Source organism: Marinicrinis lubricantis, from assembly GCF_042658665.1.
Taxonomy (GTDB): domain Bacteria; phylum Bacillota; class Bacilli; order Paenibacillales; family KCTC-33676; genus Marinicrinis; species Marinicrinis lubricantis.
In genome coordinates, this window is record NZ_JBHSQV010000187.1 from 57672 (window position 1) to 115342 (window position 57671).

General features: G+C 45.1%; 52 protein-coding genes (1 of these 52 only partly in view). 15 read left to right on the forward strand and 37 right to left on the reverse strand.

Going from position 1 to position 57671, the window contains the following annotated elements; all coding sequences use genetic code 11:
• Nucleotides 1–160 precede the first annotated feature (160 nt).
• Nucleotides 161–1942 (forward strand): cache domain-containing sensor histidine kinase, encoded by a 1782-nt coding sequence (locus ACFPXP_RS22185; protein ID WP_379896688.1) that lies wholly within the window; start codon nt 161–163, stop codon nt 1940–1942.
• 10 nt (nt 1943–1952) lie between these two features.
• A complete protein-coding gene (locus ACFPXP_RS22190) occupies nt 1953–3452 on the forward strand; it encodes a response regulator transcription factor (RefSeq protein WP_379896689.1) in 1500 nt (499 codons plus the stop codon).
• Between the two features lie 146 nt (nt 3453–3598).
• Here ACFPXP_RS22190 and ACFPXP_RS22195 read toward each other — a convergent pair whose 3' ends face one another.
• The 3 genes from ACFPXP_RS22195 to ACFPXP_RS22205 all read right to left on the reverse strand — a co-directional run bounded on the left by ACFPXP_RS22195 (nt 3599) and on the right by ACFPXP_RS22205 (nt 7046).
• Complete coding sequence (locus ACFPXP_RS22195; protein WP_379896690.1) at nt 3599–4480, reverse strand: carbohydrate ABC transporter permease; 882 nt, start codon at nt 4478–4480, stop codon at nt 3599–3601.
• A 20-nt stretch (nt 4481–4500) separates the two neighbouring features.
• A complete protein-coding gene (locus tag ACFPXP_RS22200; protein WP_379896691.1) occupies nt 4501–5454 on the reverse strand; it encodes an ABC transporter permease in 954 nt (317 codons plus the stop codon).
• 83 nt (nt 5455–5537) lie between these two features.
• On the reverse strand, nt 5538–7046 hold the full coding sequence (locus tag ACFPXP_RS22205) for an extracellular solute-binding protein (RefSeq protein WP_379896692.1): 1509 nt from the start codon (nt 7044–7046) through the stop codon (nt 5538–5540).
• Nucleotides 7047–7433: 387 nt separating this feature from the next.
• Between ACFPXP_RS22205 and ACFPXP_RS22210 the strand changes: the two genes are divergently transcribed.
• The gene (locus tag ACFPXP_RS22210) at nt 7434–9746 is read left to right on the forward strand and encodes a helix-turn-helix domain-containing protein (RefSeq protein WP_379896693.1); all 2313 of its coding nucleotides are present in this window, start codon (nt 7434–7436) and stop codon (nt 9744–9746) included.
• Nucleotides 9747–9913: 167 nt separating this feature from the next.
• Here the strand turns inward: ACFPXP_RS22210 and ACFPXP_RS22215 are convergent, their stop codons facing one another.
• From ACFPXP_RS22215 to ACFPXP_RS22280, 14 genes are all read right to left on the reverse strand, one after another.
• Nucleotides 9914–10684, reverse strand: a complete 771-nt coding sequence (locus ACFPXP_RS22215) for a carbon-nitrogen hydrolase family protein (RefSeq protein ID WP_379896694.1) — start codon at nt 10682–10684, stop codon at nt 9914–9916.
• Between the two features lie 214 nt (nt 10685–10898).
• Entirely contained in the window at nt 10899–11327 is a 429-nt protein-coding gene (locus ACFPXP_RS22220; RefSeq protein ID WP_379896814.1) for a VOC family protein, read from the reverse strand.
• 63 nt (nt 11328–11390) lie between these two features.
• Nucleotides 11391–12110 (reverse strand): VCBS repeat-containing protein, encoded by a 720-nt coding sequence (locus ACFPXP_RS22225; protein WP_379896695.1) that lies wholly within the window; start codon nt 12108–12110, stop codon nt 11391–11393.
• 63 nt (nt 12111–12173) lie between these two features.
• Nucleotides 12174–12872 (reverse strand): ABC transporter permease, encoded by a 699-nt coding sequence (locus tag ACFPXP_RS22230; RefSeq protein WP_379896696.1) that lies wholly within the window; start codon nt 12870–12872, stop codon nt 12174–12176.
• Nucleotides 12865–13788 carry an ABC transporter ATP-binding protein gene (locus ACFPXP_RS22235; protein ID WP_379896698.1) on the reverse strand — a complete coding sequence of 308 codons (924 nt, stop codon included), beginning with the start codon at nt 13786–13788 and terminating at the stop codon, nt 12865–12867. The genes ACFPXP_RS22230 and ACFPXP_RS22235 overlap by 8 nt, the downstream gene beginning before the upstream one ends.
• A gap of 168 nt (nt 13789–13956) precedes the next feature.
• Complete coding sequence (locus ACFPXP_RS22240) at nt 13957–14892, reverse strand: sensor histidine kinase (RefSeq protein ID WP_379896699.1); 936 nt, start codon at nt 14890–14892, stop codon at nt 13957–13959.
• Nucleotides 14893–14895: 3 nt separating this feature from the next.
• A complete protein-coding gene (locus ACFPXP_RS22245) occupies nt 14896–15591 on the reverse strand; it encodes a response regulator transcription factor (protein WP_379896700.1) in 696 nt (231 codons plus the stop codon).
• Between the two features lie 124 nt (nt 15592–15715).
• Complete coding sequence (locus ACFPXP_RS22250; protein WP_379896701.1) at nt 15716–16369, reverse strand: pyridoxine/pyridoxamine 5'-phosphate oxidase; 654 nt, start codon at nt 16367–16369, stop codon at nt 15716–15718.
• Nucleotides 16370–16487: 118 nt separating this feature from the next.
• Nucleotides 16488–16817, reverse strand: coding sequence for a chaperone CsaA (gene csaA / locus ACFPXP_RS22255; RefSeq protein ID WP_379896702.1), 330 nt, complete (start codon nt 16815–16817; stop codon nt 16488–16490).
• A 55-nt stretch (nt 16818–16872) separates the two neighbouring features.
• Nucleotides 16873–18081, reverse strand: coding sequence for an MFS transporter (locus tag ACFPXP_RS22260; protein ID WP_379896816.1), 1209 nt, complete (start codon nt 18079–18081; stop codon nt 16873–16875).
• Between the two features lie 75 nt (nt 18082–18156).
• On the reverse strand, nt 18157–18732 hold the full coding sequence (locus tag ACFPXP_RS22265) for a TetR/AcrR family transcriptional regulator (protein WP_379896703.1): 576 nt from the start codon (nt 18730–18732) through the stop codon (nt 18157–18159).
• A gap of 85 nt (nt 18733–18817) precedes the next feature.
• Nucleotides 18818–19801 carry an SPL family radical SAM protein gene (locus ACFPXP_RS22270; protein ID WP_379896704.1) on the reverse strand — a complete coding sequence of 328 codons (984 nt, stop codon included), beginning with the start codon at nt 19799–19801 and terminating at the stop codon, nt 18818–18820.
• A gap of 98 nt (nt 19802–19899) precedes the next feature.
• Nucleotides 19900–20700 carry an alpha/beta fold hydrolase gene (locus ACFPXP_RS22275; RefSeq protein ID WP_379896705.1) on the reverse strand — a complete coding sequence of 267 codons (801 nt, stop codon included), beginning with the start codon at nt 20698–20700 and terminating at the stop codon, nt 19900–19902.
• On the reverse strand, nt 20697–21254 hold the full coding sequence (locus ACFPXP_RS22280; RefSeq protein ID WP_379896707.1) for a PadR family transcriptional regulator: 558 nt from the start codon (nt 21252–21254) through the stop codon (nt 20697–20699). The genes ACFPXP_RS22275 and ACFPXP_RS22280 overlap by 4 nt, the downstream gene beginning before the upstream one ends.
• Before the next feature lie 167 nt (nt 21255–21421).
• Between ACFPXP_RS22280 and ACFPXP_RS22285 the strand changes: the two genes are divergently transcribed.
• Nucleotides 21422–21736 (forward strand): hypothetical protein, encoded by a 315-nt coding sequence (locus tag ACFPXP_RS22285; protein ID WP_379896708.1) that lies wholly within the window; start codon nt 21422–21424, stop codon nt 21734–21736.
• On the forward strand, nt 21733–21903 hold the full coding sequence (locus tag ACFPXP_RS22290; protein ID WP_379896710.1) for a hypothetical protein: 171 nt from the start codon (nt 21733–21735) through the stop codon (nt 21901–21903). The genes ACFPXP_RS22285 and ACFPXP_RS22290 overlap by 4 nt, the downstream gene beginning before the upstream one ends.
• An 80-nt stretch (nt 21904–21983) precedes the next feature.
• Here ACFPXP_RS22290 and ACFPXP_RS22295 read toward each other — a convergent pair whose 3' ends face one another.
• Complete coding sequence (locus ACFPXP_RS22295; protein ID WP_379896711.1) at nt 21984–22970, reverse strand: Gfo/Idh/MocA family protein; 987 nt, start codon at nt 22968–22970, stop codon at nt 21984–21986.
• A 492-nt stretch (nt 22971–23462) separates the two neighbouring features.
• Here ACFPXP_RS22295 and ACFPXP_RS22300 point away from each other — a divergent pair, with 492 nt between their 5' ends.
• Entirely contained in the window at nt 23463–24236 is a 774-nt protein-coding gene (locus tag ACFPXP_RS22300) for a MerR family transcriptional regulator (RefSeq protein WP_379896712.1), read from the forward strand.
• A gap of 74 nt (nt 24237–24310) precedes the next feature.
• Here the strand turns inward: ACFPXP_RS22300 and ACFPXP_RS22305 are convergent, their stop codons facing one another.
• The 4 genes from ACFPXP_RS22305 to ACFPXP_RS22320 form a co-directional block, all read right to left on the reverse strand.
• The gene (locus tag ACFPXP_RS22305) at nt 24311–24994 is read right to left on the reverse strand and encodes a TetR/AcrR family transcriptional regulator (RefSeq protein ID WP_379896714.1); all 684 of its coding nucleotides are present in this window, start codon (nt 24992–24994) and stop codon (nt 24311–24313) included.
• A gap of 47 nt (nt 24995–25041) precedes the next feature.
• Nucleotides 25042–26079, reverse strand: a complete 1038-nt coding sequence (locus ACFPXP_RS22310; RefSeq protein WP_379896715.1) for an ABC transporter permease — start codon at nt 26077–26079, stop codon at nt 25042–25044.
• On the reverse strand, nt 26076–26810 hold the full coding sequence (locus tag ACFPXP_RS22315; RefSeq protein WP_379896716.1) for an ABC transporter ATP-binding protein: 735 nt from the start codon (nt 26808–26810) through the stop codon (nt 26076–26078). Before ACFPXP_RS22315 ends, ACFPXP_RS22310 begins: the two co-directional genes overlap by 4 nt.
• 169 nt (nt 26811–26979) lie before the next feature.
• Nucleotides 26980–27720, reverse strand: coding sequence for a class I SAM-dependent methyltransferase (locus ACFPXP_RS22320; RefSeq protein ID WP_379896718.1), 741 nt, complete (start codon nt 27718–27720; stop codon nt 26980–26982).
• Nucleotides 27721–28039: 319 nt separating this feature from the next.
• Here ACFPXP_RS22320 and ACFPXP_RS22325 point away from each other — a divergent pair, with 319 nt between their 5' ends.
• Nucleotides 28040–29776 (forward strand): ABC transporter ATP-binding protein, encoded by a 1737-nt coding sequence (locus ACFPXP_RS22325; protein ID WP_379896721.1) that lies wholly within the window; start codon nt 28040–28042, stop codon nt 29774–29776.
• Nucleotides 29777–29854: 78 nt separating this feature from the next.
• On the opposite strand, the gene ACFPXP_RS22330 is transcribed toward ACFPXP_RS22325, so the two are convergent.
• The 5 genes from ACFPXP_RS22330 to ACFPXP_RS22350 form a co-directional block, all read right to left on the reverse strand.
• Nucleotides 29855–35695 carry a PKD domain-containing protein gene (locus tag ACFPXP_RS22330; protein ID WP_379896722.1) on the reverse strand — a complete coding sequence of 1947 codons (5841 nt, stop codon included), beginning with the start codon at nt 35693–35695 and terminating at the stop codon, nt 29855–29857.
• Between the two features lie 509 nt (nt 35696–36204).
• Nucleotides 36205–37143, reverse strand: coding sequence for a copper amine oxidase N-terminal domain-containing protein (locus ACFPXP_RS22335; protein WP_379896723.1), 939 nt, complete (start codon nt 37141–37143; stop codon nt 36205–36207).
• Nucleotides 37144–37146: 3 nt separating this feature from the next.
• Entirely contained in the window at nt 37147–37770 is a 624-nt protein-coding gene (locus tag ACFPXP_RS22340; protein ID WP_379896724.1) for an S-layer homology domain-containing protein, read from the reverse strand.
• Nucleotides 37771–38210: 440 nt separating this feature from the next.
• On the reverse strand, nt 38211–39587 hold the full coding sequence (gene gdhA / locus ACFPXP_RS22345; RefSeq protein ID WP_379896726.1) for an NADP-specific glutamate dehydrogenase: 1377 nt from the start codon (nt 39585–39587) through the stop codon (nt 38211–38213).
• Nucleotides 39588–39934: 347 nt separating this feature from the next.
• Complete coding sequence (locus tag ACFPXP_RS22350; protein ID WP_379896727.1) at nt 39935–40912, reverse strand: diaminopimelate dehydrogenase; 978 nt, start codon at nt 40910–40912, stop codon at nt 39935–39937.
• A gap of 317 nt (nt 40913–41229) precedes the next feature.
• Here ACFPXP_RS22350 and ACFPXP_RS22355 point away from each other — a divergent pair, with 317 nt between their 5' ends.
• On the forward strand, nt 41230–41775 hold the full coding sequence (locus ACFPXP_RS22355) for a glutathione peroxidase (RefSeq protein ID WP_379896729.1): 546 nt from the start codon (nt 41230–41232) through the stop codon (nt 41773–41775).
• Between the two features lie 60 nt (nt 41776–41835).
• On the opposite strand, the gene ACFPXP_RS22360 is transcribed toward ACFPXP_RS22355, so the two are convergent.
• The 5 genes from ACFPXP_RS22360 to ACFPXP_RS22380 form a co-directional block, all read right to left on the reverse strand.
• Nucleotides 41836–42672 carry a sugar phosphate isomerase/epimerase family protein gene (locus tag ACFPXP_RS22360; RefSeq protein WP_379896730.1) on the reverse strand — a complete coding sequence of 279 codons (837 nt, stop codon included), beginning with the start codon at nt 42670–42672 and terminating at the stop codon, nt 41836–41838.
• A gap of 262 nt (nt 42673–42934) precedes the next feature.
• Complete coding sequence (locus ACFPXP_RS22365; protein WP_379896731.1) at nt 42935–43765, reverse strand: carbohydrate ABC transporter permease; 831 nt, start codon at nt 43763–43765, stop codon at nt 42935–42937.
• Between the two features lie 14 nt (nt 43766–43779).
• Nucleotides 43780–44694: a carbohydrate ABC transporter permease gene (locus tag ACFPXP_RS22370; RefSeq protein WP_379896732.1), complete on the reverse strand. Its 915-nt coding sequence runs from the start codon at nt 44692–44694 to the stop codon at nt 43780–43782.
• A 33-nt stretch (nt 44695–44727) separates the two neighbouring features.
• Nucleotides 44728–45993, reverse strand: coding sequence for an extracellular solute-binding protein (locus ACFPXP_RS22375; RefSeq protein ID WP_379896733.1), 1266 nt, complete (start codon nt 45991–45993; stop codon nt 44728–44730).
• Nucleotides 45994–46414: 421 nt separating this feature from the next.
• Nucleotides 46415–47140, reverse strand: a complete 726-nt coding sequence (locus ACFPXP_RS22380) for an HAD family hydrolase (RefSeq protein ID WP_379896734.1) — start codon at nt 47138–47140, stop codon at nt 46415–46417.
• Nucleotides 47141–47241: 101 nt separating this feature from the next.
• Here ACFPXP_RS22380 and ACFPXP_RS22385 point away from each other — a divergent pair, with 101 nt between their 5' ends.
• Nucleotides 47242–47904, forward strand: coding sequence for a DUF6483 family protein (locus ACFPXP_RS22385; RefSeq protein WP_379896735.1), 663 nt, complete (start codon nt 47242–47244; stop codon nt 47902–47904).
• A gap of 106 nt (nt 47905–48010) precedes the next feature.
• Here ACFPXP_RS22385 and ACFPXP_RS22390 read toward each other — a convergent pair whose 3' ends face one another.
• The 3 genes from ACFPXP_RS22390 to ACFPXP_RS22400 all read right to left on the reverse strand — a co-directional run bounded on the left by ACFPXP_RS22390 (nt 48011) and on the right by ACFPXP_RS22400 (nt 50017).
• The gene (locus tag ACFPXP_RS22390) at nt 48011–48757 is read right to left on the reverse strand and encodes an STAS domain-containing protein (protein WP_379896736.1); all 747 of its coding nucleotides are present in this window, start codon (nt 48755–48757) and stop codon (nt 48011–48013) included.
• Nucleotides 48758–48902: 145 nt separating this feature from the next.
• Nucleotides 48903–49319, reverse strand: a complete 417-nt coding sequence (locus tag ACFPXP_RS22395; protein WP_379896737.1) for an ATP-binding protein — start codon at nt 49317–49319, stop codon at nt 48903–48905.
• 143 nt (nt 49320–49462) lie between these two features.
• Complete coding sequence (locus ACFPXP_RS22400) at nt 49463–50017, reverse strand: helix-turn-helix domain-containing protein (RefSeq protein ID WP_379896738.1); 555 nt, start codon at nt 50015–50017, stop codon at nt 49463–49465.
• Between the two features lie 384 nt (nt 50018–50401).
• Here ACFPXP_RS22400 and ACFPXP_RS22405 point away from each other — a divergent pair, with 384 nt between their 5' ends.
• Together ACFPXP_RS22405 and ACFPXP_RS22410 are read left to right on the forward strand one after the other, a co-directional pair.
• Nucleotides 50402–51883 (forward strand): alpha-N-arabinofuranosidase, encoded by a 1482-nt coding sequence (locus tag ACFPXP_RS22405; protein WP_379896818.1) that lies wholly within the window; start codon nt 50402–50404, stop codon nt 51881–51883.
• The gene (locus ACFPXP_RS22410) at nt 51880–52143 is read left to right on the forward strand and encodes a DUF6171 family protein (RefSeq protein WP_379896740.1); all 264 of its coding nucleotides are present in this window, start codon (nt 51880–51882) and stop codon (nt 52141–52143) included. The genes ACFPXP_RS22405 and ACFPXP_RS22410 overlap by 4 nt, the downstream gene beginning before the upstream one ends.
• Before the next feature lie 40 nt (nt 52144–52183).
• Here the strand turns inward: ACFPXP_RS22410 and ACFPXP_RS22415 are convergent, their stop codons facing one another.
• Nucleotides 52184–54412: an alpha/beta hydrolase family protein gene (locus ACFPXP_RS22415; protein ID WP_379896741.1), complete on the reverse strand. Its 2229-nt coding sequence runs from the start codon at nt 54410–54412 to the stop codon at nt 52184–52186.
• 137 nt (nt 54413–54549) lie between these two features.
• On the opposite strand from ACFPXP_RS22415, the gene ACFPXP_RS22420 reads away from it, so the two are divergent.
• Complete coding sequence (locus tag ACFPXP_RS22420) at nt 54550–54744, forward strand: hypothetical protein (protein ID WP_379896742.1); 195 nt, start codon at nt 54550–54552, stop codon at nt 54742–54744.
• An 86-nt stretch (nt 54745–54830) separates the two neighbouring features.
• A complete protein-coding gene (locus tag ACFPXP_RS22425; protein WP_379896820.1) occupies nt 54831–55004 on the forward strand; it encodes a putative motility protein in 174 nt (57 codons plus the stop codon).
• A gap of 41 nt (nt 55005–55045) precedes the next feature.
• Here the strand turns inward: ACFPXP_RS22425 and ACFPXP_RS22430 are convergent, their stop codons facing one another.
• On the reverse strand, nt 55046–56065 hold the full coding sequence (locus tag ACFPXP_RS22430; RefSeq protein WP_379896744.1) for an aldo/keto reductase: 1020 nt from the start codon (nt 56063–56065) through the stop codon (nt 55046–55048).
• Nucleotides 56066–56315: 250 nt separating this feature from the next.
• On the opposite strand from ACFPXP_RS22430, the gene ACFPXP_RS22435 reads away from it, so the two are divergent.
• A complete protein-coding gene (locus tag ACFPXP_RS22435) occupies nt 56316–57524 on the forward strand; it encodes an MGDG synthase family glycosyltransferase (RefSeq protein ID WP_379896745.1) in 1209 nt (402 codons plus the stop codon).
• A gap of 82 nt (nt 57525–57606) precedes the next feature.
• On the forward strand, nt 57607–57671 hold the start of the coding sequence (gene fni, locus ACFPXP_RS22440) for a type 2 isopentenyl-diphosphate Delta-isomerase (protein ID WP_379896747.1). Its footprint extends 982 nt past the window's final position; the window shows 65 of its 1047 coding nt (coding positions 1–65); the start codon lies at nt 57607–57609; its stop codon lies beyond the right edge, outside the window.

Below are 57671 nucleotides of genomic sequence, written 5' to 3' on the forward strand. Positions count from 1 at the left end.
TTGAAGACAAAGAGAATGTAAGCAATTACACAAATCGCTTGTAAAATATTGAACAATTCGAACTCATTGCTGAAAACGCTTATATTTACCGGCTTGTCCCAAGATGAAACCTGCGTTATCCTTAAAATCATCAACTATTTGCACCCTAGGAGTCGTTCTCATGTTCAATAAATTCAAATTGCAGACTGGCTTTTGGCTTGTCTTTTCGTGTTTTATCATTCTTATCATCATGACGGTTTATTTCTTTATTAATCACTATGTTTTAAAAGAGTATAAGCATGTCATGATTACGAATGCCAACCAGCTTAACGTGAAGGTATCCCAACAAATCGATTTTTACTTCAGCGACCTAAATCAGCTTTCCAAAAATTCCGTCTCGAACCAAAATCTTGTAAACGATATCAAGACGCTTGACCAGCTTCCCAGCTTAACCGTATATGACAATTTATATTTCGATCGAAGCTTTGAAAGCTATTCATCCTATTTAGTCAATTATTCATCGCTAAACACATCCAAAGTATACATCTATGGCCGGCAAAATCGGTTTAAATTCGCCTATGGGTCACTGCCGCTAGAATCGAATTTCGAAGCGATCGTTGAGAAAACAGACGATGTCTCCAAGCTGTTTTCTCACAGCAACGTATTATTTTATTTTGAAAATGAGAATACGTCAAACGATGCATCTGCATCTAAAGCTTCGCTGAGCATCATTCGCCCTTTCTCAGACATTTCCGGCTCCGTGCTTGGGTACATTGAAGTCCAGCAGGATTACTCTACACTGAAGGACATCACGCATTTGGAAACCGGAGGCGATGTGTACGTCGTCAATCCGGAAGGGCAAATCATATTTCCATCGACCAAGCTGGACCCGGACACCTTGCAATCGATTCAGCAAGCAGCGCTCACTTCCGGCGAAGGCTGGGATCATGGCAGCGACTTTTTTACGGCATTCACTTCGGACGAGACCGGTTTGACCACCGTGATCCGGCATCCGAACCATTCCATTTTTGAACCTTTATATACGCTGCAAAAAACAACATTGTTTACCATCTTAAGCACGATCTGCTTAGCCGTGGTCATTGTCTATATTATCACGCTAAGAATGACCGCGCCGATTAGAAAATTAAGGTCTACGGTCCTGAAGCTGGACTACGACAACTTTAAGCTGTTTTCAAATTTCCATTCGCCGAATAACGAAGTCAATTTGCTGAATGATGCGTTCCAGACGATGATCCATCGGCTTAAGCATTCGATGGACAACGAACTGATGTATAAGGAAGAAGAGCTGAAGGCCAGATTTTCAGCACTCCAAGGGCAAATATCGCCCCATTTTATTCACAATGTCTTATATTTGATCAGTATTTCAGCTGAAGAGAACAAGAACCAGGATGTCATTGAGCTGAGTAAAAATCTTTCGAATATGCTTCGGTACATGGCCGATTCTCCATTCAACAAAGTGACGCTTGAGGAAGAAATCAAATATGCACAAAATTATCTCTATCTCATGCAAAGCAAATATGAAGACTTCATTTCCTATGACATTGCAGTGACGGATGAAGCCAAGCGCATTGTACTGCCAAGATTAACGCTCCAGCCTTTTATTGAAAATTCGATACAGCATGCATTCAACCAATGCACGCCACCTTGGAGAATCCATATTGCATGCATGGTCTCCAACGGAGCATGGAGGCTCACGATCTCCGATAACGGCTCAGGCATCACTGCGGACGACTTGTCTCGGATGCGGAAGAATATCGCAGCCATCTTAGAAGATCCTGCAGCTCACCATACGGCATCAACAGGTATAGGAGGCATGGGAATCCTCAATACCGTCACTCGGCTTAAGCTGACTTATCCCGATAGCTTGCAGTTTGACATTGACAACCATCCAGATTCGGGGCTGACCGTACAAATTCAAGCCGATGTTCAGCCTAATGACTAGGAGGCCAATCATGTTTCATGTATTAATCGCTGAAGACATCAAACCTATCGCAAGGAACGTCCAATCGCATATTGAGCGGATCGAACCGCGGGCCCATGTCGTTGCAACGGCCTACAACGGGCTGGATGCGCTTGAAATATTAAAAAAGGAACCTATCGATATACTCGTCACGGACATACGGATGCCCATGATGGACGGACTGTCGCTGATCGAGGCGGCCAGCTCGTTTCATCCGCGGCTCAAAAGCATTTTACTAACGGGTTATAACGATTTTGAATATGCACGAAAGGCCATCCAACTGAATGTTTGCGATTATTTATTGAAGCCTCTGGATTCGGTGGAATTCGAACGCGTCCTGAAAAAGCTCGTGACAACGATTGAAAACCATAAAAATGAAAGCAACGATTTGTGGCTGTCCAAATGCTTGCATCAAGACCATATCTATCATAACCCTGAAATGCAGGCGAGTCGATATCTGAAGATCGTCATACGGTATGGTCTAAGCCCATCCAATCGTTCAGAACTGACGCATGCTCTGCTGCGATATGCATTTAATGGCAGCTTTCCAGACCATGCTTGCTCTATTTCAGATGGCCATACGCTGGCGGAAAAAGTCATGCTTGTTCCTTTAGGGGAGACTCAGGATGAACAGTCCATCTTGTCGTCCATCCAAGCTTTGTTCCATAAGCTTCAAGCGATGAATTCCCAAATTCATATGGCTTACCACATCATGACGCAGGGTGCCGAGCACATTCGAACATGCTACACCAGACTGCGCGAAACGTTAGATCACCAAATCGTACTAAATACATCTCAACTGCTGCGTTTAAGCGAGGGCGACACCGAAGAAACACGGCTCTCTGAGTCAGAAATCGAAAAACTAAATCTACAGTTTCAAACGTTAATGAAGCATGGCGGCCGTGAGGAATTTATTCAAGATTTCAAACACAGTTTAGACATGAATGAGGATCAGTCCGTATGGCTGCTAAAACAGCGGCTGATGATCATTTCCGAGGCCATTTCCAAGAAGATTGAGTTCACTTTGAACTGGGAGAGAGAAATCGAACAGATCATTCGCATATCATCTTCGTGCGCGCAAGTCGTGGATACATTTATCATGCGATGCGTGCTTCCATACTACGATAAATTCAAATCAAGGAAGAACAACGTGCAGGAAACATTGGAGGCCATCGACTGTTACTTGTCCTCCAACCTATATAAAAATATTACATTGCAATCGCTCGCCGATGAATTGAATTACTCCGTCTCTTATATCATTCGCATATTCAAGAAGTCCCGCGGCATGACACCGATGGAATATTTTAATCAATTAAAAATTAGTGAGGCTAAAAAACTGATTGTGGAAAACGAGAAATTACTGTTCAAGGATATTGCAGACGCGCTCGGATTTACCGATCAGCATTATTTCACCAAAGTATTTAAGCAATATACAGGGAAAAGCCCCAGCGAATTCAAGCAAGATCACATAGTTAACAGGAAGGCGAATTAACACGGCAACATGAAAAAAAGGAACTGGCACTTTTCAGTTGGGTGCATCAGTTCCTTTTTATTCGTATATCGAGCCGACCCCTTATGTCCGTCTCTATACGAGATCGGCACTTGTTCCCTAGGCCATCCGTTCCGCAGCTCTTATGCTTATCCCTTAATCGAACCAAGCAATGCTCCCTTGGCGAAGTGCTTTTGCAGAAACGGATACACAAGCAGAATCGGCACGGTAGCCACGACGATGACCGCCATCTTGATCGTCTGCTCCGGCGGCGCAACATAATCTTGTCCCCAATCGGAAGTGTCCGCTGTTAACGCCCCAGATAAAATAACGATTTGTCTTAATATGACCTGCACAGGCCATTTCGCCGCATCATTGATGTACATCACAGCCTGAAAATACGTATTCCAGTAGGTCACCGCATAAAATAACGAAATCGTTGCAATCGCCGGCATCGATAGCGGAATGACGATTCGGAACAGGATGCCCCAGTTCCCCGCACCATCGATCTTGGCAGACTCTTCCAAGCCTTCCGGGAGGTTCTGAAAGAAATTGCGCATGATGATCAAGTTAAATGCATTGAGCGCGCTCGGTAAAATCAATGCGCCATAGCTGTCGATTAATCCTAAGCTCTTGACGACGAGGAACGTCGGAATCATCCCTCCGTTAAACAGCATCGTAAATACGATCAAAAACATAATCAGCCTGCGGCCTCTTAAATCCCGCTTGGAAAGCCCGTAAGCCATTAAAGCGGTCAGCAGCATGCTAAACAGCGTGCCAAACAAAGTAATGCCGATGGAGACGCCGATCGCCTTCATGACTGTACTTGTGGAGAAGATGTAGCGGTAAGCATCAAACGATATTTCCGTAGGAATAATGACGATTTGTTTCTCCGCGAGCTCTGTGATCGACGTAAATGATCCCGACAATACATAAATAAACGGCAGTATCGTCACTAGACCGATGATGGATAACAACACGATATTGACGATATCGAATATTCGGCTTCCGAGCGATTTATCTTGAACCATAAGTGTGCCTCCTTCTGTGATTAATAGATCCCTTCTTCGCCGAATTTCTTGGCCAAATAATTCGCCGTCATGACAAGTATGAGTCCAACCAGCGACTTAAAGAAACCTACCGCTGCACTGTAACTGAATTGTCCCTGCTCCAAACCGGCCGTATACACAAACGTATCGAATATTTCTCCCACTTCGCGGTTCATCGCGTTCAGCAGCAAGAAAATATGTTCGAAACCAAGCTCGAGGACGTCCCCGATTTTGAGCAGCAGCAGGACGACAATGACGCTCCGGATGGAAGGCAATGTGATATGCCAGATTTGGCGAAAACGCCCCGCTCCATCCATACGAGAGGCTTCATACAGCTGAGGATCTATCGCCGCCATCGCCGCCAAATAAATGATTGTCCCCCAACCTGCTTCACGCCAGATGACTTGTAAAATGTACATCGGTCTAAACCATTCCGAGCTCATCAGGAAATTCACTTTTTCAAAGCCCATCATGACGAAAAGCTCGTTGATCAATCCTCTGTCCATCGACAGCAGTACGAACGAAATCGAGACAATAATGACCCAGGACATAAAATGCGGAACATAGACCAGCGTTTGAATGAATCGTTTAAAAAATTGGTGCCTCAGCTCGTTCAGCATCAGGGCCAAAATAATCGGCACGGGAAAGTAAATGAGTATATTCATGAAAAACAATATCAACGTATTGGATAAAATCGTGAAAAACATCGGATCTGTAAACAATCGTTCAAAATGGGCAAATCCTACCCATTCACTGCCAAGAATTCCTTCATACGGCTTGTAGTTTTGAAAGGCAATTACCAGCCCGCCCATGGGAATATACTTGAAGATGACAAAGTAAAGAAAACCGGGCAGGATCATCAAATAGAGCGCTTTATTCTTCAAAACACTTCTCATAAACTCACTGTTAGAAGATTTTCGTTTAAGGGACTTCGATTGAAGCACCGGCTGACTCATGATTTCACTCCCTTTGGGTAGAGGATGAATGGAGGCGCGTTCCACCTACGACAGCCTCCATTCATTTGCATTTGAGTGCGCTATTATTTCGTTAACTCATAAGATGCGTTGAACTCATCGATGATTTTTTGTCCTCCATCGCTAAGCCATTTGTCTACAACCTTCTGGAATCCTTCTTCATCGATGTCGCCAAGAATAAATTGGAAGGTCGCATCATTGATCGATTGCTGCAGACGAGGCCCCAATTCGATATTCGTCTTTGATTCGAGCGGAGCTGTTGGATCATGGATCAGGAAATTGTTGTTATCTACCACTAATTCCTCGGCTCTTTGCTTCACAGGAAGATCCCATTTTGCTTTTAACAGACCTGGAATCGACTGTTCCCCGCCTACAACTAGTCCTGCGTATGGCTTCACTTCACGATCGATCAATTTCAAGTCTTTGTTTTGAACAACAGTTCCGTTATCGAGCGTATAATGCTCTCCCTCGATTCCCCAATGAATCAAATTCGCGATCTCGGTGCTCATCATCTGATCATAGAAGGCCAGAATATCTTTCAGCTGCTCTTCTGTTTTAATCGAAGATTTAGGGAACAGCCATACCGAGCCGTATCCGGGGATCGCCCAAATGCCTAATCCATTCGGTCCTTCGATCCGATTTTGTACATCCAATACGCCATCTGGATTAATATCATCCAGCTTATCCTGCAATCCCATGGCATCCGGCATGGAACCGATATAAGCCCCCGCTCTTCCTGTAATTAACAGATTTCGCTGATCCTCTTTGCTCGTCACCGGGAAGTCCTGGTTGATTAAGCCTTCCTCATGCAGCTTGCGGAAAAACTTCATCGTCTCGACATATTCAGGGAACATAAACTCTGGCAGCAGCTGTCCATCTTTTTCTCCCCAATAGTTCGGTGTGCCGAACCATGAGCTTACGGCTTTAAATGCGCCGTAGATCATATCGCTGCGGTCCGTCAGTCCAATCGTATCATCTTCACCGTTGCCATCTGGATCATTATGTTTAAACTGATACAGCATGTCATACAGCTCATCAATCGTTGTCGGTGCGGCTATGCCCAGCTTTTCCGCCCAATCTTTGCGATAGATCAATCCTGCGCGGGACAGCGGACGCTCCATATATAAGGAATACAGCTTTCCGTCGACCATCGTGTTCTTTAATACATCAGGATTCAGGTTGCTTAAGTTCGGGTAATCCTTTAAATAAGGCCCAATTTCCCAAAACTGCCCATCACGAATCGCTTCGCGGAACATTTCCACTTTGCCCGTGCCCACAACCATAGGCAGTGCATCCGTGGCGAATGCCGCATTGACTTTATCATCGTAGCTGTTTGCAGGAATCCATTGAATATCGAGTTCTGTATTCGTCTTTTCTTCTAGCAGCTTTTCAATTTTGTCCGAAGGCACCTCAGGAGTATGGAGCGTAGCAAATAATGAAATTTTAGTAGCTCCCTTAGCCTTTCCATCCGCATTGGATGCATTCTCATTCTGTCCCGCATTGTTACCGTTGCCGCAGCCCGCGATTAAAGTAACCGCCAGAACCGCTCCAAGAACTGCATTGCATTTTTTCATTGGTTGACCTCCCATTTTTAAACTATTGTGCTTGGTCTTGCTGATTTCTAGATTAGGATCAATATACGATGACGTAAATAATCTGGAGATTTGTTCACGGGAGGATCAGGTCTCTCTGTTATCATTCATGCGCATCCAATCGTATGATCATGAACCCTTCAGATGATTATTGTCATAGCACTTATACGTGCAGATATGCTTTTCGTTTTTTTACTAGATTCCTTTATTGTACAGGAAAATTCAAATGAAATATCCGTCCACTCTCCGGCACCCACTCACAGTCCATTCAAATAAAATGATCATTCGCTTCAAAATGATTATTGTCTCTTTCGTATATGGAAGGATAGAATGAGGATTAGACGATGCTTGGCTCGAAAGGTGGTACCCATGAACAGACACAGTCTCTATACGAAGATGGTTTTATTCGGCTGCGCGGTCAGCATCATACCACTCATCGCGCTTGGCTTCTTTTCTTACATGAAATCGTCCAATTCGATTCAAAGCCATGTCATTAAGAGCAATATACATACGATGAATCAAATTAACGCCGGCATCGAGCAAATATTGCGAACCGTGGATTATACGATGAATTATGTAATCAATACGAATATCGTACAAGAAGCCATCTACCAAAAGCTCTCTTATAGGGATTTTCAGCTTTATAATCATTTGGCAAACGAAATGTCGCTGCTTCAATCCCAAGAAACGAAAGTGACCGATGTGATCCTGATCAGCAAATTATCCGGATGGCTCGTGAACAACCGCGGCTTGTATGATTTGGAATCCTATGAATACAAGGAAATATTAATGGAGCTTTCAGAGGGGCATACCAAAACGACATGGAATGTGCTGGAAACCAGAAAGCTGGGTTCAAGCGATAATCTTGTTTCGGGCTGCGATTATACGATAACGCTTTCAAAAAGAATGAATATGTATATCACCGAAGAAAGAGGCGTCATCATTGCGACCATTCCTGCTTGCAGCTTAGCGGAAATCATCAACGTGCCTTCTGAACAAGAAGCGATGGTGGTTGACGCCCGCAACCGCATCATCATACATCCCGATAAAGATAAAATAGGCATGCGATTAACAGATTTGGGCTATATTTCTGAATATCAATTAGGACGGCTTTCGGATGCGTCCGGACAATTTTTGTCTGAAGATTCGAAGCACCCGATCTCCGTCACCTATGTGAAATCATCCTATAATGATTGGACCTATATATCCTTTACTGAAATGTCGGAAATGACGAAGGAATCCAGATCGATCGGATGGTTTACGATTTATTTATGCTTGCTCATTATCGGAATCACCGTCTTGTTTGTATGGCTGGGCAGCCGCAAGGTGTATTCGCCGATCTATAAGATGTTTAGGGAAATTTCCGAACGGGTTCCTGTCTATAAAAAATCCAATAAAAATGAAATTCAAATCATTAATGACCATATTCGGGAGCTGTTCCATTCGAACACGAAATTAACGAGTGAATTAAGTCGGAACAGTGAGCAAATCAAGAGTATATTCCTTCATAAGATGTACCTCGGAAACGGAAAAATTTCCGAAACCGAGGACAAGCTCAAGCGATTTGGGCTGACCGAGCAAATATCCCGTTGGAAGCAATTTGCCGTCATTACACTTCAAATCGACCTCATTGAAAATACTCGATTTGAAGCGGATGATCTGGATCTGCTCTTATTCGCAATCAATAACATCATTGAAGAAATGGTGCCTGCCAGCGACAGATTGCCCACGATCATTATCGATCAAACCCATGTTACGCTGCTCGGCAGCCATGATCAGTCCGTTGACGGGTTCAAAGATGTTGTCTATAAGCTGACCGAGAATATACAGCAGAATGTTCGGGCGTATCTGGATTTAGACGTCAGCATTGGCATCAGCTTGCCGTTCCATGATTTCCACAAAGTCTCAAGAGCGTACCGGGAGGGAGTCGAGGCATTAAGGCATCGTATGAAGCTGGGAAAAGGCGTCATCATTCCTTACTCCAGCTTGAACGCAGGTCATCACAGCAACGTCTACTTCTATCCGAAGCAGCTTGAGAATGAGCTGATGGATGCCATACGCCTGGCCGATGAAAAGCGTGCGCATGAAACGTTGAAGCAGTGGCTGGATGAAGTATTTCTGAAGGATCGGACGCCTCACGAATATCAAATTTCACTCATTTGTCTGTTAAATGAATTCATGATCGTCATGCAGGAGGCAGGCATATCGCAAACGTCCCCCGCTGAAGAAGAGGGTTCTTATTATGAGCAGCTGCTGCAGCTGTACATTAGTTCCGAAATTGAGACATGGTTCCGAAATAAAATTATTGCCCCGATGATCAACGTATTCCAAGATCGCCAAGCGTCTCAGTACCATAACATTTCGGAGCAAATCATCGACATCATTCAGAAGGAATATGATAAGGACTTAACCTTAGACGAATGTGCATCTAGACTCCATTATAATGTGTTTTATTTAAGCAGTATTTTTAAGAAGGAGACCGGCTTGACCTTTAGCGAATATTTGGCAAACTATCGGTTGAACAAAGCGAAAAAGTGGCTGGTGGAAACGGAGCTCCCAATCAAAGAAATCGCTGAGCGGCTGACATACAACAACCCGCAAAATTTCATTCGGTATTTCCGCAAACAGGAAGGCATGACTCCAGGACAATACCGAAAAAATTACAGCGGTCGCAAGGAATAGTCATTTTGATACATTTCTGAAAACCAATTAACAGCCTCATCAAAATCAGCTTTAAGCTAAAATTACTAGTTCAGCGGCAGTCTGGATGTGGAATTTATGTCCTTGGCTGCCGCTGCGGTACTATCGGACCCGTTTGCTCATTATTTATGTTTCGATCACGCGGTGGTTCAAATGGTTATTGAACTATAGAGTATGCCCTCGCTCCAATCTCTTGTTTCAGCAGTGCATCTCCCCAGAGGATCGAATAGATATCCGCCGCCAGGGAAGTCTTCGTCGATTGTACGCCCAGCTTGTGTGGCCACTCCAATGTAAAGCGAATGGTCAGCCGCGTATTTCCCCAACTTATCCATGCAATTGCTTCTCCACCAGTGGAAACCTGAATACCAATTTCTAGTTTCTTGTTCCCCATACAATCCGGGAGCGGCACTTTCAAAAACGATCGTCGCACCCTTTTGAGCATATTCTGCAAAGATTTTCGGATCATCGATGTCCGCACAGACGGACAAGCCGAACGTCAGCCCGGAAACTGTAAATATCGGTTGTTGATCGCCAGGAGAGAACCACTTTTCTTCATCATCTTTTATTGTTTTCTTTCGATAGGAACCAAGTAATTTCCCATTATAGGCTACGAATTGATTGATATAAGGCTTTCCCCCTGGATTGTGCTCTACAAATCCAGAAATCACACAACTGGAGTAAATATCGCTTAATTTGACGACTTCGCTGACTGCCGGATGGTCAATAGATATAATGGCGTCCGTATACTTGGCAGGATCTATGTATCCCGTGATATTCATTTCGGGAAAACAGATGAAATCCGCCCCATTCGCGCTGCTCTCGGAAATATACTTACGCATCGACGAGAGGTTGTGATCAATATCGGCTTTTTCACTTCTCATCTGTATCAAAGCGATTTTCAAGGCACTCTGTTGTTTCATTGATCGTCATCCTTCCTAGGCATTCATCATCATGGTTATACTGCTGTGTACTATGCTAGTTGCTGACCATCGCCAAAATTAGCGAAATCATCAGTTCCGTCACTGCATCTGGTTTAAGTTAATAAAATTCGATGAGCATCGGACTGGAAAAGGAAAGATATAAATAATCGAATTCGAAAAATCAAAGTAAAGCTCTATGAAAGAAACCACTCCATCAGGAGTGGCTTTCGATTTCAGTATAAATTTGAAAGGTTACACCGTATTGATCAGTGACATCGCCAAATCCTGGGCTGAACGGCGTCGCTTCAAACGGCATGTTCACGTGACCGTTCTGACGCAAGGCTTCAAAAAAACGTTTAGACTGTTCCAAGCTGTTTGTTGTAATACAAATGGTGACCTGTTTTCCTCTTGGAATAGAGGAACCGCTGGGCGCATCCGAAAACATAAGTTCCGTTTCGCCAACTCGTAACCTCGCGTGTGCTACAAGATTCTTTAAATCATCCGTGAACGTATTCGGCATATCCGGCATATCTCCATAGGTTATGATGGATAGGACTTCGGCGCCGATGGCCTCTTCATAAAACTGAATCGCTTCTCTTGCGTTCCCTTCCATATTGAGATAAGGGGTAAGCTTCACTGTCATCATCAATCAACTCCTTTTTTTCCATCATAGCCTAGCAAAAAGGAGTTGATTTCTTTTCATTTGCTATGCTCCAAAAATAGCCACGTTCTGGTTTGCCAGAGTAAACTGATTCCCTCTCCATGCTAAGGTATTCAAGTAATAGCCTAACGAATCCGCGTTATATCTTCCTGCGATTTTCTGATAAGCCAGCAGTTCATACACTTGGTTGGAATCGAAATCGACCGGATACAGTCCGCTCAGCGGATTCACAAACCCGCTAATGGGCTGCTTGAGCTTCCCGTTCGCATCATAGATTTCGTTTAAATAATCTGCGCCTTTATACGTTAGATCAATGATATATTTCTTTTGATTCGCCTTGCTGATCGCTTCGACTTTGAAGTTGTCCTTGTAAGTGACCTCATATGAATACGTCTCATTGTATCGATTAAAATCGAACAACAATCGCGGCATGTTATTCACGAACGAATAGATGTAGTGATACATGATCCCGCCGCTGCCGCCAGAATCGATGCTGATCAAAATATCACTCACTCTATTCCCAGTGAAATCGCCTAAAAACAATCTTGGATTGTAGCCTGCGTTTTCCTGAAGAGGTACTCGCGTGATTCTGCCTCTTCCGCCATCTTGTACGACTAACGTGATCTCTTGAATAAAAGGACTATCCTGCGTTCTTATCCCTGTTAGATAGACATGATCGAGGATTCCGTCACCCGTCACATCTCCTTGTGCAGAAGATACGATACTCGAAACCACTCTATACGCCCTGAAATCGTAATCATCCATACGCTGCTCCTCTATATCCGTAGTGTTGTCATTATTATATGGGCGTATAGACATTTTGGTACTTTACACATCCCCCAATTGATTGATCGTTTTGACCGCCAAGTAAACACTCGCCGCGCCTAAAACACTCAGCACAGCATACAGTACATCCTGATTCAGCGTAATACGCAGCAGACCCAGTAAATTGTGGAGCTGTATCAGAAACACGGCACAAATGACGGTAGGTATAACCGCTCTTCTCCAAATTCCAAAAGGAAACAGTGGAATCAGGCTGGCCAACGCAACGACGGCCGAATGAATGATCGTCCTCACGGTAAAGTTCATCAAATCCGCCATGGATGGTTTTCCATCGATGACATCTATGAACCTATCGAATACATAGGTCGTGATCCCTGCAAGTACGAAAGATATCATGGTACACAAGAAAACCGCCAAAAAGATAAACTGAACCTTCGCCATGACCAGTGTTTTTCGGCTGATCGGATATCCGAACGAAAGAGTCATCGTTTTGTTCTTATATTCTTCAATGAATACATGATTAATGAGGGAAGCTCCGAACAGTACAAACCCCATTTGAATTGGCAGCATGAGACTGAGCGCATCGGTATAACTGTTCCCAAACTCCACAAGCGGCGATTCAGCCAGGACGACCTTCAGAAAAAATACCGGCAAAAACATCAGAATCACCCAATAGACTATCAATTCGCCGAACACTTTTTTACGCTGCAATTTTCTCCATTCCAGTTCAATCAGCTTATTCACCGCTCACGCCTCCTTGAATTTGATGATAAAAATAATCCTCCAGCGTGCTCGTATGCTTCTGGATCTCCTCGATTTCAATATCGTGAGATACCAGCATTTTTGAAATTTCACTAGGGGATGCGCCTGTGTTGTAAATCCGAATTTTCTTATCCTGCACAATTTTCATATTAGAAAGGTGAAGTTCTGTTTCCAGCAAATAGACCGATTTTTGCACATTCGAGGTGACAAGCTCGATATAATTCGTCCGAAGCTTTCGAATATCCGCCAGCGCCACTTCATTGACTAGTTTTCCATGCTGAATGACGCCAATTCTGTCAGCCACCTGCTCAATTTCGCCTAGAATGTGGCTGGATAATAGAAAAGTAATGCCATACTCCTTGTTTAACATCCGGATTAAATCTCTCATCTCTTTGATGCCGATCGGATCCAGCCCATTGGTCGGTTCATCCAGCACGATCAGCTCTGGCTTCGTAATCATGGCCCGCACAATGCCTAAGCGCTGCTTCATGCCCAGCGAGAAATCCTTCACCTTTTTATCGTCGATCCCCTGCAAACCCACCATATCCAGCGCTTGAGTAATCGCTTTATGGTCATAAAAGCCAAGATATTCACAGTGAATTCGAAGATTCTGCATGGCCGTTAAATGCTCGAAAAAGATCGGATATTCAATGATGCTCCCTACTCGTTTCAAACCATCCTTTGATGCTTCGGTGAGCTTCTTGCCAAATAGCATGATCTCTCCAGAAGTAGGAATGATGAGTCCGGTGAGCATTTTCATCATCGTTGTTTTCCCCGCGCCGTTAGGTCCGAGTAAACCGTAGATCTCGCCTCTTTTTACATGGAGATTAACATCCGATACAATGGTTTTGCCTTTTACTGCTTTTGTCAGTTCATGAGTTCGAATGACTTCATTCATGGAAATTGAACCTCCCGCCTTCAATTCGTCTCTTGGATTACTTCTATCATAAATCAGAGATTGTATGGTTTTTCTTTCTCATTTCTTACAAGTTTCTTAAGTTCGGAGAATTCGATAAAATATGTGAAAAGGAGGCGTTCAGACAGAACCCCTCCTAAAAGCGTCGTTTCAATATACCATTTGTTTAAACGTACAGGTGAACGTTGTTTTCTCATACGGTTTGCTTGTTAACTGAATCGAGCCCTTCATCGCCTCCGTTAAACGTTTCGAAATGCTAAGGCCTAACCCGCTCCCCTGAAATTGCGGGTTCCGGGCATCGTCTAACGTGTACAGTCTTTCAAACACACGGTCTTGGTGCACTTCCTCGATTCCTTTACCCCGATCCCAAATGTCAATGGCAACAGCTTCTCCTTCTTCTCGCAGCGTTAAACCAAAAACGCCCCCATCCATTCCATACCGGATCGAATTCGATATTAAATTGCTCAATATCCGGTGCAGCGCCTGCTCATTGCCAAGAATATAAAACGGCCGCTCCGGAATATCGAGCTCCACCCGAAGTCCTTTAGTTTCAAGCAGGTCATAATATTCAAGCACACTCTGCCGGCAAATCTCATTGATAGATATTTTGCTTAACGGGATTTCATAGTCTTCCGATTCGATTTTGACCAGGTCAAAAAATTGATTGAGCAGGGCAATCAGATGATTTACTTTATCGTTCAACCGCCTAATAACGTGGCTTTGCTCTTCGTGACTCATCGGTTTTTCCTGATTCAGCTTCTCCGCATATCCAAGAATGACCGTCAGGGGCGTTTTTAAATCGTGCGACATGTTGGATATCATTTTCCTAAGACTGTCCTTCGTTCTGGCATAATCGGCAATGATCTTTTGGTTGTAATCCAGAAGACGGTTGATTTGAATGAGCAGCAGCTGAATTGCCTGCTGGTCAGTCTGGACCAACACTTTCTCAGCCGTTTCGTGTTCAATAATATCAGACATTTTATTGGTGATTTCATTGATATTTCGATACAGCCTTCTGCGGGCGAAATATTGCCAAACATTGATCAGGATCAGAACGCCAATGATTGAGCATAGGATGATGATCATGGCCTACACCCCCAGCTTATATCCGATTCCCCAGATGGTGCGAATGTACTCAGGGGTTGACGGATCCTCTTCGATTTTTTCCCGAAGTCTGCGAATATGTACATTTATGACGTTTTCATTCCCGAAATAATCATCTTCCCAAATCAACTGGTAGATTTGCTCCTTCGTGAACACCCTGCTCTGATGCGTGAAAAACAGCTTCAAAATATGAAATTCCTTGGAGGTGAGTTGTACGTTCTGCCCCCTGACTTGTGCCGAAAACGTATGTAAATCAAGTATGACATCCTTATATTGAATCGTATGAGAGGCTGGCTCGCTTTCCGCTTGAATATATTGCGTAGCCCTGCGAATAGCCGCCTGCACTCTGGCCGTTAATTCAATTATGGAGAAAGGCTTGCTTACATAATCATCAGCCCCAAAACCAAGGCCGAGTGCCTTATCGAGGTCGCTGTCCTTCGCGGATATAATCAAGACAGGCACGACGCTGGTTTCCCGGATTTGTTTTAATAAATCCATGCCGCTAACCTTAGGGAGCATTAAATCGAGTAATATGAGATCGAACTTCTCTTTACGAAATAGTTCTGCAGCTTCCTCACCGTCAAATGCGGCCACAACGGTGTAGTTCTCCTGTTTTAGATGGCTTGCGATCAATTGGCTGATTTCCCTGTCATCCTCTATGAGCAGAATGCGCTTTGACATCCATTTCTCCCCTCAAGTACCTCAATTCGGGTGTTTCTCTTTAACCTATATATCTTTATTCGACTTCTAAAGAGGAATAGATCATATCTATATAACTATATCACACGGTACAACTTTGGAAGTATCAGGTCCAGAGTCTCCGATGCTTCCATTGCTCCTCACTCCAATAATACTGAATCCGGGTATGCTTACGTCTCGTATCCCCTTGCCAAAATTCGGCCTCCCTTGCTTTCAGTGCATACAGCCTCCAATTAGGGGTGGTGATATCCGGTTTGCGGCGGATTCTCTGCTCCTGCGCAGCAAGTGAATACTTCAGCTCTTCCTCACTTGCAAGCTCCCGACTCTGATTGCCCGCTAGCGCAATGGCACGGGCTTCCGCCGATCGTTCTTGGAAATCGGCAGCACTGGCCGCATCTCCCATATCTTCAACGGTACCTCGCAAGCGAATTTGCCTGCCTAAAGTCGGCCAATAAAATGTCAGCGCCGCTTTCGGATTCCGCTTCAATTGCTGCCCCTTACGGCTCTCAGCACTAGAAGCGAAATAAAATGTGTCGTCCACCACATTCTTCAATATCAATACGCGAGCATCCGGATAGCCGTCAGCATCCATTGTAGAAAGCGTCATTGCATGTGGTTCCTTCACTTCGTGCTCAATGGCTAGGTTCAGCCATTCCATAAATAACTCGCCAGGTGCTGCTGGCAAAAGGTTTATATCAAATGGAGGAAAAGGACCGGACAATGTTTCTAAACTTCTTAAAATTTGCTTCGGATCGATCATATGGAATCATCCTCTTCATTTTCGTTTGAACTATTATATCTTTATTTCCACCACGTGGTTCAGCGAACTGAAGATTCAGGCAGCTAAAAACTCAACCGACGGCATATAACGTGCATGATTAAGCTATCGGTGTCCCGTTTTTAACGGGTACATCGGGTTTTAGAAGGACCACATCGCCTTCCTCCGGGACGCCTCCAATGACCAACACTTCAGATGCGAAACCCGCGATTCGCCGTTCCGGTAAATTGACGATGGCGGCCACTTGAGTACCTACGAGTTTTTCCGGATCATACCTTTTCGTAATTTGTGCAGACGAACGTTTCATGCCGATTTCGCCAAAATCAATTTGCAATTTAATAGCAGGTTTGCGTGCTTCCGGGAAGGCCTCCGCCTTTACCACTGTACCAATACGGATATCTAATTTCATAAAATCCTCTATTGTTGCCACGATGATTCCCTCCAACGATTTATATTTGTCTATTACCTTTATTTCTATAGGATATTCACTGTTCCTTCCGTTCCTTCTTCTCCGTCATATAATAAATCAGCGCAGCGGTCGGAAAAGCCATACCGATGAGCAATGCAGCTTTCCAGCCGCCCAGTGCGTATGCCCATCCTCCTGCAGCCGATCCTACCGCACCGCCGGCAAAAAAGATGGCCATATATAAGCCATTCAACCTGCTACGAAACTGTGCTCCTAACGAGAATATCGCGCGCTGCCCGAGTACGAGATTTGCTGAAACTCCCATGTCTAATAAGATGGCTGAAATGAGCAGGATGAAGATTGCGAAAGTTGAACCGTTCTGGATGACAAAAGGTAAAGTGACGGAAATAAATACGAAGATCAAAGCCAATCCCGTGGCAGGACGAATCCATCCTCGATCCGCTAGACGGCCTGCCACAGGTGCAGCCGCCGCCCCAGATACACCAACCAATGCGAACAGCGCAACTTCTTTTTGCGAAAAATGAAACACCGGACCCGATAAGAACATAGGAACCGTCGTCCAGAATAAACTGAATGTACCGAATACGCAAGCATGATAAATCGCTCTGCGCTGCAGGATAGGTGTCGTTTTAAGCAAATGAAGCATCGATCCCAGAAGTGCAGGGTATCGGAGCGAATAGAGCGGCTTCCTGGAAGGAAGTGCCACCGCGAGTACAAGAGCCAATATAAAAATAGCGGCGGACGATAAATAATATACAGCCCTCCATCCCATGAACTCCGTTACCATACTTGAGAGGGGACGAGCGAGCATAATTCCGAGCAACAATCCGCTCATGACATTTCCTACGCTACGGCCTCGCACAGCATCTGGCGAAAGATGAGCTGCGTAAGGAACGAGCACCTGCGCTGCAACGGACCCCAGCCCAATACATAACGACGCTGTCAGAAAAAGACCTGTGCTTTTGACTGCGGCTGCCATCGCCAAAACCACGGCAGTAAGAAACAAACTCACGACAACCAGCTTTCGATTCTCAAGGATATCTCCCAAAGGAACAATAAAGAATAATCCGATGCCGTAACCGATTTGAGTCAGTGTGACGATTAATCCTGCCGCCCTGGAGGATAATTCAAGATCTGAACTAATGAGGCCCACTAAAGGCTGAGCATAATATAGATTGGCGGCAATAACGCCGCAAGCAACCGCAAGAATAAGTATGGTCCATGACGAATAAGTTCTCTCCATTTTTTCAGTTTCAATTGAACTCATCATAAGCGCCCCTTCGAAAGTCAAATAAGAAACCTATTTCTGGAACGATTGTTCCGATAATATTAAAAAAATTTTCTATAGCATCTCGATCAGCGTACCCACCATATCTTCCATCAATTTCTTGTCGGCTTTCACCTTGGATACGACGTTAATGCTGTAATTCAGGTTAAGCAGCAGGTGCGCCAGTACTTTGATGTCTTTTCGGGAATCGATTTCTCCTGTCTGCTGACCTTTACTTAACAGTTCGTAGAAGGACTGCTCTAATTCCTCGAAACTGTCCCTGATGAATTGCCGCAGCCTTTCATCCGGTGAATCGAAACCCATCGTTGCATTCGTGATCATGCATCCTTTGGGCAGATCCTCGTCCAATGCGGAAGCTATATGCTGCTCGAAATACTGCCTAATTCCTTCTTTTGCGGACGATGCACCTAGGAGGAGGTTTCTCTTATATTGCCGTATTTTTTTGTAATGAAGGATGGCTTCCATGTACAGCGTCTCTTTATCCACGAAAGTTTCGTACAAGCTTGATCTGCTTAATCCCATTGCTTTTAATAAATCCGGTATGCTTGCCGCGTCATATCCTTTTTCCCAAAAAACGAGCATCGCCTGATGAAGTACCCGCTCCTTGTCAAACTCTTTTGAGCGTCCCATTGGTATTCCCTCCCTTATGTTAGAGGAGTATACCATTTCCGGAATGATCGGTCCAGTATAGTTTTTTCAGTTCATGTCATTCGTTTCAAAAAGAAAACGACAGCTGCTCCAATGGCAGCCCTCCAGCAAGCTGTTCAAGGCTTACGGTATTTTCATCGTCACAAGGGTTTATTTTCTTGATCTCTTCTTCCTTCAGAGACTCAACACCGAAAGCATACTTTCGGCGCAGTTCATCGGTCAATCGGTGAATGCTTTCCTGATATGCTTTCGTCGAATAAGCTCCGCTGTACAGCCGGTAGTAGCCTGGCAGTTTATCCGGGAAATGCTGCTTGAGCATATTGTAATATCCTTTCTTCACATCTGGAGAAAGCCTTAGCACCGAAGTCATCACAGAAGATGCCCCGCTCTTTCGGGCTGCCTCGAAGACGGCCTCCAATTGTTCCTCTGAATCTGTCAGGAAAGGAAGGATTGGAGCCAAGAACAACGTCGTATCCACTCCATGCTGCACTAATTGCTCGATCGTCTCCAGTCTTTTGGCAGGCAGAGGCGAACCCGGCTCCAACGTTCTTGTCAGCTTCGCATCCAGTGTGTTCATACTGATATTCACCGAGATATGCGGCGGCATGACCGTAATCAGATCCAAATCTCTTAAAATCAATGGTGAGCGTGTCGTAATCGATGTCCGTATCCTATACTTCGCAAGCACCTTTAGGCATTCCCTCGTCAGTTTCGACTTGCCTTCAACGGGCTGGTAAGGATCGGTTGCCGTACCGATCGCCACTGCGCCCACATAACGACCAACGGCGTCAATATCATATTTAAATCTTGCTGCAAGCTTGGCAAGCTGAGCTTCGAGTGCCTCTGCCGCATTCATTTTCATCATGATGTGGTTTTGGAATTCATCGTCTGCACCGTGCTGAATGAAGGCTTGAAAACCACGAGCGTAGCAGAAGCTGCAGCCGTGCGCGCAGCCCCGGTACGGATTAATGGACCAATCGAACGGCATCCGCTCCTCTTTTACCCTGGTCATGGTCTGTTTCGTCGTAATCGATTCATACGTTTTCGCCATGTGCCCAACCCTCCATATATACGAACGTTTGTTCCTAAATATTATCACAGTCGCCATATGAATAAAAGAGGGCCTCGTTTCAAAACCCATAGGATATGTTAGCTTTGGTTTAAAAACTCCAAAACGATCTTGCTGAACACTTCGGGCTGCTCCAAATGGGGATAATGTCCGCAGCCGCTCATTACGATTTTCTTCGCGTTCGGAATGTTCTCATGCACCACCCTGCACGCTTTTCTATTAAAGACATGGTCCCTTTCCGGTTCAATGACGAGCGTTTTGTTATCGATTTCCTTCAGACGCATGACGGCGTTAGGTTCTAATGGCTTCTGCAGCGAAGGATTCCCCGTGTAGAAAGACTCATTGCCCAAATACAGTTCCCTAAATCGCTGTCTCCGGGTTTCAGTTTGCGGAATCAGATACCGCCAAAATTTTTTACGTAAGAGCTTCTCTACAGCTTTATCCATCCCGCTTCTCCGCACGCGCATATAATCCAAAATTCCCTCCAGCTTCATCCGAAAAGGAATGTTCATTCCATTTACAGATGGCCCGACCAGGACAAGCCTATCCACATATTCGGGATACTGCAGCGAAAAATCAATTGCCACCGCACCGCCGAAGGATGATCCAATGAGATGCACACGCTTTAATTCAAGTCCATCCAGTACCGCTTTAAGCGTTTCAGCATGTGAAAAAGGTTTTACAGCAGGCTCGCTTTGACCGTACCCTCTTTGATCGTACCTCAGTGTCATGTACTGTTCAGAAATCCGATCAAGCGCTTCTTCCCATATCTCACTGCCAGAATAGCCTCCATGCAGAAAAAGAACTGCTTGGCCCTTCCCACATGAAAACACCTTGATAGACGTATCATTATCTTTAATAATCTGAATAGAACTCATCATTCCCTCTCCTTTTTTCCGAGTGCAGACAAACTATCGATCACTTCACTGCACCATCTTAATCGAGCTTCTGTTGACAGCAACCCGTACTGAATGGTCAGAGTCCAGAAAGGGTAGCTCTCATGATCCTTGAATTGCTTTAGCCCAGCGGCCTGTGCAGTAATAGAATCCCTCATCTGCTGCAGCTCTTCCTTCTCATTTTCGAATAGTCCGAGCAGATTGAAACGATCCTCCGGCTTTGCAAAAAACAATTTCAGCATCAACTCATCCCGGTAGGTGATTGGATTCACGGGCTCCGCAATCCAGCTGCGAAATGCTTCTGTCCCCGCGTCGGTAATCTTATATATTTTCTTTTTTCTTGGATCCTTCACGTCTTGCTGGACGACTGCGTATTCCAGTTTAACTATTTCCCGCAATGTCGGATAAATTTGACCATAACTCTCGCTCCAAAAATACCGAATCGATCCGTTAAAATGCTTGCGGATATCGTATCCAGACTGCGGCCCTTTGGCCAAAATACCCAGAACTGCAAAGAACGTATTGTTTTTCCTAGACACATGCATCAACTCCATATATATCTTTTAGATATATGTTAAACTTTCGTTATTTTTCTTCATATCCGTCAAAATACCCATTTTGAGGAATTCAAGGAACGAACAGCAAAAAATTTCCATTGTACTGTTTTCGTAGGATTTTGTCATTACAAAATGAACCTTAGGTCATTATGATTAAAATGACACGGAGTCGGGACAATGCTCGCCATAAACTGCTGCTGAAGCGCTACGAACAAGGTATAGCAAGGTTTACAGAGCTGCTTCAAATCGGTGTCGAGCGCGGTGAATTCTCACCTATGATGGACATAGAAGACATCTCTAAGCTTGCCGCTTCCTTTCAAGAAGGCATCATGACTCATTCCATCAGCGTCGGTCTCGAGAAGCCAAACACCAAGATGCCGTTTCAAGCGCTGATCGAATATTTGAAAAGCCTGCTGCAACCCGTTCTCGTTAAAAAGGCAGTTCCTGAGGAGGAGCTGCAATGACGGGTCTTTTTCGCAATCCAACGTTCTGCAAGCAGTTTTTGGCGGCATTTACATCGCAGCTGGGAACCGTGATCGGGAACATGGCCTTTGCGTATTATCTCGTTGACACATACAGTGAACGGCCGTCATTAGCCACGACAGCGGAGCTGATGACTTATGGCGGATAAAAACGCATCCATATGAAAAAAACCGGTCACAAGATGACCGGTTCATATCTTTGTATACTAGCTTTTCAATGAAAGATCCCTTATTCCAGATCAGCGGGGTAAACAAGCCCCATTTGCTTTCGGGACTCCTCCATGATTTCAGCAACAGCTAATGAGCAGGCATGTGAGTTGGTTTCGGACTGCTTCTTTCCTTGCCGTATCAGCTCGATGAATTCAATCACTTCGTACGTCATTGGAGGCTTGTCCTGCACGAAAGAAAGCTGCTCTTTCCGCCCGTCCCGATAATGAATCGTCAGCTCCGTCGGCTCACTTAACTTGTCAATGACAATGCAGCCTTGTTCCCCCTGAATCTCAGACGGAAGGGTAGAATCGGTAATTTTGGAGTGTGTGACGACGGCTTCCATATCACGGTAAGATGCGATCACCGAGCCTTCTCCATCGACTCCCGATCCCAGCATATAGCCATTTGCCTTTACATCGGACGGTTTGCCGAACAACGCCACCATCGGGTATATGCCGTATACGCCCAGATCCATAAGCGATCCATTCGAAAATTCCGGCTTGAAGGCGTTCATCACATTTCCTTCAAGGTATGCTCCATACCGCGATGAATATTGGCAATAGCTCGCAGCATAACGTCTTACGGGACCGATTTTCTGCAACCCCTCCTTAATGGCCTGAAATGAAGGCAGCAGCGTCGTTTTCATCGCTTCCATCAGTACCACACCGTTAGCCTCAGCCGCTTCGATCATCGCTTTCGTTTCCCGCACATTCGATGCAAATGGCTTTTCACACAATACATGCTTTCCGTGATTCATGAACAGCATCGCTTGATTAGCATGCATCGAGTTTGGACTTGCGATATATACGGCATCTATAAGTTCTGATGAAGCCATCTCCTCCAAATCCGTGAACGTATGAGGAATCTCGTATTTTGCCGCGAATTCCTCTGCCTTTTCTTTCGTTCTGGAATAAACCGCCGCCAGTTCAAATCCATCCGCTTCACGTCCAGCAGCCACCAATCGATCTGTAATCCAGTTCGTCCCAATCAATCCAAAACGGACCATCCTTATCCCTCTCTTTTCTTTTCACTTTATAGATCCAATTATGTTTAAGAATAACAGAATCGTTTCCAGAATGCATTCATCATAACGGAGCACCGAAGAGCTTCCGTCCAGAAGTAAGTGGCATAGCGATAAAAATAAACCGAGTGCAAAAAAGCACCCGGCCTCCAATCAACTGCTTATTTAGATCTTTTCTTAAGCCATGGATATAATGCGATATGCACGAGGAGAAACCTCATCACTCCTTTTCATCAGATTCGGGAGCTTATGATAGTGATTTCACCTGTTGTTTCCAATCCCATTATCGGTAAAAGCTCCAAATTTATCAATATCGCAAAATATCTTTGCTATTCGATCCATATGTGGTTACTATTCCAATCAGACAGACTTTATGCATTGCAAAAATGCTGCAATCGGCACAAAATGTATTCAAAAAAAGCTGTTGACCTTTACGCTGCGTAAAGGTGTAGATTAGAGGTGTCAGGAGGTGAGCTTATGGAATACACGGTGCAAAAGCTAGGTCATCTGGCAGGTGTCAGCTCTCGCACGCTGCGGTATTATGATGAAATTGGCATTCTGAAGCCGGCCAGAACCAATTCATCCGGTTACCGCATTTACGGGCAAAACGAAGTTGACAAGCTGCAGCAAATTTTATTTTACCGCGAGCTGGGGGTAAGTCTCGATGAGATTAGAGAAATCATGAACGACCCTGACTTCGACCGTGCCAAAGCGCTGGAAGAGCATCATCGCAAGCTCCTTGACAAAAGAAAGCAATTGGAGCTGTTAATTGCCAATGTGGAACGAACGATGGCAAGTACGGAAGGGAGAATAACGATGAACGATAAACAAAAATTCGAAGGCTTTAAACAGCAAATGATCGATGAGAATGAACAAAAATACGGAAAAGAAATTCGGGAAAAATATGGAGATGAGACGGTGAACCAGTCCAATGAGAAGCTGCAAAATATGACACCTGAACAATACGAAGAAGTCACCCGACTATCTAATGAAGTCAAAGACACATTGGCCGAAGCTTTCGAAACAGGTGATCCTGCCAGCGACATCGCTCAAAAAGCTGCAGCGCTGCATAAGAAGTGGCTGATGTTTTATTGGAGTGAGTACAGCAAGGAAGCACATGCGGGACTCGCACAAATGTATGTGGATGACGAGCGGTTCAAAGCTTACTACGATGAGAGGCAGCCAGGGACGGCGGAGTTTTTACGAGATGCCATCCATATCTACACGGGCTTCAAGCCGCAGAATAGCTAGTAACATGAGAAAAGGATATGCACAAGTCAGTTATGACGATGTGCATATCCTTTTTTTGTCCTGCGATCCAGCCGTTATTCTTCCGCATTCTCTTCCGACCTGCCTGCAATGCCATAAAAAAGCAGATCCAGCGTACGTTCAATTTCTTCATCCTCATCAAACGGAAAGTCCGGGCGAAGAAAAACATGAAACACGATCATCCCAATGAGCATACTGGATGCGGATCGCATAATACGCCATGGCGGAGCCTCTACGATAAACCCCTGCTGCTGAAAATGCTGCAGTGCGTTTTCAATACGCTTCACCACAATATTGGTCATCAAGTTCTTCACCTGTTCCAGCAGCTCCGGTTGAAAAGGTACTTCATTGAACAAAATTTTGATCAGTTTGATGTTGCTGCGAGCAAATGCAATTCGATCCTTGGCAATCGCTCGAAAAAAATCTTTTGGCCGATCATAAGGAGAATCAATCACCTTTACAAAATCGTTCAGCAGAAAGGGGGCCACCAGCTTTACCGCAATCGGCCCTGCAATCGCAAGCAGCAAATCCTTTTTCGTCTTATAATGGCGAAAGATCGTCCCTTCCGCTACGCCGGCCTTCTGTGCAATTTCGCTCGTCGATGTCGCGGAATAACCTTTCTCCGAAAAAATCTCTACTGCCGCTTCCAAAATCTTCGCCTGCTTCTCCGTTTTCTTCTGATCCCCCTCATCTACCAAACGGAGCAGATCCTTCAACCACTCTTCCCTTTTTTCCGACATGAAGCAACCTCTCCTATCCGAACACGTTCACAGATAACCACAGAATACTATATTTTTCGATGCTTACGCAATGCGAAAACGTTCGCCGTCATGAAGAACAAAGTGAGCAGAAGAAGGACGGACAATTCCAATGCAATAGAGCTCAAGCCTTCGCCGCGAATCATAACACCTCGCAGGGCATCTGCGCCATATTTAAGCGGTGTAATATGGGTTAACCAGCGAAGCCATGGAGAAATGCTCTCGAGATCGAAAATGCCGGAGAAGAACACCTGCGGTACGATCACGATCGGAATAAACTGAATCATCTGAAATTCCGTATTGGCAAATGCCGATAAAAAAGTACCAAAGCTGAGCGCTGTAAATGAAAGCAGAAGCATAATGAGAAGTACAAGCCAGAATGAGCCCTCTATCAAGCTTCCCAGCACACCAACCGTGTATCCGGCAATGAGAACTGCCTGCAGTCCCGTGAAGATCCCAAAGCCTGCCATGTAGCCGACAACGATCTCCCATCTGCGAAGCGGTGTGGCAAGAAGACGTTCCAATGTGCCGCTCGTGCGTTCCTTTAAGAACGAAACACCTGCAATAAGAAATACAAAGAAGAAGGCGAATAAGCCGATTAAGACCGGACTGAAATGATCGAATGTAGACATTGCTGCTGAACCATGAAGATATTCAATCACAGGGCTCGTCGATGTATTTTGAAGCTGTGCGGCAAGTTGCTCCTGCCGCATGGCTTGAAAGACCCCCAGTACGGCGCGGTTCCGGTTCGGATCACTGCCCTCCAGCTTGATGTGCAGTAATCCTTCTTCCTGCCATATCATCGCATCCAGCTGCCCCTGAGCCAGCTTCTCCTCCGCCTCTTCCATCGTACCTACTGCGGTCACGTCCGCTTCATTCTCCATCAGATGTTCTTTCATCGCCTCGGGAACTTGAACCGTACCGATGCTGGGCTTTACCGTATCCCCGTTAAACACAAGGTACATCAACGACAGAACAAGCAGCGGTGCCGCGATGAGCAAAGCCATACTGCGCTTATCGTGAATAAACTGACGAATAATGCGCCTGATTAACGCCGAGATTCTCATGAACGGACTCCTCCATAATACAGGAATGCTTCCTCAATACTCGCGCTGCCGCTTTCCTCTTTCAGATGCTCCAATGTACCAACAGCGATCAAGCTTCCATCGCGAACCATGCCGAGTCGGTGGCATTTGTCCGCCTCATCCATCACATGAGTTGTGACCAGTATCGTCGTCCCTTGCCTGCTTTGTTTCTCGAGTTCATCCCATATCGATTTGCGAAGTACCGGATCGATGCCGACCGTTGGCTCATCAAGAATAAGCACCTCCGGTTCATGCAGCAGCGCGATCGCGAGAGACAGCCTCCTCTTCATGCCGCCCGAGTAAGAACCGACCTGACGTTTCAGATGCTCAGTCAAACCTACAAGCTCCATGACCTCCAGCATACGCTGATTCAGCTTTTTTGCCCGTAAACCGAACAATGAGCCGAAAAACTCCATATTTTCTTTCGCTGTCAGTTCCGTATATAAAGCATCGGACTGAGCCATATAGCCGATTCGGTTCATCATCTCCAGCTTAGGCATAGACGTGCCCAACACTTCAATGGTGCCGCTTGTCGCCTCATCAATGCCGGCGATCATTTTAACTAGTGTCGTTTTGCCTGATCCGGAAGGGCCGAGCAATCCGAATATTTCACTCCTCTGAACTTGCAGGCTGATGCCATGCAGCACCTCTCTGTCACCGAACTTGCGGACAACCTTTTCCGTCTGAATACAGACTTCCTGTGAATGGTTCAACTGCTTCACCTCTCCGTACATTTGGATGTGAGTAATCACTCACTTTTTTTAAGTTCATTGTATGCCTCGTTGACCGAACGGTCAAGTGAGTAATCACTCATTTTGAATAAAAAACTCCTTCCTCGTACAAAAAAAAGTGCCGGACCAACCCCAGCACCTATTTCTTATCCTATAATCTTGAAGTGAAATGTCTTCCGATGATCATCCCATCCTTATATCCGTCATTTCCGAAATAATCTTTCGCCAGCAGCATATATAACCTTGGATGAATCATGGACACGATATTTCCCTTATTTTTCATGTATTCCGCTTCTAATCTCGGATATGTATGCAAATCTTCCAACTTCACATAGATCATGATGTTTTGGGCATACCACCACTGCACGTCCTCATTCTCCCATATTTTGCTCCGAATACAATCTACAGCCGCAAAACCGCACTGATTGAATTTATCCAACCAGTAGCCCTGCCACTGCTCGTTGATGTGATGCTTTCCCCCTTGGTATGGAACTGCGGCGGAGAATAGTATGACTGAACCCAGCTTCGTTAATGATTCGATGAACATATCCGCAGAGGTTTCGGGCAAATGCTCTGCCACCTCCAATGAAACGACAAGATCAAATCTTCGGTCCAATTCGAAAGTCTTAGTCAGATCCATTCCTCTGTATTGCTCCACAGGAATTTTGAGCAGCTCTTCATCGACGTAATCCCCGTCAACGCCAAAGATGTCCGCGATGCCATACCCTTTAAAAACAGAGAGCCATCCTCCCGTTCCACAGCCAATATCTACGACGCTTTTCACATCAAGCAGATCTAACACATGCGGAACGATTTGTTGTGCTGATTTTATTGATCCATCTTGTTGTTCAGCGAAAAACTGGTGATCGTACATCTTCTTTTTCAGAGACATAGCACTTATCTCCCTCAACGATTTTCAGACCTATTTCTCATGTTCCCATCCGAATGCAAGTTATATTGCCTATGTCTTATTTACTATAACTGTAGCGCAAATGTAATGATTAATGAATCCCCTTTCATAAAAAATCCCTATGATTCATACAGGCTGCAAAAATAAACATATAATGGAATGATCTAAATTCAAGGAGGTTTTGTACATGAAAAATGCAGCGTATCACGTCCAACAAACATATAAGGGTGGTACGATTTCATCATAAGTGCTCGCTTCCCCCTTATGTGTGTTCATGAAATAACACGAAAAGGGGTATACGATGTCATTTCCCATCAAAAAATTTCTTTCCTATTACAAGCCGTACCTCGGTTTATTCATTGCAGTATTAGCCTGTGCGCTATTCACCTCAGCCTTAACGCTGCTGTTTCCTTTGCTTGTTCGTTATGTTACGAAAGATATCCTTGGGAACGACTTATCCAGCGCATTGCGTGAAGTATACTGGATCGGCGGACTAATGCTGCTGATGGTCGCGATTCAGAACTTGGGTAACTACGTTGTAGACTACAAAGGACACGAAATCGGGGCTCGGATGGAACGAGATTTGCGTAAAGAACTGTTCACCCACATGCAAAAGCTGTCCTTTCGTTTTTACGATCAAGAAAAGACCGGCCAGCTCATGTCCCGCATTACGAACGATCTGCTCCTCCTCTCGGAGCTGTACCATCATGGTCCGGAAGACTATATTAAATATTTCGTCCGATTTATAGGCGCCTTCGCCATATTATTCTTCATTGACGCGCCGCTCACGCTCGTCGTATTCAGTTTCCTGCCTTTCTTAACCGTCTTCGTACTGTATTTCAATAAAATATTAAACCGTACGCTTCGAGATAACAAAGAGCGAATCGGTGATATCAACGCTCAAGTGGAGGATAGTCTATCCGGAATCCGTGTCGTAAAGTCTTTTGCCGGCGAAAACGTTGAAATTGAGAAGTTCAGTGCTGCCAATAATCGATTCCTAGACAGCCGCAAACGTACGTACAAGGCAGAAGCCTACTTTTACAACGGGATGGAGACATTCATTCAGCTCATTACGATCACGGTCATCATATTCGGAAGTGCCAGCATCGTCCGCAGCACTTTGGATTTAGCCGATTTAATCACTTTCCTCCTATATATTGGATACTTGGTAGAGCCTCTGCAGCGATTACCGCACATGACGACACAGTTTCAAGAAGGCATTACAGGATTTCAGCGCTTTATGGAAATTATGCGGCTTCAGCCAGCCATTAAGAGCAAGCCGGGGGCGGTCGTCCTGCCTAATGTCCACGGAGAAATCGAGTTTAAGCAAGTGACCTTCCGCTACGAGGACCGCTTCAATCCGGTACTGCTCAATCTTTCGCTGAGAATAGAGCCTGGTGAATATGTTGCACTGGTGGGTCCGTCCGGTGCGGGAAAAACAACACTTTGCTCACTCATCCCCCGCTTCTACGATGCAACAGAAGGAGAGGTACGATTGGACGGAACGAACGTCCGCGATATTGAGTTGACGTGCTTGAGAAAACAGATCGGATTTGTGCAGCAGGATGTCTATCTGTTTGCCGGTACCGTAATGGACAACATTCGCTATGGAAATCCCGAAGCTGGTGAAGAAGAGATGATCGCAGCAGCCAAGCAAGCAGGCGCCCATGATTTTATCATCCGTTTGCCTCAAGGCTATCACTCCGAAATAGGACAACGCGGCGTAAAGCTCTCCGGAGGACAAAAGCAGCGCCTTAGTATCGCTCGGGTATTCCTGAAGAATCCGCCCATCCTTATCTTCGATGAAGCGACAAGTGCCTTAGACAACGAGAGTGAAGGCGTCGTCAAGGCTTCTTTAGAATCGTTGGCACAGGGACGCACCACTCTCGTCATTGCTCATCGCCTCTCCACCGTCCGCAACGCCCAAAGAATTATTGTGCTGACTAAGGACGGAATTGTCGAACAAGGCTCTCATGAAGAATTGCTGGCAAAGGACGGGACGTATGCCCACTTATATTCGAAGCAGTTCGAATTTTAAAGCGGGATATAAAGTCATCGCCTCTCACAGGAATAAGTGGGAGGCGATTTTATCATATTTCTTCTCCAGTAGGTCTGTTTACCTTCTCCGATGTACTCCGGCAGCTTCCTTCGCCAGCCCAATGATGTTCACCGGCACAGAAGCCTGCTTCACGACACCGTTCGCATAACGCACCTCGAACCAAATCGTTTCTAATCCTTCATTTAGCCCCTCGGTCAGTGACATTAGAACAGGATCGTACAATTCTCCAATGTATTGAACCGGATCGTGCACTGCTGTAAGCTGTGTCGTCAAATAAATCTCGTTCCCGTCTCGTCCTTCCGTGTCCATCCAGGCTGTCACCTGATGAATCGGAGCAGGGGATGTTCCAGCCTGCAGTACAAAGATTTCTCCCGAGTAGAAATCCTTCGGATCGTTCTCCGTTTGGTGTCCGAGCTCATCGTGTATGATCTTCCACTGTTCTGTATGGAATACCGCTGGCTCAATAATAAGCTCTTTCGCTTCAATCGGCTTTTGAGTAGTGCTTTCGGCCATGCCGTCGCTCGCCGTCAATCGAATACGGTATATTCCGATCTGCGTGAATCGCAGGCTCACATTTGTCGTCGTGAACGATTGAGATGTACCATCCGGGAACGTCACCTGCCAAGTGTAAGTTAAAGGATCGCCGTCCGGATCCGATGACCGGTTCAAGAGCGTCACCTGATCCCCTTCCCATACCGGCTTCGGTGTCCAGTCAAAATCTGCAACCGGCGGCCGATTGACCATAAAATACTTTGGCTGGCTGTACTCACTCCAATCATAGCCGTCGAATACTCGAACCATTACATACATAACGGTTCCAGTTGGAAGATCCTGCGTAGTTGTCCAATTCTTCGAGCTGCCACCCATTGGCCCCGTATCCCTTAACAACGTCCCATTCACATGATAAATTCGGACTTGATACTGCGTTTGCGGATCGTTATCGCCATCCGAGTATGTCCATGTAAATGCAGGCCTTGGTGATGCGACAATCGTCGGATTATTTCGATTCGTACTGCTCGGATAAGTAATCGCAGCAGTCGGCTTCCGATTGATGACCGTCACGGAATCGGTGAACTCTGCCGTTTGATTCGAGCGATCCTGAACAACCTGCCGAATTTGGAACGTGCCTAAGCTGTTGAATGTCTTGTTCCAGCTTGTTCTCGAAGTACTTTGCAGTGATTCACTTCCGCTCCCCTGCTTGATGTAATACCAATGCGCGATTTGTGTACGATCCCCATCTTCTAAGTCATACGCAGTGGAATGGATCGTTAAAACCTCGTTACGATACAACTGATCTTTACTCAGCGTAAATCCTGCGACTGGCGGATTATCATCCATCAGCTGGTTAATCTGAATGGTTTTCACTGCCCAATGACTCCAAGCTCCGTATTCATCTTTTACAATAAGCCCCACAACGTAAGTCCCTACAAGTGTCGGAGCCATTAACTTTTGATGAACGGTATTTCCATTTGGATCAATATAAAAATACTTACGTTCCATTACGCCCCGCGTGGATCTGTAATCAATGCCTGTTGCTTCCGTGGAGTAATTCGTTGCAGATGCCCAACGGTCCGGGTCATAACTGGTATCTGTCCACTCTAGTCCATCCTCTTTGCTGTAGCTTAATTCAAACTCTGCAACCGGTATGCGATGAACAACAAGCAGCTGCTTGAATGGGTTCGAATCCTTCCGGTATTCACCGAATACATCGGATGGAGATAAGTAATCCGGATGCGGATCGTCTTGTGCGCTCAGATGAATTTCATACAGCCCCACCTTATCGAATGACATCACTTCAGATGAATATCTTTTATCGTGCAGCGAGGATAATCCACCGTTATTAATGAACTTCGGTGTATGTTTTAGATACCAGCTGTACATTCCTGCTTTCGGGTCATTCTCCGGATCATTGAATACCATGTCTTTGTAAGTGACATTTGCACGCTGCGTGACTTCATCCAAAATAGCGTATCCTGCTGCTTTTTCCTTTAGACCATTGACAGGATTAACAATGATCGGCCCAAAATCCACTAACACTTTATCTGAGAAAATCGTTATTTTCCCATCAGCAAAGGTGTTATCCGTTACTTCAAAATATGGGACGCGATTCAAGGTGACGCTCAAACGATCTCCTTCTGTTCGAACCTTAAACTGATAATCCGTTTCATTTTGAAATGGAAAACGCGTTTCATCGAGTATCGTTCTTGTACCGTTTACGTATTTCGAAATGTATAGCGTTTCTCCATCTGTTTCTACTGCATATTTGTTTTTCGGATCACGTGCCCTAAATCCGAAACCTGCCAGCTGATCATCCATTTTGGGATCTTTCATACGCAGTGTAAACGTATATTCATGATCTGAGTAAGTATTAGGCGATATCAGTTCACCTAAAGAAATTCCATCTGTGACGGGCGGTTCATCGGATGGTGTGCCCACCGTAAGCCAAGGCGTAATATTATCCGCGAAAAAGTTCAAAGCATTGGCCTGACCATAAAATGCAATGTACATGCCATCGCCTACGTAGATGTTGCTGATCTGAGAAGATGTGACATCCGGGTAGTACGACCAACGGATGATACCTCCGGAACTCCAAGATGAATATACGCTGCCATCGCTATTAAATGCTCTATTCTGAATGTCATCCGTAAATAATCCATCTGCTGTCAGATACTTATCGCTTCCCAGTATCGGCACACGATTTCCGTTAAAATCAATGTAGTAACCATTATCATCTTTTGAATTGATCCTGATGCTGTCATCTTGTCTCTTGCTTCCAGTGTTCATGTTTATGACTTCAACAAATCTTGCACCCGAACTGTATCCAGAATGAAAACTTTGTACAACAAGTTCATTTTTATGGCTGTTCACAAGCATCACAGGGAATGCGTCGTGATCCGTACCGCCCTGCCATGCCCAGCCTCCTCTCGAATCCGGATTTTTCCCTGTCAAACGAACCCGCCAAGACTTTTCTCCATTTTTATCGATTTTCATCACATAGGTACGATTATAAAAGAATAACTCAGAACCATCATCGTTTTCCGCCTGCACCAATTGATATCTGTAGAAATCCCCGTTCATTCCTTGGAACCATATATTAGCCTCGCTCGGATTATATTGATACAACACGTAATCCGAATAACCCTTCGTTCCTGTCGATGTCGTTTCTGGCCCATCAATCACATTGTCATTCAATACTTCGCCTTGCCGGTTCAATTTAATGATCCGATCTTTAGGTGTAAAACTATCGTTATACCGATTTATAATTCCGAACATCATCAAGTCATCGTTAACCGGGAACAGTTGGAGAGCATCATAGCTCGTTGAATGTAAAAACAGCCCTTGATCTAAAGAACTTGCAATGAATTCACCAGTAAACGCATCATAAGTACGGATTTCCATCATAGAATTTGTTACTTGAGATTCAAACGAATTACCGTTAGAAGTAGTCCAATTATAACTATAGTTATTCTCAGTTGGAGTCCATCGAATTAGTTGGTAGATGGTTTCATCCGATACTTCATAATCGAGAACCACCGGATTATTTAATCTATACGTTTCTCCTGTTTTGAGGGCACCTTCGAAATCGCCATTTTCCATTGCAGCATTATATTGTGCTTGATCTGAAAACTTCAACTTAGGAAATGTTCTGCTGCTTGTTAAACGATACAAATCATTTGGGGAAATAATCAAGTCTACCGACCAACCGTCTAGTTGCTGATGCTCTGCACTATACTGACTTTGAACTTCTAATTGGTAACGGCTGATTTTCGATTTATTCATACCATATAATGTTTCTTCGTCCGTATAATAAATGTATTTAGGATTAGAACGTATAAGGTATTCTGACTCACCATTTATATTTCCAGAAACAGGCTCATACGTGCCGTCACTCTGCTTCGCAAGCAGCGGTTGATCATACCCGTAGCTTTCCTGTTTTATAGTTCGATATGGAGATAAACCATTATTTCCATAGCCGCGGTTAGGAAAAGGCATGTTCCACGCATCCTGCACATAAGCACCATAGGATGAGGAGCCGAAATCAAAATATGGGCTTGTCCCTTCCATGATTTTGCCAAGACCTCCGGATAAGTAACCTTCCGAATCGCTCCAATACCCATTCACACCCACTTTAGGTGTTGTCGAATTCACTTGATAGTAATTCCAGTTCAATATTGACTTGGCTGTTAAGATTTCTGGTAGAGCAAGATCCGGACGCGGGTTGTCACCTTCGACCTTAAAGGATACGGAAGGAGCTAAATTCGTCACATCCATCGTATACAAAGCTGCATCTTCATCTAGTGTATCGTCCGCACGGCCGTAATCCTCGACAACACGAACATAGAATAAATATTTCCCTACACGATTTGGTTTGAATTGAACAACTTCCTTTGTTCCAATTAATGTTGCCCACGCATCGTCATCAAAACCATTATTTTCATCGTCGTATTTAAACTTATATTCCCAAGTCACAATTGGATCGCCATCTGGACTGTAGGATTGATTAGCAAATGAATACGTTTCTCCGCGAATACCGAGCGGCTGCACATCTAATTTCGCCACCGGTGGCAAGTCCGGTTCAATGACAACCGTACATTCGTCTGGATATAAGGATTTCAAACCGTCCTCATCAAAGACATGTAGAAAAACCTTCTCTGAAATAGGCTCCATTGTATCATTCACATAGTACGGCTTTATACCTGACCATTCATCCCTTGAATGGTCGATGTCTTTTCCTAATGGACTGTAACTCTGGCTGCTGTCAAAAGCATCGTCCGGAACTGGCCGCATCGATTTCACTTGTGGACAGGATGCGACAGGTACAGGATTAGGGGGGACAACCGTTACTCTGGCTGTTTTTGTTGTTACTGCCCCAAAGGAATCCCGAATACTAGCTTTAATCGAATAAGTTCCCGGTTCATCCATTTTGATACGGTGCCATCCGTTGGTATATTCAGTATATTGACTCGGAATGGACTTCAGCCAACTATTATTCGTTCCCGCAAAATCAAACCCGAGCCATTCTATCGGATCTCCATCGGGGTCTGTCATTTCCGGTTCATCTAAATAGACAAGATCTAGTGTCGTTCCTGCGATCACTTCTGTAACAACACCATCCTGAGTATGTATTCCAGGATGAGTCCAGCCGACAGCAAAATCCGGCGGTGAATTGTCCGAAGGACTGTTTATAGTCAATGTTTTCGGCCCAATCCAATTCGATTGCGCGCAAGAAGCGAACACTTTCATATATACCTGATGATCCCCTGTACTGAAGATCCAAGGATAGTTTTCATAAACATAATTCAAATCCTGCGTTTCGCCGTAGATCTTTGGCGTGGTATATGTTCTTCCGTCCTTTTCAATCCGGAAGTAGTGATATTCATAATTACAATTGGTTTCAATGTCTTTCGGACGGAATGTTGTACTTTCCCGCCAATTAATTACGTTCGGAATAATATCGAAGTCACCGGTTACATCGTAATTCGGTTCTTCGGGATCGCCGGGATCCGGTTGTTCAGGAAGATCCGTCTCATAATAAAAGTAAACAATGTAGTTTTCAAAAGAACCATCGTAAGTGAACGCCCCCGGATCGGTACCCGGCATTAAATTGTTATAGCTGGGCAACGCCCCTGTCGATGTCTTGGCATGTCCTACATATGTGTAATCCTCATGTGTTGGGTGTACGACATTGACTTCTTCCCCTACTTCTTTGATTTCTTCATAGTTAGGGAATACGCCCGCCAAGCTTGTCCCATCTTCTAAAAAGTGCTTCACGGTTACGTGCAGCTGCTTTGGCTTTTCGATGGGTTCATATTCGATAATTAACTTCGTTGGAAAATAATACTTTTGTCCAAGCGTTTCTCCATCATAATTACCATTCCTAGAAGTTTCTTCGGGCACAGGAGCCTCCAATAGACCATTATTAACCCATAGAGTAAACGATATAGTCGGAGTCCCTAACCCTACCTTATTTTCTATACTCGTACTATAACTGTTACTAACAGCATTTTTTATATCATCCCAAGTTTGACGATTATATCTAGAAGTTTTATATAGATCATAATCATATTTTTCATCCTCTTCATTATCTGTCCTTGGTCTAAATGCTGCTGATCGAACATCTTTAATCACATAGCCAGCTGGTGCGTCGAAAGTATAATCAAATGGAATATCCTTTCTCTGCCCCGGCTCACCTTCTGCTGTCCAATGTTCACCATCTGCATGACGCCAAATTTCGTAGCTAAATAAAGCAACAAAATTATGAATGGTGGTGCTCCCCGGTTCCGGAGTGGTAGGCAATACACCAGCCTGAACTATATTCAGGACTGGCGTATAAAGGAGTAAACATAGAAACAATATGGATAATGATTTTTTAATTTTATGGAACATATTACACGACCTCTACCATATTATTTCATTTCAAGTAGCTGAATTTGTTTGAAATCATTTATGAAAGTAATATACTTCAAATCACTTATTTTTAGATCCAAATAGTTTTGAATATTATGAAACACATAATCACCTTTGAATACTACGGGGAAATAGGATGTTTTTGTACCATCTGCATGCTTTACCGTTTCCTCTGCCATTGCACTCCTAATTCGTGCCCCTTCGTAATTATCTAATACGATATGAATATTATTAAGAATCCCTTTATGTCGCACCCCAATTACATCATAGTTACCTTGCTTTGCGGGAAAAATTTCATAAATAATTAATTCACCAGAAGTAAAAATTGGTAGCGAAATAGGGAATTGTGCAGCTTTATAAATATTCGCTTCAGAGTAGTCATTCAATAGCACTGGTAAATTAGCATAATACTCCTCCACATCCTCAATCGGCACATTTTTAACCCCTGCATCTTCCCTAGTCGGAACATCCTGCTTGCCGATCCATACCCATCGGCTCACACTGTCCCACATGACGGATTGTCCCAACGCTTCGCTGACAAAACGCAGAGGAACATACACGCGCTGCTGTTTGACCGTCATTTTCGTGTCAAACTGAACCGTTTTTCCATTGACGATAGCGTTTTGCTGATTCGCAACCAATTGAATGACCTTCTCACCTTTCGTGATCGTCACTTTATTTTCAGCCTGGTTCCAATCTACCTTTGCTCCTAATCCTTCAGAAACCACGCGCACAGGAACCATGACACGTTGATCTTCGTTCGCATAAGGTTTCGCATCGGGTAGCTTGATTTTTCTTGCATCGATCAATACTTGAATGTCCGGTTTATCCACCCTTTTAATTTCTTCCGCTGCGGAAACCGTGGCAACTGATAAAGAAGCAAACAACATCGTACTTGCTAACGTCCATTTCACCATGTTCATCATTTTGTTTTTCATTGTTTATTCCCCCAATTTATTTTTAAGTTTGGTTTGTAATATTTCTAGTGCTACGCTATCTGGTTCAAGCTTCAATCCGGATCGAATCTGTGCCATTCGCTGGATCAGTGCCACGCCTTCTGCTCTTGTTGAAAAGCTATCCGGTTCTATAGCGCCGCTTTGGTTTCTACCCCGGATCAAGCCCTTTTCAACGCCCATCAAAAGCCATTCCTCTTGATCTAGACTTTCATCAGTACGCAATTCTAAATCTAACGCTCTTAAAGCTAATCGGGTCATTTCAAAGCGAGTGATCGGCTCTGTATACGAATTGAAATCCGATTCAAAATGAAGCTTAGATTCAATAGCAGCATAAACGAAAGAATGATACCAAGGTGTACTTCCTTCTGAATGAGGAATCATCGCTCCCTCAACAAGCATTGCGATAAATTCAGCTCTCGTGATCTCTTGAGGGGCTTTAAACGTACCATCCGTGTAGCCCGCAATAACGCCCTCTTTTACTGCCCATTCAATCGCAGGAGCTGCCCAATGATCAGCAGATACATCGTTAAACACATCGAAATTAGCGTAGGTTGGAGTAGTCATTAAAAGCATCATGACACAGGACGGTGCTAGGATTGCTTTCTTCAAAATAAATCCTCCCACTTTTGTAAACCGTATATATAGAATAAAATCTTTACAACAGGAAGTTCATTTTTTCTGGCTATTCACAATTATTACAAGATACCGCCTCCGCTTTTCCTCCATGTACATCTCCGATCATCATATGCGCGGCTAGTACCGCAGCAGCTTTTTTCGACAGTTGTGTCATACCAAATTTCATTTGTATTCCCCCATGTAACAATATAGTTCTATAAACCTATTCCACGTCATGTAAAACATTTCCTTTTATTCCAAACAAAAAACCGCCTTTCCCGAATCCATCCCATGATCGATCCAGAAAAGGCGGTGCTTCCGCTTCCAAATTATATATATTATTATCTTAGCATAATCCGAAGTTTTCCATCAACCGCTAAAACAAAACCCACCGCAGGCACTGGTCCTTCGGTGGGAAATGTTGATTTTCTTTATTAAACAACACCTTGCGCGATCATCGCGTCGGCTACTTTAATGAAGCCTGCAATGTTAGCGCCAACCACTAAGTTACCGGAATAGCCGTACTCTTCAGCGGCTTTCACGGAATTCTCGTAGATGTTTTTCATAATATCGTTCAGCTTCGCATCGACTTCCTCGAAGGACCAAGACAATCTTGCGCTGTTTTGAGCCATTTCCAATGCGGATACCGCTACGCCGCCGGCATTTGCCGCTTTTGCTGGTCCAAACAGCACTCCAGCGTTCAAGAACACATCGATGGCTTCTAAAGTCGAAGGCATGTTTGCTCCTTCACCGATGGCTTTCACGCCGTTCTCAACCAATGTTTTAGCAGATTGCTCGTTGATCTCGTTTTGCGTTGCGCAAGGAAGTGCAATGTCACAAGGAATCGTCCAGATTCCTTCACAACCTTCGGTATATACCGCTTGCGGATGTTCCTTCACGTATTCGCTGATCCGTTTGCGTTCTACTTCCTTCAGACGCTTCACAGTGTCTAAGTTAATTCCGTTAGGATCATACACATAACCACCGGAGTCGCTGCAAGCAACCACCGTAGCGCCTAGCTGATGCGCCTTTTCAATAGCATAGATCGACACGTTGCCGGAACCGGAAACAACGACTTTGCTGTCTTTAAAGCTGAGGCCTTTCGCCTTTAACATTTCATCAACGAAGTATACACAGCCGTAGCCTGTTGCTTCTGTCCGCGTTAAGCTTCCACCATAGAGAAGGCCTTTACCCGTTAATACGCCAGCTTCATTACCGCCGCGGATTCTTTTATATTGTCCGAACATAAAGCCGATCTCGCGTCCGCCTACTCCGATATCCCCAGCCGGTACGTCGATATCTGGGCCGATATGTCTGTACAGCTCGGTCATAAAGCTTTGTGTAAATCGCATGACTTCATTGTCTGATTTACCTTTAGGATCGAAGTCAGATCCGCCTTTACCTCCGCCGATCGGTTGACCGGTCAAGGAGTTTTTGAAGATTTGCTCGAAGCCTAAAAACTTGATGATGCTCGCGTTAACGGATGGATGAAAGCGAAGTCCGCCTTTATAAGGTCCAATCGCGCTGTTGAACTGAACACGGAAACCGCGGTTGACCTGCACCTTGCCGCTGTCATCAACCCAAGGCACTCGGAACGTAATGACACGCTCAGGCTCAACAATGCGCTCTAAAATGCCGTGTTCCATATATTTTGGATGCTTCGCAAATACCGGTACTAAGGAATCTAAAATTTCTTTTACCGCTTGGTGAAACTCGCTCTCATGCGGATTGCGTTTAATGACCGTCTCATATACCGATTGAACGTATTGTTTAGCCGCTGCTTGATTTTGCTCAGACATTGCAGTTACCATCTTATCCAGCACTCCTTTTCCCATTTCGAAATATTGTAAGACTCCATCTTCTGGGTAAAACAAACCGCTCTATCATACAGCAGATCGTGCCCGTTCCCCCTGCAGACATGCATACGAATGCATACTCTATACACACTTTGTACTTAACGTATAAATGTTTGCACTAGACATATCTAGAATTGTAACAAAGAATGGAAGATACGCAAATAAAAATATTTTAGTACCCTGATTAAATAATGCTATACGGTAATCATTTCCAATGTATAAACATCCAAAAAAATCCATTCGATTTAAATAAAAAGCTCGGAAATCACATCAAAGCACACAAGAGGTTTCCATTCCTAAGATTACAGCAAATCGCGGCGAAGCTCTTCCGGAGATTTTGGAGAAAGAAGTCCATAAGGAATATCAAATACCGTCTTCGCTCCTGACTGTCCTTCCTTGCTTAGACGATACGCTGCTCTTGCATATGCGACAAGAACACTCGCTGTAAATTCAGGATTGCTGTCGAGCTTCAGACCGAATTCAATAATTTGTTTCGATCCCGCTCCAGTTTCACCGCTGCGAATGACAAAACCGCCATGCGGCATTCCTTGATGCTCTTCTTTCAACTGCTCTTCCGTAATGAAATGAACTTCAGTATCGTAGTCGGCAAAGTAGTTTGGCATCGTTACGATCGCCTTGCGAATCTCTTCTTGATCCGCACCTTCTTCGGCAACCACGTAGCATACTCTCAGATGCTTCTCACGAGTCGTAAAGTCGGGTGTTTCACCTGAACGAATTCGTTCAATCGCTGCCTCTACCGGTACCGTATATTGTACTCCAGCTTTTACGCCAGGCACACGGCGAATCGCATCGGAGTGGCCTTGACTTACCCCTTTTCCCCAAAACGTATAGCCCGTTCCTTGTGGAAGAATCGATTCAGCCAGCAGTCGGTTTAGAGAAAATAAACCTGGATCCCAACCCGTCGAAATCACACTCAAATTACCGCCTTGCTTGGCTGCCGCATCGACACTTTCAAAAAATTCAGGAATTTTCGCATGCGTGTCGAAGCTGTCCACCGTATTGAACATCTTAGCGATCGCTGGGGTTTGCTCCGGAAGATCTGTCGCCGATCCACCACATAGTATCATGACGTCGATTTTCCCTTTGTATTGTTCTGCAGCGGAAATATGTTCGAAGCGAACACCATCTCCCGATGCTAGTTGTTCAGGCTGTCTGCGGGTAAATACGGCTACTAGTTCAAAATCTGGATTTTGAGCAATCGCTTTTTGTACACCTTTTCCAAGGTTTCCATATCCAACGATGCCTGCTTTAATCGTCATCTGGTAAATATCCTCCTTTATGTTGCTGCATGTGCACATGGTTTAAGTATAAGGATGTTACATTAGATGTAAATATTTATAGTAAATTCAGTACATCTTTTTGTGCTAATAGTGCAAATTTTGTATTAACTCAGTTTATTTTTTTATACCATGAATACAAATGATTCATTCCACTTTTTCATATTTAATAAAGCTAGCCCATATACCGCTTGAAAACCTATACAGCTTGGACATTCAATTGTTTGGACAAACCAAGTGATTGGATAGTATAATGGATCACATCATTGTCAACAGGACCCGGCAGAGGAGGATTTCACTTGAGCATTTACAATTTCTCAGCAAAAAACATCCGTGGTGAAAGAAGAAGCCTTGGTGAGTTTGAAGGCAGCGTCGTACTTATCGTAAATACCGCCAGCAAATGTGGATTTACCCCTCAGTACGAGGACCTGCAAAAGCTTTATAACAGGTACAAAGATCAAGGCCTTGTCATTCTCGGCTTCCCTTGCAATCAATTCGGTGAACAGGAACCAGGCACGAATGAAGATGTACATACATTTTGTCAGATGAATTACGGCGTGTCGTTTCCCATGTTTGAAAAAGTCGAGGTGAACGGGGAAAACGAGCACCCGCTTTTTACTTATTTGAAAGCCAAAGCGCCTTTTGAGGGATTTGATTTATCGAATCCAACGGCCAAAATGCTGCTTGCAAAAATTAAAACCGAACAACCGGATTTGATAAATGAGCATCGTATCAAATGGAATTTCACAAAGTTCCTGGTGAATCGCCAAGGCGAAGTGGTACAACGATTTGAAACACCGGTCGATCCATTCGATATGACGGGAGCCATTGAAAAGCTGTTGTAGGCTGGAATATGAAAAACAAAAACAACCCCTCTACCTTATCATCGGTAAAGGGGTTGTTTCTTATTCTAATCCCGCAGCGTGCCATGCCTTTTGATATCCACGTTTTGAACGTTCAAAAAGCGTCTCTACTGGGTCCTCCGGGTTCTGCCTCGTAAGCACCTCTTGAGAAACAGCTCCTTGATAGCCTGCCGTTTTCAGTGCCTTTAAGAAGCTGCCCAGATCAATCCTTCCTTCTCCCGGATACAAACGATCATTATCCAAAGCCTCTTCTGGGGAAGCATCTGAATCGTTCAGATGAACATGTACAATTTGGTCCACTCTTAGACGGTGCAAATCTTCCGCTGTCTGTCCCGTCGTATACCAATGGTAGCTGTCCAGAAGCAGACCGACGTTCGATTTACCAATCGCTGCGATGAGATCCAACGTCTGTTCCATCGTCCATATGAACGGATTAGTCCATGTACTGCGCAGATGATGCGGTCCGACATATTCCAATCCCAACCGCATTCCGTACGCTTCCAAGATTTCTGCACAAACGCGGTACCTTCGAACCAGTTGAGCCATCAGCTGGGCATGGTTACCATCTGTCGATGGCAAAATATAAGTGCAGCAGCTGCTGCAGCCTAAAGCACTAGCCGCTTCCGCATAACGAGCCAGCAGAGGCAGCGTCGATCGAAATGCCTTTTCATCTCCCAGGCATTGAACGGGCAGTCCGATCGAACCGAGCTGCATGTTATTTTCCTTAAGCCATTGTTTTGCTTCTTCTTGCCCAAGTTCATCCGACAAACCTACTGGATCCAGATCCACGGCCTGAAAACCGTAAGCTGCGGCTAACTCCACAAATTTTTTCAAGCTTGGCAATCGGCCTAATCCAGCTCCTGTAATTCCTTTAATCATCCACTCGTTCCCTCCGCATATGATTATTTGAAACAAAGTATGCCAGATGCCGTTTCTAGGATGAGTTCGATATCGAGATGAAGCTCGTCTGTTGACACATGCTGCTTCATGTCTTAAGAATTTCCCGTTTTCCATCTTGTTTTCCTGCTGTTGGCCTAACTTTCGCGATAAACTCACAATCATTACTGCAAAATAAACGACGATCCATCCCGCCGCTTGACAGGACGAACCGTCATCCCTCTTAACTAATAACTGCATAAACTCAATCTTTAATAGCACCCGCGGCAATATCGGATATAAACTGCCGGCTGAACAGCAGGAACACAATCAACAGGGGCAGTGTTGCCATCAACGTACCCGCCATCACCATCGCATAATCGGTATTATATATGCCGTTCAGCTGCGACAGCGTTACCTGCAATGTATATTTTGCGGGATCCGTTAATATGACCAACGGCCACAAGTAGTCATTCCATGCATTAATGAATGTAAAGATCCCTAGAAATGCCAGTGCGGGACGCAATATCGGCAGTGCGACATTCCAGAATAGCCGAAACGTGCCGCATCCGTCAATTCGCCCTGCACTCAGCAGCTCGTCGTGAATCGCTCCCTGTGTAAACTGCCTCATCCAAAATATGCCGAACGCATTGGCCATGCCAGGAATGATCAGCGCTTTGAAGGTACCGACCCAGCCCAGATTCTGCATGATCATAAACGATGGAATGATCGACAGCTGGCTTGGAATCATCATCGTAACAAGCAAAAGGACAAACAAAACCTTTTTCCCAGGAAAATCAAATTTGGCGAACGAAAATCCGGCCAAGGAACAGAAAAACAAGACCAACACCGTAGAAACAGAGGCGACAAACAGTGTATTCATAAATGAGCCGAAGAAATTAATCGTATCAAATACACTCCGAATATTCGTAAACAATTCCGTCCCGAAGAACAGCTTCGGCGGAAAACGGTAAATCTCGCTGGTCGTGCTGGTCGCCATTACCGTGAGCCAATAAAACGGAAAGATGGAAACTGCCACACCGAGAAGAAGAACAATATGAACCAATGTCACCTTCAATCGATTTTTTCCGACCATCTGCTTTCCCCTCCTTAGCGGGCGCCCGGTCTCTGGACGATTTTATAATTGATATACGAAAATACGATGATTAGGACGAACAATCCCCATGCAACGGTCGATGCATAACCGAATAAATATTTGACGAACGCCAGCTGGTATAAGTAAAGTACGATGGTCATGCCTTCGCCTCCTGCTCCGCCATTATTCCCCACCAACACTTGCGGTTCTGTGAAAATTTGCATCCCACCGATCGTTGAAGTTAGCACGGTAAATAAAATGATCGGACGAAGCAGCGGGATCGTGATTCGGAAAAAAGTCTGCAGTGTGGTAGCTCCGTCGATTTTAGCGGCTTCGTAAAGTGTCTGGGGAATGCTCTGCAAGCCAGCCAAATAAATAATGGCGTTATAACCGGTCCAGCGCCATATGACCATCGATGCGATCGATATTTTCAACAGGAACGGAGAATTCAACCACTCCACAGGATCTAGACCTACTGTTGTCAGCAAATAATTCAGAAAACCGTAATTGTTGCCGAACAATGTGGCAAAAATGATCGCCACTGCCACGATGGAGGTAATATTCGGAATAAAGTAGGCAATGCGGTAAGCCGTTCGGAATTTAAGAAATGCGGCATTGAGTAAAAAGGCAATCAGCAATGCGAAGAAGAGCATAGGGATCGTCGAATAAATCCAAATTTCCAGCGTGTTGCCGATAGCTTTCCAGAACTGGCTGTCGGTCAGCAAATAACGGAATTGGTTGAGTCCGGTAAACCTCATTTCGCCAATGCCATCCCATTTATTGAACGCCAATATAAACGAAAACACGACGGGGAATAGGCCAAAAATAGCAAACAATATATAAAAAGGGGAAATAAACAAGTATATCGCCCGATGCTTGACGATTTCCCGCCACAGTCCGCTGCGCGGCTTTTTTCCATTGTCACTCATGAGAGCGCCTCCTTCCGATTCACAGCTTCACGTTTAATAAAGAAGCAGTTCCTTTTCAATCCGCTCCAACGCATCCTTCCAAGCCTTATCTGGTGATGCATTTTGTTTATCCATACTATCGATGCCTTGATCGAAGATGCTCCTTGCGATCGAATGCTTCGGCCCGAAATATGCAGCCTGAATGTTCAAAGCGGACTCAATGAAATACTCATTCGTTTTTTGATCCCCGAAGAACGGCTCCGGCTGTGACATCTTCGGATCATCAAAGATGCTTGGCGTCGACGGAAACAGATTGTACGTCACAAGCGAATTAAGCTGGTTCTCCGGGTTCATCAGCCACTTGATGACCTCGAACGCTTCCTCCGGATGCTTGGATTGCTTCGGAATTGCGATGAAGGAGCCTCCGTTATTCCCATTACCGCCTGGCGCCTTAGCAATTCTCCATTGACCAGCCGAATTCGGAGCCGCGTCCATTAAAATTTGCTTCGCCCACACCGCGCCGATGAAAGTGGCGACATCTCCATTGTTCATCGCCCCGTTCCATTCGGTTGACCAGCTGTCGACCCCCGCGCTTAAATCCTCTTCATTCATTTTCGCCGCGGTGTCCCACGCTCTCTTCACGTGCTCTTGATCTCCGATGAATTCATCCGACGTATTGAAGAAAATGCGAGTTCCTTGTCCGAGCATTTGGGTGAACACGTTCTTCAAGTTGTCTACCAAATACACTTCTCCGTTCGTAGCGTCCCTTATCTTAATGCCCGCGTCGATATAATCCTCCCATGTCGCCAGCAAGCTGCTGACCTCTGCAGGATCTGTCGGCAATCCTACTTCCCGGAAAATATCCTCCCTATAAAACAAAGCGGTTGGACCCGTATCCATCGGCAGTGCAATTTGATATCCGTCCGGTGTGACCCCCTGCTGCCATTTCCAATCTAAATAAAGCGGTTCAATTTCTTTACTCCCTAGATCATACAGATTGTAAAATTGCTCTTTGTTCGGGAAAAAATCTGCCACCCAGTCGTTCAAGCCGACAATATCAGGCGCACCCGATCTTGCGGCAAAGGCCGACATCAGCTTCGCCTTGAAATCGCCCCCAATCTTCTCTGCGCGAAGATCAATATGAGGAAACTGATCCTCCACTCGCTTAAGTAAATCGTCGTCAATGGACCTGTTCCAATACCATAATGTGAGGGTGATCTTCTCCTCCTTCTGTTTATCTCCTCCGCCAATGCTGCAGCCCATAATGAAGGTGAGGGGAATGAGAATGAGACATATCAGCCGAAACGTCTTCCTGAACATGTTTATCGCTCCTCCCGGAAAATAAAATCAACGGAATGAAGTTTTGGAAGCCCTTACATGATTGAGTAATAATACAATATGCATGAAAACGCTAACTATGTGCAGCAATCTATTAAAATATGAATGAATGCAAAAAACAGCAACCTAAATAGGTTGCTGCTGCAATTCGTGTTAAGGGAACTATATTTCTTTTCGACCGTTCCAGGACCCAAGATGAATGAAAATACCTAACACTCCAATTGAAAATATCAGCATGCTTTCGAGCGAGAACCCTTTTGCAATGGCGAAGTAGGATCCAATCCCAACGATAAACCAGCTGATTCCTTCCGAAATGATACTTAGTCTTTTTGCGGCCACCTCTCACACCTCCCACTCTAAAATTATACCAAATCATTCCTGATTTTCATCAACAATTCAAATTTTATGTAGATATGGATATCCCATTCTGTAACATATACTGCTCAACCAAACGTACGATTTCATCCCAGGAATGCGCGACATATGGGGATGCTCCGCATGGCTTTGGAAGATGTCTCGGGTTGAACCAGATACAGTCCCACCCCGCTTCAAGCGAAGGCAGCACATCGTTATGCCAGGCGTCACCGATATACAGCTTTCTTAATGGGTACCCCATACGCTGTTCTACGTGACGGAATATATCCGGATTCGGCTTGGCCAAACCCACCGCATCAGAAATAAACACATAATCCGGAGGAAAAAAGGAATCAATCCCAAGTGCGCTTATTTTGTTCATTTGGTGCATGACAGGACCATTCGTTATCAATCCGATGTCCACATGCTCCAACTTGTTCAAACTTCCGAGCAAGGCGCTCACTTCTGGATACAGCTGAATCCGACGCTGCTCCAGCTCATACTGCGATTGAATCGCCGTTGCCTCCCCCTCTAAAACTTGAATATCCCATTCCCTTAGTGCAAATAAGATTCGCTGAATTCGCAGCTGATTCAAATCTAGTTTGCCTTGGCTGTGGGGGATCCAAAGCTCGTCGGAATACTCTCTAACTTTGACGAACAATTGACCGATCTCCCTTTCAGGGAAATCAGGCAGCCTGAGCATCACAGCTTTGCGAAAAGGCAGCTGCTGATCATATAACGTATCATCCATATCGAAACAAATACTAAGGCTCAAATTGTCATCTCCTCTTCTAGCGTAACCTCTTACTATTTTACCTTTTTTGTCGTATGCTTAGGAGAGAATGATGGAATAGAAATGATTCAGGAGGAAGTCCTTTGTTCCAGAGAGATTATATTTTACGCTTGATCGAACAGATGAGCCAATTTATCGGTACCGTCGTATTCAAATTGAAACAGGAACGAAAATTCGAAGAAGCGCTCGATGAAATGGATGGGATGCTCCATCGCCTCTCCCTACCTAATGGTAAGGTGCTGAGAACGATCTCCGTAGAGGATGTACTGCAAATGCTTGAGAAAGACGGGCAAACGGAGACGGAGAAAATCGGAGCCATTGCCTCCATATTGAAAGAGCAAGCCGATATCTTCGATCGAATGGGAAACGAGGAAGGCGCCTGGGCAGCCTCAGTCAAATCACTGCATTACCACCTCGTCTGGCACCGGCTGGCCGGTAGATTGGATCCGTATCCCGATATTAATTCACTCTACAGGACATTGAGCGAGTACGTGCTGCCGAGCCGTATTACCGAGGAGATGGCGCTCTATTACGAGCGTATAGGACGATATGAGCTGTCCGAGAATTTATGGTACGAGTTATGTAAAAAAAACGATCCTGATGCCTTAAACAAAGCCAAACAGTTCTATGAACGTTTACTGTGCCTCGATGATGCTTTGCTGGAAAGCGCAAACCTTCCAAGAGCCGAAGTAGAGGAAGGGCTGGAAGATATACATGAGAGGATTCAAGCTTCTTTCGGTGGATGAACAATACTATCACCCATGCGAAATCGTTTGTCCGTATGCCATCCAATTTCCATTCGACGAACAATTTAGCCGAGCTCCTGCTTCTGCGGGAACCCGGCTATTTGCATTACACAATTTTCAAATCTTCCAAAGCCTGTTTAAGGTCGGCTTTCGTGTCGACCCGTTCATTGAGGCTGACACCCAGTTCAATCATCGTATTGGCGACTTCGGAACGAATCCCGGTTACAATCGCTCTGCAGCCCAGAAGCCTGATGCCGTCGACAATTTTAAACAAGTGTGTAACAACGGATGTATCCAGATAGGCAACTCCCGATAAGTCGATAATCATTTTATTAAATTTCATCTTTTCAATTTGAACCAGCGTTTTTTCCTGAAGCTTCTTTGCTCGGTATGTATCCACCGTTCCCACAACAGGGAGTATGGCTATATTTTCAGTTAAAGGAATAATAGGAACCGTCAATTCCTCGATCATCTCTCTTTGAGAATCAAGCACCTGATATTGATATTGGTTGTATGATACCGCGAATTGCTCCAAATACGAATCAAGATAATAGTTTGTTTTCTTTTCCAGCAAAAAGAACTCGTCGATGTTCATCGTCTTGATGTTCTTATAATATTGATAGAGGAAATCCCAGTAAATTCCTCTAAGTCCTCGGAACCAATCCAGCATGAGCACGATGGGCAGGTCGCTTTTCGCCCAATTCAATCCGTGTTTCCCCGCTAATTCCAGCATATCCTCCTTACGGTCATCTTCGACACAACTCATGACCTGGTGAGCGATCTCGAACAATTGATCCTCATTGTAGGGAGAATTTTTCACTTGGCTGAACAGACTCTCCCCTACCTTATACAAGTTTTGGTCGAATACCTCCTTATTCGCAACAACGAACTGTCTAAAGTTCTAACCCTCTACGTACTTTAATTGATCCATGGTTTGTATCACTCCTAAAATGTCAAATTCCTGCTTGCTCATCATGTATTCATTGATTAGCAATCACTCATAGACGTCTTTCTGCTAAGGTCGGTTCCCGATATTTGATAACCGTCACTGTTGTCCCTTCACCCGGAGAAGTATTGATATGGAATTCATCCATCAAACGTTTAACACCGATCAACCCCAGTCCTAGACCTTTGGAATTCTCGTTTTTCTTTCCTTGTAATACTTGTTCGTGATCAGCGATGCCTCTGCCTCGGTCGGAGACTGTTATTCTCAGTAACGTATCCTCCGCTTCGCAAATGAATAGTCCGTCTGTTCCAGAATGGAATAATACGTTTCTCGTTAATTCAGAAATGCTCACAAGCACCTTCTGTCTTTCGATTTCATTGAATTCAAATTCCCTCATTAACTTGCCCGCGCATCTTAGACTGATTAAAATGTCGTTCTCCGAACGAATGCGAAGCTCAAATTTCGTCATATTCCCTCCAATGAATGATCAGAACAATTAAACAATATTATATCACGATTAAATCAATTGTCTTTAAGTCCAGTCCATTTCCTAGGAAATAAACAACAAAAAAAAAGATCCCCATGTCGAATCATGGAGATCATCACCCTTCTTTATACCAAAGTCTCAACGAACATTAATGACAATGGCATTTTGAAAAAACTAGACAGCTTTTCCTGAATTTCTGGACTTGGATTCGTGCCTTGATGAATGTATTTCCGGAGCGTTGCCGGGCTGATATCAATCCAACGGCACAAATCGGTAGCCGAGATGTCATGTACGGCAAGCATCCCGGCAAGTATCCGATTTTTGACCGGTGAATTCTTTATGACACGGAACATAAATTTGCTCTCTTCCGGAATATCGATGATTCCATCACCCTGCTGCTCAGAGAACACAATATGAGGGGGAAGTCCTACAATGTCCGCAACCTTCTGCTGGTTGTCCTCACTGGGTCTTCTTCCTTCATAGATCCAAGCCGCCACAGTACGCGGCGAAACGCCGACCTGCTTGGCCAATTCGGAAAGCTTTATATTTTCGACAATGAGAATAGACATCAATATCCTGTTTTGTATGGTCCAACTATTCGGCTTCCGAAATCGACTGATGCGCACACCTTTGCCGATATGGTGCCTGTTTTTCTCCGCCAGTTCATAGATCGTTGGCAATTTTCTCTCACCTCAAGTTGCATTTGCTTCTGTTCGTATAACAAAGGAGATCTAATACAAAACCTCGATTATTTATCATAATCGTCTTGTCCCAAAAATGCAACTAAAGTTGAAACGCGTATATTTTCAAAAATGATAATTGAACTTTCTGTGATCCATTTTCCGACTGATTATGGTGCACTAACTCCAATATATCACAGTTGAAAATGAACTCATCCCCTTCTCTTGAAGGAGATTTTGAAAGTTACCCTATAAGCATTATAAAAATATAAATTAATTAATATAAACACTAGAAAATCATTCGATTGCGTGATATGTTGTAGGTAATGAGCTTCGCTCTAATAAAAATCACTGTACTGAATAGGAGGAACTCTAAGAATGACGATGAATCAAATCATTCTTAACGCAGATGTCGAACGAGGACAAATCAGCAAGCATATTTACGGTCATTTTGCCGAGCACTTGGGACGCTGCATTTACGAAGGAATTTGGGTCGGCGAAGACTCTCCGATTCCGAACGTTAATGGAATTCGCAAAGATGTTTTGGAAGCGCTTAGACAAATTCGTGTTCCTGTCCTTCGCTGGCCGGGCGGATGCTTCGCTGATGAATACCACTGGAAAGATGGTATCGGCCCTCGCGAACAGAGAAAGAAAATGATCAACACCCACTGGGGCGGTGTAACCGAGAATAATCACTTCGGAACGCATGAATTTTTCATGCTGTGCGAGCTGCTCGAATGCGAGCCTTACATTAATGGGAATGTTGGCAGCGGCACGGTACAGGAAATGCAGGAATGGGTTGAATATATGACCTTCGACGGCGAGTCTCCGATGGCGAACTGGCGCAAAGATAATGGCCGCGAGAAGCCGTGGAAAATGAAATATTTCGGCGTCGGCAATGAAAGCTGGGGCTGCGGAGGTAATATGCGCCCGGAATATTATGCGGATGAATACCGCCGTTATCAAACATATGTCAGAAACTATGGTGACAACAAAGTGTACAAAATTGCCTGCGGCCCCAGCGAATGGGATTACAACTGGATGGAAGTGCTCATGTGCCAAGCAGGACGCTATATGGATGGAATCAGTCTGCATTATTACACGCTCCCGAACAATTGGCAGGATAAAGGCTCTGCACTGGAGTTCGATGAGCAGGAATGGTTCGTTACATTAAAGAAAACGCTCAAAATGGATGAATTGATCACCAAGCATTCAGCCATTATGGATCAGTACGACCCGGACAAACGAGTCGGTCTCATCGTCGATGAATGGGGAACATGGTACAATGTCGAACCTGGCACGAATCCTGGATTCTTATACCAGCAAAACACGCTGCGCGATGCGCTCGTAGCCGGTATCAATCTCAATATATTCAACAACCATAACGAACGCGTTCATATGGCCAACATCGCACAGACTGTTAACGTGCTCCAAGCGATGGTCTTAACCGAAGGGGAAAAGATGGTGCTCACACCTACATATCATGTTTTCGACATGTACAAGGTGCATCAGGATGCTACAAGACTGGATGCTCATCTCGTGAACGATACGTACAGCATGGGTGATGAATCCATTCCTCAGCTGAATGTATCGGCTTCTAGAGATGCGGACGGCCGCATCCATATCACGTTGTGCAATCTGGATCATGAACGTGCGGCGACGGTACAGTTCGATATTCGCGGCATCGGAGCCATTAAGGGGACAGCTGCGAAAGTCTTGACTGCAGGCACCATCCAAGCCCACAATACCTTTGATCAACCGGATGCAGTAAAGCCGGTTTCCTTCGACGGCCTGAAAACGAATCATAATGGGCTGACGTGCGAGCTTCCTTCCAAATCCGTCGTCAGCATCACGCTTGAAGTATGAATGCACGTGAAGGGTGCAAGGGCTGCTCTGAGAAAGTGAGAGTGTCCGAAAAGCAGCTGGAACGAATTTTATCGGCTTTAGCCCAACATCCAGAGGATTGTGTAGATGATGAGCAGTATCATAAGCGGCTGGCTGTGTGCCGCAGCTGTCCATCCTTGGCATATGAAACGACCTGTCTTCACTGCGGCTGTTTCGTCGCGGTACGCGCAAAGCTAAAAGAAAAGGATTGCCCATTTCCTGGGCAATCCAAATGGATGTAATATCATTTAGTTCATTACAGGACATAACTCGCGGAGCTTTCTATGAAGTCTGCTGCTTCATCACACCGATATGATCGATAATGATTCCGCCTTGCAAGCTTGTAAAGCTCCAGCTGATTTCCTCCAGCTTGCTCCAATCGAAGCTGGGATTCAGCTGATGAAACTGATCTGCAGGAATGATGTAAGTCTGCAGCACGGGCTCCGCGCTCCGTCCGAAATATCCGTTTTTAATCCACCTGTCCAGTATTTTGGCTTTCGTAAACTGGGTCCGAATCACGGGTGGGACCTCTTTCAACTCCTCCAGCGGCAGCTGAACAATTTGTCCGCTCTGGTCCTTTAAAATGAGGGTCACTTCCAAGCTGCTGGCATCTGAATCGACCTGTCTAGCCATCTCAAAAGTCAACGCATCCTCTTCAGTCAATTCATTACTCACCTTTTCATCAAGCTTCAACGTATATAATGCTGGTTGTGATGCGTTTTCGATTCCCCGCAAATATACCGCATCGTTGCGCCTATGGTACGACTCGACCCGATACTCCATTTCTTTCTCGGCTGCTTCGCTGAAGCCGCTGCGGCTGATCGTCACACCGGTTTTCGAACAAGTATCCAGATCATCGTCCTCTTCAAATCCGCACCATTCTCTCATCGTCGAATCCGCGTAGCGATTCACATAGACTGCTGCAGGTACCCATTCCGATCCGTTGCGCGCATCTTGGAACAGCGGCATGTATTCAGTTTTATTCTGGAGCGTGACATCGAGAAATGCAGAGATCCATACCTTCGCAATTTGCCTTTGCTCCTCTCCGTCCATCAGTGCTGCTTTATTTAAGAGCATAGACCTTGGGAAGGACAGATCATTGTCCCCCCAGACTGAATTGAATTGACCGTGATTCGCTCCCTTAATATACAGGGAAGATTTGAAATGAAGCGGTTCTCCGGATGAATGCTGGCGAAAACGAACCCGCTCATATTGACGATCGCCGCTGAAATAATTGACGTCACTGTCATTCGCCCCCTGAAGGACAAGATAGGAAACGTCTCTTACAACCGCCGACGCTTCTCCCGTCCCCGCATCTGTCGGAGCAATGGCGATAACAGACCGGATCGAATAGTTATAGTCCCATTCTTTCTTGTTGTCTTTCGGGTCCTTGCTCATTTTATTGTAGGCTGCAGCCATCGCTACGGCCTGCCCGCCGCGAGAATGTCCGATCAGCGAAATTTGACCCATATCGATCTTGTGATACAGTTCATGTCCTTCTGTTTCGTTCCACTGCTCAAATACCCGGAGATGCTCAAGCAGCACCAGTGCCCTGGCCTTGTAATCGCCCTTCAATCCACCGGCCCAGGAGCCATTCAAGAAGTTCTCATCTACAGAAACCGCAATATAGCCTTTGCTTGCCAACAAATCGGTTAAGTACGTGTACCCCGGATCTGAGAACTCTTCCATAATATGATTTCCGTGTACGATCAGCACCAGAGGGAACGGACCCTCTCCATCCGGCATCGAGATCGTTCCGTTAATCGGCATTTGATCCGCCTCAAAACCCCAAAATTTCGTCCGATTCCATTTCCAGCCGGACACATAGGCGGACCCATCGAATGTCCCTGTCTTATAATCCGCATGTTCCCCAAACTCAGGACGAGGCCTGCTGTTGCCGCTGCCGTAGGTTCGCGTCAAGACGGGAAAGTCTCCACGCATCGACGGATCCGGCAAAGCCTGCATCGATTCGTCTGGAGGATGAGCGGCTTTTACAGCGATCTGATAAGGGTCTTTCCCATCGTCCAACAAAGCTACCAATGTCCACAACAGCCACGCAAAGGATAGCGCGAAGTAAAGGACTGGCAGGAGCTTTGTTCTCCTTCCCTTTAACCATGCTAGTGACGAACCAAGCATATAGCCCATGACCAGCATATAGACCGTAAACATAATTTCCACTTTATGTCCTGCGTTAAATTGCTCAAAAATGAGATAATTCGCGATACCGCAGAACAGTGTCCCTAGTATAAAATGTCGGGGCAGCGGAATACGCGTCCATTTCAGCAAATAATAGATTAGAAACCACAGCAGTCCGGCCGCAGCACTCCCCAGTCCCGCAATCAGGGCAATATCCAGCGCCTTTCCGAGACCGGTCGTAATATGATAACCCGCCGCGATGAGCAAGCTTTCCGTTAATACGATATTGCCAATGATTCCGCCTCTGCCTGCTTCCTTGAAAAAAAGGACAAACTGACGGAAGCCTTTCGGCATGCGAAGATTAAGTTTCCCCATATAAAATGGAACTCCCTATTGTATGATAACTCTATTTAACATCAGCCTCTCTGCTTTGTAAAATATTAAATTCTTTTGTTTGATGTGGAAGTATATTTTTTCCGTGTGGATGAAAAAATAGGGATGGAGGGATGATCATGGAAGGTAAACATTTCTATAAAGAGGTTTTTCAAGAATCCGGTACGACGGATCAAACGTATAAAGCCATTTCCCAAACCATTCTTGGGGATGACCAGCTTTCCGAGGCACAGAAGGTGTATCAGCTGCAGCAAATGAATGAAGCCTATCAAGAAATGCTGAATGCCGACCAACAGTTGGATGTGTTGAATTAATTGCTTACGGGGGCTTTCCCGCCTAAAACAGCTATGGTATGCTGATGTTAAAGACTGTCTTCTGGGAGGGGAATTCCTTGGATCATATGGCCATCCAGCTCTCTTCATTGCAACACGCGCTGAGCCTGTCCGTTCTAAACAACAGCCTCAATATGCAGGCGGCTAGCGCTGCTGTGATGCTGCAGGATTTTCAAGCTTCACAGCCGCAGGTACAGGCACCGCATCCGAATCTCGGACAAAATTTAGATGTCAGAGTATAAGAAAAGACGGGCGTGTGCCCGTCTTTTCTTATGGCGATGTACTAACCCGCATCATATCCGGCCGCGGCCTGGATAACACTTTGCATCGGCAGATGATACGGACATTTCGGTTCACATTCCGGCTTCTCCCGGCATGGCTCGTACGTTAGGCAGGCCGTTATTTTATCGCGATTCGTCTCATAGAACTTTTTCCCTCTCGGCAGTAATCCTAAAGTATCTCGAACCTTGCTGGAGATCATCACATCTGGAATCGGAATGCCCACCGGACAAGAGCAATAATTGCAGCGCCGGCAATCATGGGTTCCCATTGCGCGCGCCAGCTGTTCTAAGGAAATGCGTTCTTCATCGTCTACTGGCGTAGAGACTGCCGCCAAATTTTCCTTCACCTCGTCCACCGATACCATGCCTGAAATAATCGTATGTATATCCTGACTGTACGGATATCGGATCGCTTTGCGAACCGGCTGTACAAATCCGCCTGATAGCGGTTTCATCGCGACCTTCGCCATGTTCATTTCCGTCGCTTTAGGTATGAGCGCATCTAATGCGAAGGGCTGAGGAAGATTGAGATGAAACAGCACCTGATCGAAATGCCCGTTACTGATCCACTGCGCAAGAAGCTCGGGCCGATGTCCGGTAATTCCGATGAAGCGCACTTTTCCCTCTCGCTTTGCTTCCAAAGCTGCCTCATAAGCCCCTTCATCACCCATCGCTTGATTAAAATCTTTCGTGTAATTGACATAATGAATTTGCAGAAGATCCACATAATCTGTTTTCATTCTTATGAGGCTTCGATCAATTTCTTCTTTTGCAGTTTTGTAATCCCGCTTATTCGTTTTGGTTGCCAAAAAATACTCATCTCTGCGTTGTGAAATGCTTTCCCCGATGATCTCTTCACTGTTACGATAGCCTGCCGCCGTATCGATATAATTAATGCCTTGATCCAGCGCATAATTCAAAGCAGCCTTTGCCTGCTCCAGCGGAACGTTCGGCAAATTCATCGCGCCAAAGCCGAGTACGGATACTTCATGTCCTGTTCGGCCAAAAGTTCTATATTCCATACTTCGATCTCTCCCTTCCTCTGCATGCTTCCAACAGTAGTTTAGCATAAAATCGCACTGCAAAGTGAAGTCAAGTGACATAAACCTCAAGAAAAGAAAACGCGTTCAATGTTGTTTGGTTGTTCTGGATGAGATTGTTAACCATGGGCAAAAATAACGAATAAACCAGCCATACACGTTGCTTGTTGAGCTGTATACCATTACCGGCTTGAAGTCATACAGGGGCCGGGAAAACCAGAGGTGAGCCATCTTGAAGCGGAAACAACCGAATATCTTGATCCTCACAGGCGATTTCGGCGACGGGCACAAGCAGGCGGCATATGCCCTGCAGGAAGCTGCCAATCATCAGCCTGGAAAGCACGGACTGGTTAATGTCGTCGATATGATGGAGCTGATGTCTCCCAAACTGCATACGATCAGCAAGCAGCTGTTTCTGCGGAGCTTGCGCAGCTTTCCGTCACTCTACCGTTATGTTTATGAAAAAACGAAAAAACCCGGCTCCTCTTGGACCCATGTGCTTCACTCCGTTCGTTTATTTTCAACCAAAAAGCTGTGCCGGCTGATCGACACACTTCGGCCGGACATCGTCGTCAGCACGTTCCCGATCGCAGCAGCAGCCATGTCCCATCTAAAGTCAAAGAAGCTTTGTCTACTTCCAACCGTAACGGTCATTACGGATCATACCAATCATGGCTATTGGCTTCATCCGCATACGGACCACTACATTGTGGCAACCGAAGAAGTGAAATCCTCACTTCAAAAACATGGTGTAGACACATCCAAGGTAACTGCAGACGGCATTCCGATTCGCATCGACTTCACACTCCATTATGATAAACAGCTGCTGTGCGGCAAGCATGGACTGAACCCTGAGCTGCCGACTGTCATGTGGATGGGGGGCGGTTATGGGTTTATGGGAGAAGATGTGCCGCTTATTCTAGATCACCTTTCAGAGCGAAAAAAAGTGCAGGTGATCGTCGTTTGCGGCCGTAATGAAAGGCTGCTGAGACATTGTCTTAATCGCTATGGACACTTAAAGCATATGGTTGTCACGGGATTCATAGAGCACGTCCATGAGCTCATGGCCGTGTCCGATTTTATAATTACGAAATCCGGCGGTTTAACAACAGCCGAGGCTTTATCCCAGAGCCTGCCAATGCTGCTGTATCGGCCTCTTCCCGGTCAAGAAGAAGATAATGCCCGTTATCTCGTCAATTCCGGAGCCGCTTGGCTCGCCGAGGATAAGCTGCAGCTGCAGGAGCAAATTCAACTGCTGCTCGATTATCCCGAGCTGCTCAGCTCCATGAAAAAACGGATCAAAGAGCTGCAAAACCATCAGTCGGCTCACAAAGCTTTACATACGATCCATAACATATACTACAGTCATTCGTCGGGTCATTTTGTACAAGAGCAGGAATTTGCCGCAAGTCTGAATCGATATAAGGAAAGCAGTCTGTGAATTTCTTAAAGGTGCACTCCCTTGCAGGCTCCACAATATGGTATGATGTCAATGAAATATTTACGAAAGGCGGTGCGCCTCAATGGAATCGATATCACAAAGAAAAAAAGATCATATTCAGATTTGCTTGACGCAAAATGTTCAATC

Coding starts and splice junctions, on each gene's coding strand:
- ACFPXP_RS22185 (WP_379896688.1), top strand. CDS start 161: ATGTTCAATAAATTCAAATTGCAGACTGGCTTTTGGCTTGTCTTTTCG.
- ACFPXP_RS22190 (WP_379896689.1), top strand. CDS start 1,953: ATGTTTCATGTATTAATCGCTGAAGACATCAAACCTATCGCAAGGAAC.
- ACFPXP_RS22195 (WP_379896690.1), bottom strand. CDS start 4,480: ATGGTTCAAGATAAATCGCTCGGAAGCCGAATATTCGATATCGTCAAT.
- ACFPXP_RS22200 (WP_379896691.1), bottom strand. CDS start 5,454: ATGAGTCAGCCGGTGCTTCAATCGAAGTCCCTTAAACGAAAATCTTCT.
- ACFPXP_RS22205 (WP_379896692.1), bottom strand. CDS start 7,046: ATGAAAAAATGCAATGCAGTTCTTGGAGCGGTTCTGGCGGTTACTTTA.
- ACFPXP_RS22210 (WP_379896693.1), top strand. CDS start 7,434: ATGAACAGACACAGTCTCTATACGAAGATGGTTTTATTCGGCTGCGCG.
- ACFPXP_RS22215 (WP_379896694.1), bottom strand. CDS start 10,684: ATGAAACAACAGAGTGCCTTGAAAATCGCTTTGATACAGATGAGAAGT.
- ACFPXP_RS22220 (WP_379896814.1), bottom strand. CDS start 11,327: ATGACAGTGAAGCTTACCCCTTATCTCAATATGGAAGGGAACGCAAGA.
- ACFPXP_RS22225 (WP_379896695.1), bottom strand. CDS start 12,110: ATGGATGATTACGATTTCAGGGCGTATAGAGTGGTTTCGAGTATCGTA.
- ACFPXP_RS22235 (WP_379896698.1), bottom strand. CDS start 13,788: ATGAATGAAGTCATTCGAACTCATGAACTGACAAAAGCAGTAAAAGGC.
- ACFPXP_RS22240 (WP_379896699.1), bottom strand. CDS start 14,892: ATGATCATCATCCTATGCTCAATCATTGGCGTTCTGATCCTGATCAAT.
- ACFPXP_RS22245 (WP_379896700.1), bottom strand. CDS start 15,591: ATGTCAAAGCGCATTCTGCTCATAGAGGATGACAGGGAAATCAGCCAA.
- ACFPXP_RS22250 (WP_379896701.1), bottom strand. CDS start 16,369: ATGATCGATCCGAAGCAAATTTTAAGAAGTTTAGAAACATTGTCCGGT.
- ACFPXP_RS22260 (WP_379896816.1), bottom strand. CDS start 18,081: ATGAGTTCAATTGAAACTGAAAAAATGGAGAGAACTTATTCGTCATGG.
- ACFPXP_RS22265 (WP_379896703.1), bottom strand. CDS start 18,732: ATGGGACGCTCAAAAGAGTTTGACAAGGAGCGGGTACTTCATCAGGCG.
- ACFPXP_RS22270 (WP_379896704.1), bottom strand. CDS start 19,801: ATGGCGAAAACGTATGAATCGATTACGACGAAACAGACCATGACCAGG.
- ACFPXP_RS22275 (WP_379896705.1), bottom strand. CDS start 20,700: ATGATGAGTTCTATTCAGATTATTAAAGATAATGATACGTCTATCAAG.
- ACFPXP_RS22285 (WP_379896708.1), top strand. CDS start 21,422: ATGATTAAAATGACACGGAGTCGGGACAATGCTCGCCATAAACTGCTG.
- ACFPXP_RS22290 (WP_379896710.1), top strand. CDS start 21,733: ATGACGGGTCTTTTTCGCAATCCAACGTTCTGCAAGCAGTTTTTGGCG.
- ACFPXP_RS22295 (WP_379896711.1), bottom strand. CDS start 22,970: ATGGTCCGTTTTGGATTGATTGGGACGAACTGGATTACAGATCGATTG.
- ACFPXP_RS22300 (WP_379896712.1), top strand. CDS start 23,463: ATGGAATACACGGTGCAAAAGCTAGGTCATCTGGCAGGTGTCAGCTCT.
- ACFPXP_RS22305 (WP_379896714.1), bottom strand. CDS start 24,994: ATGTCGGAAAAAAGGGAAGAGTGGTTGAAGGATCTGCTCCGTTTGGTA.
- ACFPXP_RS22310 (WP_379896715.1), bottom strand. CDS start 26,079: ATGAGAATCTCGGCGTTAATCAGGCGCATTATTCGTCAGTTTATTCAC.
- ACFPXP_RS22320 (WP_379896718.1), bottom strand. CDS start 27,720: ATGTCTCTGAAAAAGAAGATGTACGATCACCAGTTTTTCGCTGAACAA.
- ACFPXP_RS22325 (WP_379896721.1), top strand. CDS start 28,040: ATGTCATTTCCCATCAAAAAATTTCTTTCCTATTACAAGCCGTACCTC.
- ACFPXP_RS22335 (WP_379896723.1), bottom strand. CDS start 37,143: ATGAAAAACAAAATGATGAACATGGTGAAATGGACGTTAGCAAGTACG.
- gdhA (WP_379896726.1), bottom strand. CDS start 39,587: ATGGTAACTGCAATGTCTGAGCAAAATCAAGCAGCGGCTAAACAATAC.
- ACFPXP_RS22350 (WP_379896727.1), bottom strand. CDS start 40,912: ATGACGATTAAAGCAGGCATCGTTGGATATGGAAACCTTGGAAAAGGT.
- ACFPXP_RS22360 (WP_379896730.1), bottom strand. CDS start 42,672: ATGATTAAAGGAATTACAGGAGCTGGATTAGGCCGATTGCCAAGCTTG.
- ACFPXP_RS22365 (WP_379896731.1), bottom strand. CDS start 43,765: ATGGTCGGAAAAAATCGATTGAAGGTGACATTGGTTCATATTGTTCTT.
- ACFPXP_RS22370 (WP_379896732.1), bottom strand. CDS start 44,694: ATGAGTGACAATGGAAAAAAGCCGCGCAGCGGACTGTGGCGGGAAATC.
- ACFPXP_RS22375 (WP_379896733.1), bottom strand. CDS start 45,993: ATGTTCAGGAAGACGTTTCGGCTGATATGTCTCATTCTCATTCCCCTC.
- ACFPXP_RS22395 (WP_379896737.1), bottom strand. CDS start 49,319: ATGACGAAATTTGAGCTTCGCATTCGTTCGGAGAACGACATTTTAATC.
- ACFPXP_RS22405 (WP_379896818.1), top strand. CDS start 50,402: ATGAATCAAATCATTCTTAACGCAGATGTCGAACGAGGACAAATCAGC.
- ACFPXP_RS22410 (WP_379896740.1), top strand. CDS start 51,880: ATGAATGCACGTGAAGGGTGCAAGGGCTGCTCTGAGAAAGTGAGAGTG.
- ACFPXP_RS22415 (WP_379896741.1), bottom strand. CDS start 54,412: ATGGGGAAACTTAATCTTCGCATGCCGAAAGGCTTCCGTCAGTTTGTC.
- ACFPXP_RS22420 (WP_379896742.1), top strand. CDS start 54,550: ATGGAAGGTAAACATTTCTATAAAGAGGTTTTTCAAGAATCCGGTACG.
- ACFPXP_RS22425 (WP_379896820.1), top strand. CDS start 54,831: ATGGCCATCCAGCTCTCTTCATTGCAACACGCGCTGAGCCTGTCCGTT.
- ACFPXP_RS22430 (WP_379896744.1), bottom strand. CDS start 56,065: ATGGAATATAGAACTTTTGGCCGAACAGGACATGAAGTATCCGTACTC.